The following is a 47,800-nucleotide window of genomic DNA, read 5'->3' on the forward strand; positions in this document are numbered from 1 at the left end:
GGGCGTCCATGCTGTTCTGCGCCAGGCGCTGGGCCTGTTCGCGGGTCATGCCGAGGCTGTCGTGCAGGGCGATGAAGTTCTCGGCGACATAGCCACCGAAGTAGGCCGGGTCGTCGGAGTTCACCGTGACCTTCACGCCGCGCTCGAGCATTTGCAGGATGTTGTGCTGGCGCATGTCGTCGAACACGCAGAGCTTGGTGTTGGACAGCGGGCAGACGGTGAGCGGGATCTGCTCGTCGATGATGCGCTGCATCAGGCGCTCGTCCTCGATGGCGCGTACACCGTGGTCGATGCGTTCGATCTTGAGCAGATCGAGGGCTTCCCAGATGTACTCGGGCGGGCCTTCCTCGCCGGCGTGGGCCACGGTCAGCAGGCCCTCACTGCGCGCCTTGGCGAACACGCGCTCGAACAGGCGCGGCGGGAAGCCCATCTCGGAGCTGTCCAGGCCGACGGCAACGAAGGCGTCGCGGAACGGCATGGCCTGCTCCAGGGTCTTGAACGCCTCTTCTTCCGGCAGGTGACGCAGGAAGCTGAGGATCAGGCCGTAGCCGATGCCGAGCTGTTTCTCACCGTCGACCAACGCCTGCTGGATGCCGCGCAGCACGACTTCGAAGGGAATGCCGCGGTCGGTGTGTGTCTGCGGGTCGAAGAAGGGCTCGGTGTGCACCACGCCCTGTTCCTTGCACTTGAGCAGGTAGGCCCAGGTCAGGTCGTAGAAATCCTGCTCGGTACGCAGGACGTTGGCGCCCTGGTAGTAGAGGTCGAGGAATTCCTGCAGGTTGTTGAAGGCGTAGGCACTGCGCAGGCTGTCGACGTCGGCCCAGGGCAGGGCGATCTTGTTGCGCTCGGCCAGGGCGAACAGCAGCTCGGGCTCCAGCGAACCCTCCAGGTGCAGGTGCAGTTCGGCCTTGGGCAGCTCATTGATCCATTGGTGCATGGGCAATTCTCGTCATCAGGCGTTGATGGGGCGCGCATTCTACCTGCGCGGCTTGGTTGTAACAGGGCCGGGTGTCGCTTGGCCTCCTTGCGGGGCGGCGATGCGCTCTTGTAGGAGGGGCTGGGCGGCAAACTGCTTTGGCCGCGACGCTTTTGTGTAGGCCCGGTCGCGGCCAAGGCCCCTCCTACAGGTCTGGTGTTGCTTGGAACTTCATTGCGGCTGAAGCGGAGTGCCGCCCAGCCCTCCCACAAAAAACCAGACCTACCTTGTGGGAGTGGCTTGAGCCCCGATTGGGGGCGGCTCGGTGGTGAGTCGTGTCCAAGGCGGCTTGCCACCCAGCACTCCCCCAAACGCTCAGCCCTTGGCCTCTTCCCTGCGGTAAGCATAGGTGTCGGCGAAGCGCGAGAGCATGTAGGCGCTGCACGATACCGGCGGGTACTTGGCGGGGCTGTCGGCGCTGGAGCAGTTGGGCAGGCAGCTGATCTCGGTATCCGGATGCGGCTCGGCGAAGAACGGCATGGAGTAGCGGTCGACACCCAACGGGCTGATGACCCGGTGCGGCGTGGACTTGTACCGGTCGTTGCTCCAGCGCGCCATCATGTCGCCGATGTTGACCACGTAGGTGCCTTCGATCGGCGGCGCGTCGATCCACTCGCCGTTGACGTTCTGCACCTGCAGGCCGCCGGCATTGTCCTGGTACAGCAGAGTGATGCAGCCATAGTCGGTGTGCGCGCCGGCGCCCGGTTGATCGGCGCTGCTGGCGGCCTGCCGGGGCGGGTAGTGGATCATGCGCAGCACGCTGATCGGCTCGGCGAAGCGCTGGTCGAAGAAGTCTTCCTCGATGCCCAGGGCCTCGGCCATGGCGCGCAGCAGCGTCAGCGACAGGGCGTGCATGTCTTCGTAGTGGCCCTGCATCAGCGCCTGCCAGCCGGGAATGTCAGGGTGGCGGTTGGGGCCGCGCAGGGGCTTGCCGGCCAACACGTCGGGGTGTTCGGCCGCCATGTGGAAACCCATGTCGAAGGTTTCCTTGAAGTCGCTGGGCTGGGTCGGGTCGAGCTGCTCGGTGGCGATGGCGCCGTAGCCGCGGTGGTGGGCGCTCTGGGTGATGTCGATGCGCAGTTTTTCCTCGGCCGCGCGGGCGAAGAAATCCTCGGCGGCGGCTTTCAGTTCGGCGATGCGCGAGGGGGAAATCGGGTGGCCCTTGATGTAGTAGAAGCCCCATTCGCGGCACGCGGCGTCGATCTGCCGGGCCACGGCCTGACGGGCGGCGGGGTCGTTCTGGTACAGCGGGGCGATGTCGATGATGGGCAGTGAGTTCATGGTTGCTCCTGGAAGGTCTAGGTGCTGCGAGTCTTCTCGTACCCAGGGCAGCGGAAAGGGCGCCGGGGCGCCCTGGTGCGCGGTTCTTTCTCTGGGGAAAGGGACGGCGCGGTGGTGCTTGGTGGTGCTTGGTTTTGCTGTGTGGGCTTGTGTGGGAGCGACTTCAGTCGCGATCAGGGCCGACGCGGAGTGGCCTGGTTTATCGCGGCTAAAGCCGCTCCTACAAGTGTTGCTTACTTCGGCAACTCGGCAGTGATGCCTTTGACGTAGTAGTTCATGCCCGCCAGTTCGGCGTTGCTGGCGGTGGCGCCGGCTGCAATCTTGACCGTGCCGCTCTGGTCCATGATCGGGCCGGTGAACGGGTGGAAGGAGCCATCCTTGATGCTGGCGATGATGGTTTCGGCTTCAGCCTTCACGTCAGCCGGTACCAGATCGCTGATCGGCAGTTCGATGGTGCCTTCAGCCAGGCCGCCCCAGTAGTCCTGGGGTTTCCAGGTGCCGTCCATGACCGCCTGGGCGCTCTTGATGTAGTGCGGGCCCCAGTTGTTGACGATGGAGGTCAGCACGGCCTTCGGGCCGAAGTGGGCCATGTCCGAGGCGTAGCCCACGGCGTACACGCCACGGCGCTCGGCGGTCTGGATCGGCGCCGGGCTGTCGGTGTGCTGGAACACCACGTCCACGCCCTGGTCGATCAGGGCGTTGGCGGCGTCGGCTTCCTTGCCCGGGTCGAACCAGGAGTTGACCCACACCACCTTGATCTCGGTGCCGGGGTTGTACTTGTCCAGGGCCAGCTGGATGGAGTTGATGTCGCGGATCACTTCCGGGATCGGGAAGGAGGCGATGTAGCCGATCTTCTTGCTCTTGGTCATCTTCGCGGCGAGGTAGCCGCCGACGTAGCGACCTTCATAGGATGTCGACAGGTAGGTGCCGAGGTTCTTGTCCTGCTTGTAACCGGTGGCGTGTTCGAACGTCACTTTCGGGAACTGTTTGGCGACCTTGGCGGTGGGGTTCATATAGCCGAACGAGGTGGTGAACACCAGGTCGTAGCCCCCCTTGGCCATGTTGCGGATAACGCGCTCGGCGTCAGCGCCCTCGGCGACGTTCTCGACGAAGCTGGTTTCCACCTTGTCGCCGAACTGCTTGATCAGCGCCTGGCGGCCCTGCTCATGCTGGTAGGTCCAGCCGTGGTCGCCGATCGGGCCGACATAGACGAAGCCGACTTTCAGCGGGTCGGCGGCGGAAGCGCTCAGCACGGTGCTGAAGCCAATGGCGGCGGCCAGGCCGCGCAGCAGGTTCTTGCTCTTCTTCTGGTGCATCTGGGGGTGTGCTCCTGGTGGTCTTGTGTGGTGGCCGTGTCGGGCTGCCTTCTCATTGCAAAAAATTGACCAACAAGACAACTGATTGAGGAAATCCGCTGTGCCGCGAATTTCGCTGCATGCGGAGTTGGATAAAGTTGTCGAAATGGTCAAAGACGGCGCACGGAAAAATTGGCTGGCTTGAAACTGGTGCAGGGCGATTGTGGTCGGTGGATTGCTATCGCGACTGAAGTCGCTCCCACAGGGTTGGGAGCTGGTGCTTTTGTGGGAGCGGCTTTAGCCGCGATGAGGCCGGCCTATACTGCGCAGACCTATCTGGAGCAATGGAATGCCCCAAGCCCGTAAACCTCACTCAGGCAATCTGCGCATCGGTCGCTATTCGGCAGCGCAGCAGCTGTATCTGCTGACAGCTACCACACATGATCGCCTGCCAATCTTCACCGACTTCACTTGTGCCCGCCTGCTGATCACTGAGCTGCGCCAAACCCAGTGCGATGGCTTGGTGGAGTCGCTAGCCTGGGTCGTCATGCCGGATCACTTTCATTGGCTGGTGAGCCTGCGTAGCGGTTCGTTAGAGCAGCTCATGCAGCGGGTGAAGGGGCGTAGTGCACGGCAACTGAGCCTGGAGTTGGGCCAATCCGGGACGATCTGGCAGAGCGGCTTTCATGATGGCGCTGTGCGGCGGGAAGAAGATGTGCAGGCTGTGGCCAGGTACATCGTGGCCAATCCGTTGCGGGCCGGGTTGGTGCAGCGGCTTGGCGACTATCCGTTCTGGGATGCGGTGTGGCTCTGAGCTGGCCTCATCGCGACTGAAGTCGCTCCCACAAGGCACGACTTGGATTTTGTGGGAGCGGCTTTAGCCGCGATGCTTTTCTAGCTCTCAGGCCACGAGGGCTCTCAATGCCCCGCCCGCCACGGCTGGCCCAGCGATACCGGGGCATACAGGCGGGTCTTGATCGCGTCGCGCGAGAGGATCACCAGCACCACGATGGTGGCCACGTAGGGCAGCATGGCCAGCAGGTTGGACGGCACGCTCAGGCCGATGCCCTGGGCCACCAGGTGGAGGATGCTGGCCAGGCCGAACAGGTAGGCGCCGAGCAGTACGCGCATCACCCGCCAGCTGGCGAACACTACCAGGGCCAGGGCGATCCAGCCGCGCCCGGCGCTCATGTTTTCCGCCCACATCGGCGTGTAGGCCAGCGACAGGTAGGCACCGGCCATGCCGGCCATGGCACCGCCGAACAGCACGGCCAGGGTGCGTACGCGCATCACCGGCAGGCCCATGGCGCTGGCGGCGTCGGGGTTCTCGCCGACGGCCTGGATGATCAAGCCCAGGCGGCTTTTCAGCAGGACCCAGGCGATCAGGGCGAACAGAGCGAAGGACAGGTACACCAGCACATCCTGGTTGAACAGCATGTGGCCGAGCAGGGGAATGTCGCTGAGCAGCGGGATGGCCACCGGCTCGAAGCCGGCCAGCGGCTTGCCGACCCAGGCGGCGCCGACGAAGGCCGACAGGCCGATGCCGAAGATGGTCAGGGCCAGGCCGGTGGCCACCTGGTTGGCCTGGCAGCCGAGGGCGACCAGGGCGAACAGCGAGGCCAGCAGCATACCGGCCAGGCAGGCCAGCAGCACGCCGAACCACAGGCTGCCGCTGGCGAAGGCGACGATAAAGCCGATCACCGCGCCGAACAGCATCATGCCTTCCTGGCCGAGGTTGAGTACGCCGGTCTTCTCGCAGACCAGTTCGCCGAGGGCCACCAGCAGCAGCGGCGTGCCGCAGCGCACCATGGCGTAGAGGATGTTGCTGACGAGATCGAGATCCATAGTTGTAGCCTCAGGCTGCACGCGCGGGGCGGCAGGGGGAAAGGGGGGCAATTCGGTGGTACGTGGGAGCGGCTTCAGCCGCGATGTCTTTCGCAGGCACCGAGGTGGCCCCAATCGCGGCTGAAGCCGCTCCCACAAAAAGAACGGTGTGCATCAGGCGCTGGCCGCTTCTGGCAATGCAGCGGGCTGGCGCTTTTTCAGGTTCAGGCGCACGCGGTAGTGGATCAGCAGGTCGCAGGCCAGCAGGAAGAACAGCATCATTCCCTGGAACAGCTCGGTCAGCGATTGCGGCAGGTTGAGGCTCATCTGCGCGTTCTCGCCGCCCAGGTAGAGCAGGGCCATGAGCAGGCCGGCGATGAGGATGCCGAGCGGGTTGAGGCGGCCAAGGAAGGCCACGGTAATGGCCGCGTAGCCGTAGCCCGGCGACACCTGCGGCACCAGCTGGCCGATCGGCCCTGTCACCTCGCAGACCCCGGCCAGACCGGCCAGGCCGCCGCTGATAAGCAGGGCCAGCCACACCAGCCGCTTCTCGCGAAAGCCCATCAGGCCGGCGGCGCGGCTGTCCATGCCGAGCACGCGGATCTGGAAACCGAGGAAGCTCTTCGACAGCAGCACCCACACCACCACTGCGGCCAGCAGCACCAGGTAGAAGCCGGCGTGCAGGCGCAGGTCTTCGAACAGCAGCGGCAGGCGGCTGGCGTCGCCGAACATGGCCGACTCGGGGAAGCTGAAGCCGTTGGGGTCCTTCAGCGGCCCATGCACGCAGAACAGCAACAGGTTCAGCGCGATGTAGTTGAGCATGATGGTGGTGAGGATTTCGTTGGCGTTGAAGTGCGTACGCAGCCAGGCCGCCAGCGCCGCCCACAAGGCGCCGGCCAGGACGCCGGTGAGGATCACCGCCGGCAGGGCCAGGGCCGAGTTCCAGTCGATGATGTTCACGGCCAGGGCGCTGCCGGCCAGGGCGCCGATCAACAGCTGGCCTTCGGCGCCGATGTTCCAGATACGCGCCTGGTAGGCCACCGCCAGACCCAGGGCGCAGAGCAGGATGGGGATGGCCTTGATCAGCAGTTCGGAGATGCCGTAGAGGTCCTGCACCGGCTCGATCAGCAGGACGTGGAAGGTTGCCAGCGGATCATGGCCGAGGGCGGCGAACAGGATGCCACCGCACAGCAGGGTGAGCAGGCCGGCGAGCAGGGGCGACAGCAGCAGGTGGCGACGCGACTGCTGCAGGCGGGGTTCGAGGGTCAGCAACATGGGATTCTCTTCAGGCTGCAGCAGGGTTGTCGAACTGGCCGGCCATCCAGCCGCCGACTTCGGTGACGTTGGTCTCGGCGGTGGCCTTGAGCGGCGACAGGCGCCCACTGCACAGAGCGCCGATGCGGTCGCTGATCTGGAACAGTTCGTCGAGGTCTTCGGAAATCACCAGGATCGCCGCACCGGCGTCGCGCAGGGCGATCAGCTCACGGTGGATGGTGGCGGCGGCGCCGACGTCGACGCCCCAGGTCGGGTGCGCGGCGACCAGCAGCTTGGGCTGCTGCATCACCTCGCGGCCGAGGATGAACTTCTGCAGGTTGCCGCCGGACAGGCTGCGCGCCGGGGTGTGCACGTCCGGGGTCTTTACTGCGAAACGCCGCACGATCTCCTCGGCCAGCGCCAGCACCTTGCCGCGCTTGACCAGGCCGGCGCCGACCAGGCCCTGATGAAAGGACGACAGCAGGGCGTTGTCGGCCAGGCTCATGTCCGGCACCGCGCCGTGGCCGAGGCGCTCGGCGGGCACGAAGGCCAGGCCCAGGCGGCGGCGGGCGTCCGGGTGCAGGTGGGCAATCGGTTGCTGGTCGAGGCTGATGCGTTCGCGCTCGCCGCGTGGCAGGCGGGCTTCGCCGGAGAGCAGGGCGAGCAGCTCGTCCTGGCCGTTGCCGGCAACCCCGGCGATGCCGACGATCTCGCCGCTGCGCACTTCCAGGCGCAGCTGGCTGAGCGAGGTGCCAAACGGATCGGCGTTGCGCCAGCTGAGGTCGTCCACGCGCAGGCGCGGCAGGCCGCCGCCGACCTTCGGGTAGCTGGCCTCCAGGCCTTCGGCGTCGCCGACCATAAGGCGTGCCAGCTCCAGGTCGCTGCACTCGGCCGGCACACAGTCACCGGACACGCGGCCGCCGCGCAATACCGTGGCGTTGTGGCACAGGGCGCGCACTTCGCCGAGCTTGTGGCTGATGAACAGAATGCTGCAGCCCTCGGCGGCCAGCGCGCGCAGGGTGACGAACAGCTCGTCGACTTCCTGCGGGGTGAGCACCGAGGTGGGCTCGTCGAGGATCAGCAGCTGGATGTCCTGCATCAGGCAACGGACGATTTCCACGCGTTGGCGTTCGCCGATCGACAGGCTGTGCACCAGGCGTTGTGGGTCCAGGCCCATGCCGTAGCGTTGCGATACCTCGCGGATGCGTCCTTCCAGCTGCTTCGGCGTACCAGCCTCGGCGCCCAGGGCCAGGGCGATGTTTTCCGCCACGGTGAGGGTCTCGAACAACGAGAAGTGCTGGAACACCATGCCGATGCCCAGTGCGCGCGCTTGTGCGGGGTCACGCACCTGCACGGTCTGGCCCTGCCAGAGCACCGTGCCCGAATCCGGTGCGGTCACACCGTAGATGATCTTCATCAGGGTGCTCTTGCCGGCGCCGTTCTCGCCGAGCAGGGCGTGGATCTCGCCGGCGTCGATGCGCAGGTCGATGCGGTCGTTGGCCAGGGTGCCGGGGTAGCGCTTGGTGATGGCGCGTAGCTCCAGGCGCGGAGGAGTGTTACTGCTGGACATGAAAAGCCCTGAATCAGGTGAGGATGCATTGCATAAGCAAGTTGTTGGCCAATTAGTCAGGAACTTTCGCCGAGCACTCTGCGCCGCGCCCATGGGGCCTGGGTTTGCGCTCGGCGCAGGAGTTTTCCACTTTTCCGCTGCCCGCCTGTGGTGCATGGTGGGCCTGAGTGCGCCATCTCGGGGAGTGCTCGGTGCGGTTGGATAAAAATCAATAAAAACAACGAGATAAATCGATAAAAGGTGACTGGCCAAATAATCGGCAAAGTGTACGCAGCCCCCATGGCAGGGGCTGTTGCGCTATTTGCTCAGGCTTTATCCACGAAGTTATCCACAGGCTTTGTGGATAATCCGCAGCCCTTGAGAATGATGTGTACCAGGGTGTCGCCGGCCTCGTTGAAGTCCTGGCGGGTCAGGCGCGTCTTGCCCATCACCCGGCAGATCTGCGAGCCGAAATCGGCGTAGTGCTGGGTGCTGCTCCAGATCAGGAAGATCAGGTGCAGCGGGTCGACCGGCTCCAGCTTGCCGGCGTCGATCCAGGCCTGGAATACCGCAGCGCGGCCGTGGAACCAGGTGCGGTAATCCTGGTTGAAATGCTGGCTCAGGCAGGGCCCGCCACTGATCACTTCCATGGCGAAGATCCGCGAAGCGTGTGGGTTGCAGCGGGAGAACTCGATCTTGGCGCGGATATAGCGGGTGATGGCCTCGGCGGGGTCGTCGTCCACCGTCAGCTGGTTGAAGGTGCTGTCCCACAGCTCGATGATGTTGGCCAGCACTGCCAGGTACAGGCCCAGTTTGTTGTTGAAGTAGTAGTGCAGGTTGGCCTTGGGCAGCCCGGCCTTGTCGGCGATGGCTTGCATGCTGGTGCCCTTGAAGCCGTGGCGAGCGAACTCTTCACCGGCCGCGGCCAGAATCACTTCCTCGTTGTGCTGGCGGATACGGCCAGGCGCTTTGTCCGGAGAGGGGTTGTGCGAGGGGATGTACAGGGTCATGAGGCGCTCGGCAGTGGCGGGAGGACCCCGAAGCTCCTGCAATTTCCTGACCAGATGATCACGAAATGCCGTATGGGCTGACATTACGCTCGGCCGCCCTTGTTTCTGCATTGGCTGTGGCCGCGACCGCGCTCTTGGTTCATGCATGGAGCTGGTGTCTGCAGCAGCAACCGTCTTTACTGCCCCGGCAGATCAACACGATGGAGCGTTCAACATGAAAACCAAGCTTGTGCCGTTAGCCATTGTCCTGGCCGTTGCGTCCAGCCAAGCGCACGCGATCAACGAGCAGTACCGCAAGAAGCTGGAGCGTTCTGGCTGTACCCAGGTTTCCGAGATGCAGGGCTGCGACATCAACAAGAGCAAAGAGGAGAACGCCAAGGCCGGTTTTGCTGCGCCTGAGGTTGCCGCGCCGAGTTCTGCCGGCGCGCCAGGCCGCCATCTGATCGCCAAGAGCGATTCGGGCGCGACGGTGGCGACCATCGTGATCGGCACTGATGGCAAGGTCACGGTCAACGGCAAGGAGGTGCCGAGCAAGCATGCCGGCGGTGCCCTGCATTTCCAGCAGGGCATGATCACCTACACGGTGCAGGACAATCCCGACGGGGAAAGCTTCTGGATGGATACCGACGCCGGCACCAAGGGCGGCATCGTCAAGCAGTAGTCGAACGGCCCGATTCCCACCGGGCCGCTTATGCGGCATCAGTGGCTACTGTCGAGCGCCGTTGTCGCGGCCTCGGCGCTGCGCTCCTGGGGCAGCAGCAGGCTGAGCAGGATGGCGGTCAGGCCACCACAGGTAATCGCCGAGTCGAACAGGTTCTGCACCAGCTTGGGCATGTGGTGCAGCAGGGTGGGTTGCGCGGCCACGCCCAGGCCGATGCCCAGCGAGGCGGCGATGATCAGCAGGCTGCGGCGATCCAGCTCGGCCTGCGAGAGGATGCGAATACCCGCCGCCGCCACGCTGCCGAACATCACCAGGGTGGCGCCACCGAGCACCGGCTTGGGAATCTGCTGTAGCACGGCGCCGATCAGCGGGAACAGGCCGAGGATGAACAACAGCGCTCCGATATACAGCCCGACATGACGGCTGGCGACGCCGGTCAGCTGAATCACGCCGTTGTTCTGCGCGAAGGTGGTGTTGGGGAAGGCGCTGAAGGTGGCGGCCAGCAGGCAGCTGACGCCATCGCCGAGTACTCCGCCCTTGAGGCGCTGCACGTACTCCGGGCCATCCAGGGGGCGGCGCGACAGCATGCAGTTGGCAGTGAGGTCGCCGACCGTTTCGATCGTGCTGATCAGGTAGATCAACGCCACCGGCAGGAATGCAGTCCAGTCGAAGGCGAAGCCGAAGTGGAAGGGCGTCGGCACGCTGATCAGCGGCAGGTCGGGCAGGTCGGGCAGGGCGTGTGGTGCCAGCTTGCCGCTGAACCAGGCGGCGACGCTGCCCACGACCAAGCCGATGATGATCGACGACAGGCGTACCCAGGGCTGCTGCGAGCGGTTGAGCAGGATGATGGTTGCCAGCACCAGGCCGCCCAGGGCCAGGTTGCCGGGGGCGCCGAAGTCCGGGGCATTGAAGCCGCCACCGAGGTCGGTGATGCCGACCTTGATCAGGCTGACGCCGATCAGGGTAATCACGATGCCGGTCACCAGTGGGGTGACGATGCGCTTGAGCTTGCCGATGAAGCGGCTCAGGACGATCTGCACGAAGGCACCGAAGAAGCACACACCGAAGATCATCGCCAGGATGTCTTCCGGGCTGCCGCCGCGACTTTTGACGATGAAGCCAGCCGACAACACGGCGCCGAGGAAGGCGAAGCTGGTGCCCTGCAGGCAGATCATGCCGGCGCCGATGCCGAATGGTCGGCGCGCCTGGATGAAGGTGCCGACCCCGGACACCATCAGCGCCATGCTGATCAGGTAGGGCAGATGGGCCCCCAGACCCAGGGCCGAACCGATCACCAGCGGCGGGGTGATGATGCCGACGAAGCTGGCGAGGATGTGCTGCAGGGCGGCGAACAGGGCCGGAGCCGGTTTGGGTCGGTCTTCCAGGCCGTAGAGCAGGTCGGAGCTGTGTTGGGTCATGCTGAGTCTCGAAACGCGGTGCGGTGGCCAGCCAGGCTGGGGCTGTCCGGCCGATTGCAAGAATCTGACCAGTTGATCAAATCACCTGTCGTTCGGGCGGCACGCACGGCCATAGAGAGAAAGCCCCTTGGCGGCGGCCTGGCGTTCGGCTCTGGTGTGGTGCGCGGCTGCACCGTGGCGGGGCAATTACTGCAGGCAGCGGTCAGCTAGATGGCTGACGATTTGGTCAGGTATGGCGTGCTAGAGCGGTTTTGATTTCTGTCGATCGGCGTTTCAGCGGCCTGGCATACGCCTTGCTTTGGTCGTCAGCGAGTATAAGCGGTTAGCGTCTGGCCATCGCGGCTGGCGCGGGACATTGCTCTTGTAGCCCCTATCGGGCTGCACACCCGTTGCGGGTGCTTGAACCTGGTCGGTATGGCCATGTGCGAGAGAGGAATTACCGTGGACTCAGTCCTGTCATTCGACACTTCCTTAGGTTGCTGTGCGCAGTCCCTGCGCCAGTGCACTCGTACCTGTTCTGCCTCCCTGACTGGCGCCCGCGTTGATCCGGGCAACCTCGTGTGCGCTTTGCCACGCCGAGGTTGCGACGTCCGCTGCGTTAATTCGTTGGAGAACAATTCCATGACTCATCGCCTTGCCGTGCTCCCCGTTGCTTCTTTCGTGCGCAAAACCCTGGGCCGCAGCCTGCTGCTGGCCCTGTTCGGCTCCTCGCTGGCTCAGGCCAACGACAAGGTCGTGCTGCTCACCTCCTGGTATGCCCAGGCCGAACACGGCGGTTTCTACCAGGCCGTCGCCGAGGGCCTGTATGCCGAGGAGGGCCTGGACGTGACCATCCGCATGGGTGGCCCGCAGGTCAACGGCATGCAGCTGCTGCTCAACAAGCAGGCCGACGTGATCGTCAACTACGACCTGCAGGTGCTCAAGAGCCGCGAGCAGGGGCTGCCGGTGGTGGCCATCGGCGCCGCCTTCCAGGGTGACCCGCAGGGCATGCTGACCCACGCCGACGTGCAGGGCCTGGATGACCTGGGCGACAAGAAGGTGCTGGTGTCCACCTCCGGGCAGACCACCTGGTGGCCCTGGCTGAAGAGCCAGTACGGGCTGAGCGATGCCCAGGCGCGCCCCTATACCTTCAACCTACAGCCGTTCTTCGCCGATGCCGACACCGCGCAGCAGGGCTATGCCAGCTCCGAGCTGTTCCAGGCGCTGAAGGCGGGCAAGCAGGTCAACTTCTACCTGTTCGCCGACTCCGGCTACCCGCCCTATGGATCGACTCTGGTGACCCGCAAGGATGTGATCGATGAGCGCCCCGAAGTGCTGCAGCGCTTCGTCAAGGCCAGCATGCTCGGCTGGAAGCACTACCTGGCCAACCCGGCCCCGGCCAACGCGCTGATCAAGCAGGACAACCCGAGCATGGACGACGAACTGCTCGACTGGGGCGTCAGCAAGCTCAAGGAATATCGCCTGGTCGAGGGCGGCGACGCCGCCAGCCAGGGCATTGGCGTGATGACCGATGCGCGCTGGCAGGCCACCCGCGACTTCATGGTCAAGACCGGCCTGCTCAACGACAGCACCGACTGGAAACCGGCCTACGACACGCGCTTCGTGCGCGACCTGAACATCCTGCCGGATGCCGCCAGCCAGGCCAGCAACTGATCTCGAGAACACAGAGGCGCCGCGCCGTCAGCGCGAGCGCCCGCGAAGACTGATGAGGTAGAACCATGCTTGTAACTCAACAACCCGTACTGCGCCGCTTCTGGTACGCGCTGATGCCGGTCACCCAGCTTGCCGAGGGCCCGCAACCCTTCACCTTGCTCGGCGAGCGCATCGTGCTGTTCATGGGCAAGGAGGGGCCGGTGGCCCTGGCCGATCGTTGCTGCCATCGCACTGCCCAGCTGTCCAAGGGCTGGGTCGAGGACGGCGTGATCGTCTGTGGCTACCACGGCTGGCGCTACGACCAGAGCGGCGCCTGCGTGTGCATTCCGCAGCAGGCCGAAGGCGCGCCGATCCCGGCCGGTGCCCGCACCGACGCCTATCACTGCCAGGAAAAATACGGCTACGTGTGGGTCTGCCTGGGCGAGCCGCTGCAGGCGATTCCCGACTTCGAGGAAGACGGCCAGCCGCAGTACCGGCGCATCTTCCAGTTCTATGAAGAGTGGCAGACCAGCCCGCTGCGCTTCATGGAGAACTCCTTCGACAACTCGCACTTCAGCTTCGTGCACAAGGCCAACTTCGGCATGCTCGACCAGCCCAAACCGTCCTCCTATCGCCTGGAGGAAACCGAGTGGGGCTTCGAGGCGGAAACCATCGTGCCGATCAACAACCCGCCGGCCGGGCACCGGGTTACCGGTTCCAGCGCGCCGACCACCACCCGCCACCTGTTCAACCGCTGGTACCTGCCGTTCGTGCGCCGTTTCGGCTGCACCTACCCGGACAGCGGCATCCACCACATCATCTACAACTGCGCCACGCCGATCGACGACAAGCGCATCCAGCTGGTGCAGTGGCTGTACCGCAACGACGACGAGGCCAGTTGCAGCACCGAGGAGCTGATCGCCTGGGATGCGCCGATCACCCTGGAGGACAAGGAAATCCTCGAAGCCACCGACTACGACGCCTGCGTCGATACCCGCCGGCGTGTGGAGTTCCACATGGAGTCGGACAAGCCGGGGCTGATCATGCGCAAGCAGCTGTTCGCCCTGCTACAGGCGCATGGTGAGGAGGAACAGTTCCGCCCAGCCGGTATGCCGCTATGAACGCCGCCCTCGATCCACACCTGAGCGAGGCGGTGCCGGTGCTGCTGGCCAACCAGGTGGAAAAAACCTACCCCAACGGCACCCATGCCCTGCAGCGCATGAAGCTGGAGATCGGCCGCGGCGAGTTCGTCTCGCTGCTCGGCCCCTCCGGCTGCGGCAAGAGCACCCTGCTGAAGATGTTCGCCGGGCTGGAGCAGCCCTCGGCCGGGCATGTGCGCTGGTGGGGCAAGGGCGCGATCAACCCGAGCGCCGATGAGCAGAAGCTGGCCATGGTGTTCCAGGAAGCCACCCTGATGCCCTGGGCCAAGGTTGCCGACAACGTGCGCCTGCCGCTCGACCTGGCCGGTGTGGCGCAGGACGAGAGCCGGCCACGGGTGCAGGCGGCGCTAGAGCTGGTCGGCCTGGGCAAGTTCGGTGGGGTCTACCCGCGCGAGCTCTCCGGCGGCATGCAGATGCGTGCCTCCATCGCCCGCGCCCTGGCCACCGAGCCCAACCTGCTGCTGATGGACGAGCCGTTCGGTGCCCTCGACGAGTTCACCCGCAACCGCTTGGACAGCGACCTGCGTCAGCTCTGGGCGCAGCGCGACCTGACCGTGGTGTTCGTCACCCACAGCATCTACGAGGCGGTGTTTCTCTCCTCGCGGGTGGTGGTGATGGGCGCGCGTCCGGGCCGGGTACTGGCCGACGTGGCCATCGACGGGCCGGCCGTGCGTGACGAGGCCTATCGCACCTCGGCGGCGTTTATCGAACAGTGCGCACAGCTGTCGGCGCTGCTGGCCGAGGCGAACGGGGAGGGCGGCCATTGAACGCGTTGATCCTGATATTCCTCCACCCAGCCCTGCGGGAGATTCACCATGAGCACTTCTAATGCAACGCCTTGGCTGAGCAACCCGGCCGTGCAAAACATCTGCGCGCCGATCCTGGTTGGCGCCGTGCTGCTCGGCCTCTGGCAGTTCCTCTGCGTGGCGCTCAAGGTGCCGGTGTATCTGGTGCCCAGCCCGGTCGACATCGGCCAGACCCTGCTGGTCGACGGGCCGATGCTGCTCGGCGCACTGTGGATGACCCTGAAGATCACCTTCCTCTCGTTCGCCCTGGCCGTGGTGCTGGGCGTGGCGGTGGCCTTCCTGTTCGTGCAGAGCCGGGTGATCGAGGCCAGCCTGTTCCCCTATGCGATCCTGCTGCAGGTCACGCCGGTGGTGGCGATTGCCCCGCTGATCATCATCTGGGTCAGCAACACCACGCTGGCGCTGGTGGTCTGCGCGACCCTGGTGGCGATCTTCCCGGTCATCTCCAACACCGTGCTGGGTCTGCGCAGCGTCAACCCCGGGCTGCTCAACCTGTTCCGCCTGAACCGCGCGAGCCGCTGGCAGACCTTGCTGCGCCTGCGTATTCCCAGTGCCCTGCCGTACTTCTTCGGCGGCCTGCGCATCGCCAGTGGCCTGGCCCTGATCGGCGCGGTGGTGGCGGAATTCGTCGCCGGCACCGGCGGCACCGGGGCGGGGCTGGCGTACCAGATCCTGCAGGCCGGCTTCCAGCTCAACATCCCGCGCCTGTTCGCCGCGCTGGTGCTGATAGCCCTGACCGGCATCCTGCTGTTCAGCTGCATGGCCCTGCTGGCGCGCCTGTCGCTGCGCCACTGGCACGAGAGCGAACAGGGCTGACTTTTTCCGCGCCGCCACGGCGGCGCCTAGCAAGGACTCGAACATGAACCACACCGACAGCTGGCTGATCCGCAACGCCAGCGCCATTCTCACCGGCCTGCCGGGCGCCGCCGCGCGCCACGCCGGGCCGGATATCCGCGTGCGGGGCGGGCGCATCGTCGCCCTCGGCCACCTCGACCCCGAGCCCGGCGAGGCGCAGATCGACGCGCGCGACTGCGTGATCTACCCGGCCTGGATCAACACCCACCATCACCTGTTCCAGTCGCTGCTCAAGGGCGAGCCGCAGGGTCTCAACCAGAGCCTGACGCCCTGGCTGGCGGCCACGCCGTATCGCTTTCGTGGCGCCTTCGACGAGGCCAGCTTCCGCCTGGCGGCGCGCATCGGCCTGATCGAACTGGCCCGCTCGGGCTGCGCCACGGTGGCCGATCACCACTACCTGTACTACCCGGGCATGCCGTTCGACAGCGCCGCCATCCTGTTCGAGGAGGCCGAGGCGCTGGGCCTGCGCTTTGTCCTGTGTCGCGGTGGCGCCACCCAGACCCGCCAGCTCGAAGCAGACTTGCCCCAGGCGCTGCGCCCGGAACGGCTGGACGACTACCTGGCCGACGTCGAACGCCTGACCGCGCGCTACCACGACCCGGCGGCGGACGCCTGGCGCCGCGTGGTGGTGGCGCCGACCACCACCCTGCATTCGACCACCCCGGACGAGCTGCGCGAAACCGCGCGCCTGGCCCGCACACTGGGCCTGCGCCTGCACAGCCATCTGTCCGAAACGGTGGACTACCTGGACGCGGCACGGGCCAAGTTCGGCATGACGCCCATCCAGTTCTGCGCCGAGTACGAATGGCTGGGCGCGGACGTGTGGTTCGCCCACCTGGTCAAACTGTTGCCGGAGGAAGTGCGCCTGCTCGGCGAAACCGGCAGCGGCATCGCCCACTGCCCGCAGAGCAACGCGCGCCTGGGCAGCGGCATCGCCGACCTGGTGGCGCTGGAGGCGGCCGGGGTGCAGGTATCCATCGGCGTCGACGGCTCCGCCTCCAACGAGGCCTGCGACATGCTCAGCGAAACCCACGCTGCCTGGTTGTTGCAGCGCGCCCGCAAGGGCGAACAGGCCCGGCCGCGTTATGCCGGTGGCGAGTTCGAGGGCGGCGCCGATGCCGCCAGTATCGAGGATGTGCTGCGCTGGGGCACCGCTGGCGGCGCTGCCGTGCTCGGCCTCAGCGATCTCGGTACGCTGGCGCCGGGACAGGCGGCCGACCTCGCCATCTACCGCCTGGACCAGCCGCGCTACTTCGGCCTGCATGACCCGGCCATCGGCCCAATCGCCTGCGGCGGCGGCGCCAGCCTCAAGCGCCTGCTGGTGGGCGGGCGCAGCGTGGTCGAAGACGACCAGGTGCCGGGTGTCGATCTGGCCGAACTGGCTCACCAGGCCCGGCAGGCCGTGCGTGGTCTGCAACAGCGTGCCGGTGTGCGCTCATGAGTTGGCTGGAGATGAAGGTGCGCGGCCTGCGCGAGGAGGCTGCGGACATTCTCGCGGTCGAGTTGTGCAGGGCCGATGGTACGGCGCTGCCCTTCACCTGGGGGGCGGGTGCCCATGTCGACCTACAGCTGGGCAATGGCCTGGTGCGCCAGTACTCGCTGACCAACCTGGCCGAGGACGCAGCTCTGCACGTCGCGATCAAGCGCGAAGCGGACTCGCGTGGCGGCTCGCGCTGGCTGCACGAGCAGCTGCGCATCGGCTCGCGCGTGCAGGTCGGTGTGCCGCGCAACCTGTTCCCGCTGCAGGACGGCGACGACGAGGTGTGGCTGGTCGCGGCTGGCATCGGCATCACCCCTTTGCTGGCCATGTACCGCCACTGCCTACGTCGGGGCCGGCCGGTGTGCCTGCTGTATTTTGCCCGCAGCGAGGCGCACCTGGCCTTCGCCGCGACCTTTGCCGGCGATGCGCGGGCCAGCCTGATCTGCGGCCTGCCGGCGGACGAAGTTAGCGGCCGCCTGCGCGCCGAACTGCCGACCTGGCGCCCGGGCTTGCAGCTCTACACCTGCGGCCCGGCGGTGTTCATGGAACAGGTGATGGCCCAGGCCGCCGCCGCCGGCTGGCCCGATGAGGCGCGCCATCAGGAGCACTTCCAGGCACCGGCCAACCCGGCCGAGGTCCAGGGTGGTTTTGAACTGGTGCTGGCGCGCAGCGGTCAGCGCGTCACGGTCCAGGCCGGCGAAAGCCTGGTGGCCGCCGCGGCGCGGGTCGGCGTCGGCATTCCCACCTCCTGCGGCATGGGCATGTGTGGCTGCTGCGTGACCCGCGTGCTGTCTGGCACTCCCGAACACCGGGATCAATACCTTTCTGACGCCGAGCAGGCTTCTGGGGAATGGTTGATGCCGTGCGTTTCAGGCTGCCAAGGCGCGCGGCTGGAGCTGGACTGCTGACACCTCACGTAATGCTCCTTTGCCCTGCGCCCGAAAGGTCGCGGGGTTTTTCTGCCGGCGAAGCAAGGGGCACTCAGGTTTTACTGGCAAGTGTTTGGATTCGTCAGGGCACACCTAAAAGCTGGGCTGGCTGAAGCGTCCCAAGGCTGCTTGTGAGTAACGGCAGGAGTCGGCCAGAAGCCGTCGTCCAGAGTTTCAGCGGAAAAGGCCAGTGCCATCACAAGCCGCTATAGCGGGCATGAGTCAGTGATATTGGCGCTTGCGCCAGCCAGCCCCTAGAGTCGGGCGCGGTACTTATTCCTAACAAGATCCATACGAGCCTTTCCATGCCTAGCTTTCGCCTTAGCGCCCTTGCCCTGGCGCTTGTTCTTTCGCCAGTTCATGCCGAACAGGCATCCCCTGCCAAGCCCGCCACCGAGATTACCCGCGAGCGCAACCAGGCCTGGTTGCAGCGTCTGCCGTTCGCCGACCGCGCCGACTTCGATGCTGCCAGTCGCGGGCTTATCGAGCCCTTCACCGGCGTGGTCGAGAACGCCGACGGCAAGCCGGTGTGGAACCGCATGGCCTACAACTTCCTCGACGGCAATGCTCCGGCCAGCGTCAATCCCAGCCTGTGGCGTATCGCCCAGCTGAACAACATCGCCGGTCTGTTCGAGGTGCGCGAGCGGGTCTACCAGATCCGCGGCATGGATCTGTCGAACATGACCCTCATCGAGGGCGACAGCGGCCTGATCATCATCGACCCGCTGATCAGCACCGAAACCGCCCGCGCCGGCCTCGAGCTGTACTACAAGCACCGCCCGCGCAAGCCGGTAGTCGCGGTGATCTACAGCCACTCTCACGTCGATCACTTCGGTGGTGTGCGCGGGGTGATCGACGAGGCCGACGTCAAGGCTGGCAAGGTCAAGGTGATCGCACCTGAAGGCTTTTACGAACATGCGGTCAGCGAGAACGTGCTGGCCGGTCCGGCGATGATGCGCCGCGCCCAGTACATGTACGGCGCTCTGCTGCCGCGCGGAGAGCGCGGCCAGGTCGATTCCGGTCTCGGCAAGGGCACGCCGAGCAACGCCACGGTGACCCTGATTGCCCCTACCGATCTGATCGCCGAGCCGCTGGAGACTCATGTGGTCGACGGCGTTGAGATCGAGTTCCAGCTCACCCCCGGCACCGAGGCGCCGGCGGAAATGAACATGTACTTCCCGCAGTTCAAGACCCTGTGCATGGCCGAGAACGCCACCCACACCCAGCACAACGTGCTGACCCTGCGTGGCGCGCTGGTACGCGACTCGAAGATCTGGGCGCACTATCTGGATGACGCTCTGATGCGTTACGGCGACAAGGCCGAGGTGCTGTTTGCCCAGCACCACTGGCCGACCTGGGGCGGCGGCAAGATCCGCGAATACCTGGCCGACCAGCGCGACATGTACGCCTTCCTCGACAGCCAGACGCTACGCCTGATCAACCAGGGCCTGACTCCGACCGAGATCGCCGCCAAGCTGCAATCCCTGCCACCGCGCCTGGCCAGCAAGTGGTACAGCCGCGACTACTACGGTTCGCTCAGTCACAACGTGCGCGCCGTGTACCAGCGCTACATGGGCTTCTACGACGGTAACCCGGCCAACCTCGACCCGCTGCCGCCGGAGGATGCAGGGCGCCGCTATGTGGCCGCCATGGGTGGTGCCGATGCGGTGTTGCAGACGGCCCGCCAGGCCTTCGCCGACGGCGACTACCGCTGGGCGGCGCAGCTGCTCAACCACTTGGTATTCGCCGAGCCGGACAACGCGGCGGCGCGCCAGTTGCAGGCCGATACCCTTGAGCAGCTCGGTTACCAGAGCGAGAACGCCACCTGGCGCAATGTCTACCTCAGCGGCGCTCACGAGCTGCGCGAGGGCGTGGCCAAGTCCCGCGCGCGCTATGGCGCGCCGGACCTGGTGCGGGCGCTGACCCCGAGCATGTTCTTCGATTACCTGGCGGTGCGCATCGACGCAATGAAGGCAGCCGACGAGGATCTGTTGATCAACTGGCGCTTCACCGACCTCGACGAGGACTACGCATTGACTCTGCGCAATGGTGTGCTGACCCAGCGCAAGGGTTCGCGCCACGCCAAGGCGGACGTTGACCTGAGCATGACCAAGGCGCTGCTCGACCGCATCGCGCTGAAGGAAACCGGCTTTCTCAAGGAAGCCACCATCGGCGGCATCGAGTTCGAGAGTGGTCGCTTCAAGCTGCTCAAGCTGCTCGGCGGCCTCGAAGAAGCGAACCCGCAGTTCAACCTGGTAACGCCCTGAGTACGGCTGGAACAAGGCCCCGCACGATTCGGCTCGTGCGGGGCCTTGTTTATTGGGCGAGCCGGATGGCGGGTGGCAACCAGCGCCGGTCGAGCACTTCCGCTTGTGGCCAGTACAGGCGCAGAAACAGATTGAAGCGGCCTTCCGGGGCCGGCAGCCAGTTGCTGTGTCGGGTGGCATCGGCCGGTTGCTCATGCTGGATATAAAGATCCAGCGAGCCATCGGCGTTGTAGTGCAAGTCGTCGCGGTCGCCGAGGGCGTAGCGATCCAGTGGGTTGGCCGAGAGCAATTGGCGCTCGTCGTACAGGGTCAGCGACCAGAAGGCTCGTGCTGGCGGCAGCTGGTCGCTGGCGAAGTGCAGCACGTAACGCTGCTGGCCGCTCAGCGGTTGGCCCTCGTTGTCCGTGTGCAAGTTGGGGTAGATGGCGTCCTCCGGCGCGTTGGCGCCCAAGCCGAGCTTGGCCACCAGTGCACGCTGCTGGTAGCGGGTGCCGTACTCCCCCAGCCCGTAGCCGATACGCCAGCCGTTGTAGGTCTTGCGTTCGCCCATCAGGCGCTGGCTGTCGTCGAGCAGGGCGACGACCTTGCGATAACCGAGCGCGCTGCCCAGCCGCTGCAATGGCGACTGCCGCGGCTGACAGTCGTCGGTGAGCAGGCCGGTGGCACGGATGCGGGCAAGCATAGGCGCGTCGGCGGGGCGCGGCGGATTGTCGTGCAGCAGCTGGCAGAAGGTATGGAAGAAGGTGGCACGATCCCAGCCTGCCAGCTGGCGATCCGGGCCCTTGTCGCGCTCTAGTGGTGGCAGCTCGACCATCGCTGCCGGTGCCTCGGCGCTGGTCTGTCCTTGCCAGGTTCTCAGCGGCATCAGTCGGAAACGCTGCTGCAGCGCGTGGACCTCGGCGTAATCCTCTGGTCCAGCGCTCTTGATGCGTCCAATCATCCAGGCCATCTGCGTGGGGACGAGGATCGTCTGCATGCCGGCCGGCACCTTGCCCTGCCAGGTCGGGCCAACCACTAGGAAATCTCTGGCGCCGGTGCCGATGGTGCGGGTGCCGGGGCTGCTCACCACGTTGGTCCAGGCATCCATGATCGGCATCATGTAATAGTGCCCGCGGGTGTCGGGGATGCTCATCACCACCGGCCCCTGGCGCAGATCGAAGTGGACGATGCTGTAGAGGGTGTCGACGTTGGGCGAAACCACGCTGTTGAAGCTGGCGTCGGGGAAGCGTTTGCTGTGACGGAAGCCATTGATGGCGGTGGTGCCGAGCAGCTTCTGGTGCTGCTTGGTCAGCTCCATGAGTACCAGCGGGTAGCCGAACAGATAGGCCTGGGCGGTTTCCCTTGCCTGTTGCAGAACACTGTGGGTGGCGATGCCGGCGGCGAGCAGCGCCCCACTGCCGAGCGCAATCCCCCAGCGGGCCTTCCTAGTCAGCCTCATGGGCAAGCCTCCGTGCAGGCGCGGCAGTCGAGGGAGTCATCATTGTTTTTGTTCTCCTTTGTGGTGATGGATCAAGGTGGGGCAACCCTGAGCAGGGCGCCGTGGATTGCCAGCAGCGCCATGACCAGCAGCGCCAGGCTGGTGCCGAGTACCGGGAGCAGTTGGGCGCGACCGCGCTCATCGCGCAGCATCGCCAGGCTGTGCCGGTAGCGGCGCCGCTGACCGAGCCAGAGCAATGCGGCACTGCCCAGGGCGAGCAGCGTCACTGCCAGCTCCTGGTCGCGTAGCGCCAGGCAGGTGATGACCAACAGCGAGAGTTGCGTGCGACGCCAGGCCAGCTCGGTGCGCTCGGCCTGCAGGCCGGGGTCGTGCGGCTGGTCAGCCATGCCAGCGTGGCCAGAACAGACCGACCAGGATCAGTGCCGCCAGGCAACAGCCGACGGCCAGCAGCGGCACCAGCACCGGCAGGGGCAAGGCGCGGCGATGGCGCAGTGCACGTTCCACCGCGAGCCAACGCAGGCAGGCGCCCGTACTGACCAGGATGCTCAGTGCCAGCAGGCTAAGGGTGATGATCAGCCGTAGCTGTGGCCCGAAGGCATTGCCGGCGAAGGTCTCGACGGCAATGCCACCGCCGAGCAGGGCCAGTGCAGTGCGAATCCAGGCCAGGAAAGTGCGTTCGTTGGCCAGGGTAAAGCGAGGGTCAGGTTCGTCGCCGCCGAGCAGGCGTTGGCTGAGCGGTGGGCGATGTGTGGGAGCGTGCATGGCGGACCGCCAGATAAAAGGCGCCGCCGGGTTCGGGGGCCCGACGACGCGAAAGACCGAAATCAGCGCAGGCCTTTGCTGCGCAGGGCGCCTGGCGAGTAGTCGGAGACACTGGCCTGGTAGCCGAAGTCGAACGGCTTGCGCTGTTCGTTGGTCAGCCCCGAGGCGATGTAGCGGCCGTTGTTGAGGTCGTAGGTCACTTCCATCGCATTGACCGCCGCCTTGCCGGCGGGGTGGTAGAAGCTGTGTGCCTCGCCGATGCGCCACAGCTCACCGCGACTGTCGTAGTGGTCGGCCTCGACAATCGCCCAGGTGTCCTCGTCGATGAAGTAGTGGCGCTTGCTGTAGATGTGGCGCATGCCGGGTTTCAGTGTGGCAACCACTTCCCAGACGCGATGCAGCTCGTAGCGGGTCGCGTCCGGCTTGACGTGGCCGGGCTGGATCAGCTCCTCGTAGCTCAGTTCCGGCGAGGCCAGACGGTAGCTGTTGTAGGGCACGTAGAGTGTCTTCTTGCCCACCAGCTCCCAGTCGTAGCGGTCTGGCGCGCCGTTGAACATGTCGCGGCTGTCGGCAGTGCGCAGGCCGGCGGTGGTCGGGCCAGCAGTGTCGTAGGCGATGCTCGGCGCACGCCGTACGCGGCGCTGGCCGGCGCTGTAGATCCAGGATAGACGCGGCTCGGCGACCTGGTCGACGGTTTCGTGCACCAGCACCACTTCACCGACCATGCGCGACGGCGCGGTGATCTTGTGGCTGTAGTAGTAGAGGATGTTGCGCGCATCGTCTGGCTCCAGCCCCTTCACCGCATCGCGACGGGTGAAGTACTGCTGAGTGGTCATGATGCTGTAGCTGCCATCCTTCTGCGGCGCCGCGCTGTCGTTGGTCAGGCTGGAGCTGGCGTTGCGGTTGCGCGTGAGGTGGTTCCACAGCACCTCCAGGCCGTTCTGCGGAATCGGAAAGGCGACCACACCGGCGAAACCTTCCAGGCCGTTGCCGTCGTTGATCAATCGTGCAGCGGTGGCGTTGTGCGCCGCCGACTCGGCCACGGCATCCGTCACGGCGACCGAGCGATGGCTCGGGTACACAGGCAGGCGCAGGCTGCCGGGGAAGCGCTGCAGCAGGGCGATCTGCCCGGGGCTGAGGTGCTCGCGGTACTGCTCGAAATTGCTCGCGTCAATGCTGAACAGCGGCTGCTCGTCCTTGAAGGGGTCGAGCGGCGTGCCGTTGGCGGCGAACTGTACCTGGGTCTTCAGGCCGCCGTCCCAGGCGGGGATCGTGCCGTCGCTGCTGGCGCCGCGTTCGGCCCCAATCGGGGTCAGGCTGTTCTGCAGTTTCGCCGCTTCGTCCGCGCTGACCGCCGCCAGGGCATTGCCGGCCAGCAGGAGGGCGCAGAACAGTGCGCCGCCACGCACCAGGCTGTGGTTCTGTTTCATGGGTAACTCCGCTTAGAAATTGACGCCGACGCTGATCGACACGTAGTCGCGATCGCCGCGGGTGCCGTAGTCGCCGTCGATGTAGTCGGTGTACGCCAGGCTGGCGTTGTAGGTGTTGTTCAGCGAGGCATCCAGGCCGAGACTGATGGCCTTGGAGCCTTCGTTGAAGGCCGAGCCCTCGCCAGGGCCGTTGCCGTCCACGTCGTGCTGCCACGACAGGTTCGGACGCAGGTCGATGCCCGCTACCGCGTTCGGGTAGCTGAGGCTGGCGCGCATCCGGTAACCCCAGGAGAAACGGGTGAGGAAGCCGTCGTCATTACAGTGCTCGGGCGTCTTCGACAGCGCCGCGCAGTTGCCGCTGGCCAGCACACCGTTGCCGTAGGTGCCATTGCGTCCGTAGCGCGGACCGAAGGTGCCCTCCAGACCGCCGACCCAGGTGGCGCCGGCTTCGCCCACCAGCACCAGCTGGTCGGCACCGAGTACCTGGGCGAAGGAATGGGTTGCGGTGACCTGAGCCTGAGTGACTTCCTTGCGTCGGTAACCGTTGAACAGTGCGCTGTCCTGCGCCGGACGGATGCCCTCGGCCACCAGCGGCGAGCGCGCCGGGCTGTTCAGCAGCGACTGGATGACATCGGTACCGTTGAGCTGGATCGGCATGTTCGGCCGGTAGCTGATCTCGCCCTGCAGGGCGGTGCCGGTATCCAGGTTGGTAGAGAACGACAGGCCGTACAGGCGGATGTCCTCGGGGTACTGGGCCACGTACTGCGAGGTGCCCAGGCGCAGCGCACCGACCAACGACTGACCGCTGGCGCTGCCGAGGAAGGCCGCGCAGTTGGCCAGTGGTACGCCGATATTGCTGCACAGCTGCGGAGCGAAGGTGGTGTTGGTGTAGTACGGGCTGCTGATGGTGCCCATATAGGGCAGGCGGCTGTGGTAGTTGGCCACGTAGGCACCGAACTCGGTGTCCAGCTCAGCGGCGAACCAGCGCAGCGACAGGCCCCACTGGCCGCCGTTGCGGGCATCCTGATCCTTGGCCCGGGGAATGCGGATGCCTTCGTCGCTGAGATTGACGCCGAACGGCGTGAGACCGGCGACAGCCGCCGGGTTGCCGGTCAGCACGCTGCCCACATCGAGGCCGTCGCAGCCATCGGCGAGGAAGTCGTTGCCGGAAAAGAAGGTGCCACAGTTGTCCAACTGGGTCTGCTCCCAGTCCAGTTGGTAGAAGAAGTCCCCAGACAGCGCATCGGTGAGGTTCTGCGAGACGTAGAACATATTCACCGGCACCAGGCCTTCCTTGATCTCCGAGCCGGGCCGGCGTAGCGCCGACAGGTTGAACGGGTTGACCACGTTGAGGCCACCCTGAATGAAGGTGCTTTCGCCCCAGTTCACCACCTGCTGGCCGAGGCGCACCGAACCAGGCTGATCGGCGATGTCGTAGTTGTAGTAGACGAAGGCATCGAGCAGCTCCGCGCCGGCGGACTTCGCCGATACCTTGCGGTTGTTGTCCTCGACATCCTTGAAGCGCTGATCGCGATCACGCAGCACATAGTCGTACCAGTAGCTGCCGCGCAGGAACGCGCCGACATCACCATGACTGAGCTGCAGATCGTGGGAGCCCTTGAAGATGCCGGAGAAGGCATCGCCGGAGCGGAAGTTGCGGCGGCCATCGTCACCGGTCGCACTGTAGAGCTGGTCCGGGTCGGGATTGGCAGTGGAAATGCTGGTGCCGATAGACAGCGAAGAATCGAGCTGTCCGTCGATTTCGCCGAGCTGAAAATCTACCGCCATGGCACTGCCGATCATGCAACTGAGGGGCAGCAGGAGATAAGGCGGCTTGAGCAAACCGTGCAGTTTGAATCTCATCACTCATTGTCCTCTTTGTTGTCGAGTGAGAATCGGATTGCACGTGCAGGAGCCAACAAGCGGGGTAATTCACAGGCAATGAAAACCCTGTCCCGCCCGAGGGCGAGAGCATCTTCTTCGGCAGAATGGAGATTCCTACGGAGAGGGCTTTTTATTGGCGCTACTTGTTGTTCTGCACGGTAACGTGGTGTTGCGAACACTCCCTTCGTACTGGTGTTTCAGGGATACTAGGGGGCCTAAAAAAGCCCCACAAATAGTGTCTTCGGATAGATGCCATAACGCTTCGGCATGGCCTGAGAGAGAGCCCAATGACCCTCAAGCAGCTCCGTTATCTGATCGCCATCGCCGAGGCCGGCAGCTTCTCCGCGGCCGCTCGCCGGGCGTTCATCGCTCAGCCGGCACTGAGCCGGCAGATCGGTCTGCTGGAGAGCGAGCTGGAGATGCAACTGCTGGAGCGCCAGCACGACGGCGTGGCGCTGACCGATGCCGGACGGCGCCTCTACGAGGTGGCGCGCTCGGTGGTACAGAAGCTCGATTCAGTGAAAGACGAGTTGACCTCGACCCGTGGCGATCCCAGGGGGCACGTGTCCATCTCGATCCCGGCTACTGCCTCGGCACTGCTGTTGCCAGAGATCATCGCGCGGGCCACGGAGAAGTTTCCCAGCATCACCCTCACCGTGTGCGACGGACTGACCCGTGAGGGCGGCCAGGCCATCGAGCTGGGCAAGGTGGATTTCGGCGTGGTGCCCAATGCCGAAGAGCTGGACCACGTGATGGCCGAACCGATCTTCACCGAGGATCTGTACTGGGTCGGCGAGGCCTCTGGCGTCCAGCACGGCGCGCCGATCAGCCTGGCCGAAGCGGGTGCCACACGCCTGGTGATGGCGCCGCGGGCGCTGCACCTGCGCCGCCGTATCGAGCAGGCGGCGATGGAGGCGGGCGTGGTGCTCAATGTGGCCTACGAGCAGCAGTCGGCACCGGGTATCGCTAGCCTGGTGCGCAGCGGGTTGGCGGCGACCATCTGCAACTGGCCACCGCTGGAGGAGCTGTATCAGCCGACTGCGGCGCGGCTGATCATCGAGCCGCGTATCACTCGCACCGTGTCCATCGCCTACTCGGTGCACAAGCCGCTGTCGTTCGCCGCCTCATGCATGCGCGACCTGGTGCGCGGCATCCTGCTGGATGCGGTACACACAGGTCGCTGGCGCGGCAGCCTGATCGAGCGCAGCGCCGAAGGTGAGGATCAGGCGCGCGAGGCGAGTGCCGGCGCATCCTCCTGAGCCAGGCGCTCGCAGGAGCGCTGCGGGTTCATCGCCACCAGACCGATCAGACCCGCCATCACCATCACGATGCCGCACACCATGAAACCCTGGGCGTAGCCGTCCGGATGGTTGGCACCGGCGCCGTTCACCAGCAGACCGGTGATCACCGGCGCCGACAGGCCGGCCAGCGAGGCCACCGCATTGCCGATGGCCAGGATGCCACCGCGCTGGCTGCTAGGCGTGAACTCGGCGAGCATCGCCGGCCCCACCGAGTACATCACCAGGGCCAGGCCACCGCTGAGGGTGAGGGCGATGATACGGGTGGTCACCGACAACTCGGTGAGCATCAGCGAGGCGGAGAACAGCCCGCCGGCAATCAGACAGACCGAGACGAAGGCGCCACGAGCCAGGCGCGAAGGCACGCCACGACGCATCAGGCGCTGCGACAGCCAGGCCATGAGCAGGCTCAGCGGTGTGGTGACGACGACGAACATGACGAACATGTGGCCGGTTCTTAGCGGGTCGAGACCGAGGCCGATTTCCAGGTAACTGGGTACCCAGGTCAGGGTCAGAGCCAGTGACCAGTTGGCGGCAAAATGGCAGGCGTAGTTGCCGAGCACGCTGCTGTCGCCGAGCAGGCGTCGGTAGGGCACGCGACGGCTGTCGCTGGCCAACTGGCCACTGCGCAGGTTGTCGAGCGTACCTTCGCGCCCCAGCAGCAGCCACAGCGTGCACCACACAAGACCGATGGCGGCGAGCACGGCGAAGTTGGTGCGCCAGCCATAGTTCAAGCTGATCCAGGGGATCATTGCGCCAGCCACCAGCAGGCCCATGGCGCTACCGGAGTGCAGCAGCGCCACCGGCAGGCTACGACGGTCGTCCGGGAACCATTTGTACAGCGCGTGGGTGGCCACTGGCGAAGCTGGGCCCTCGCCGATACCGAGCAGCACCCGGCAGGCGACGATCATCCACAGCGAACTGGCGAACAGCATGGGCAACTGGATCAATGCCCAGAACAGGCCCATGCCCAGCAGCAGGGTACGAGTCGGGCGGCGATTGGCGAGGAAGCCCCCCACTACCGCGGAAATGGCGAACAGCCAGTGCAGGGCGCCACCGATCAGGCCGAACTCGGTTGGCGTCAGGCCCAGCTCCTGGGTCATGGGCACGCCGACCAGGCCGATCACCACCTTGTCGAGGAAGTTGACCAGCATCATGAAGGCCAGCAGGAAGGCAATGGTCCAGGCGCTGCGCGGACGGAAGCCCGTTTCTTCTCGGGTCATGGGAAATGCTCTCTTGTTGTTGTGAGCCCCCGTCCGGCTTCCCTGGCAGACGGAGTACGACAGTGGCCTTAGAACCTGCTCACGATCTGCTGCGCGTCGGAAAAACTGTGTAAAAGTGACTTCGGAATGCTCATTTACCACTTGTAAACTCGAATGCGAGCCCAGTCCGTTCCTCAGCCACTTCTGCCTTGTTTTCCTCTAGCTCGCGACATCGTGAACGGGTTCTTAGGCGGGCAGCAGAATGCCTTTGGCGATGGTGTTGCGCTGGATCTCGCTGGTACCGGTCAGGATGCGCATCATGCGGCTCGCACGGAACAACCATTCGACCGGATGGCCCTTGATCAGCCCGGCTCCACCGTGGATCTGCACCGCCCGGTCGGCAATGCGGAAGGCGGTTTCCGAGGCGTACAGCTTGCACATCGGCGCCTGCACCTTGATATCGCCGCCGGCGTCGTTGTTCGCCGCAGTGGCGTACATCATGCTGCGCGCGGCGTATAGTTCGGTGGCCATGTCGGCGAGCATGTGATTGATCGACTGGAACATCGCGATCGGCTGGCCGAACTGCTTGCGGGTGCGGGCATAGTCCAGCGACAGGTTCAGCGCCAGGCCGGCCATGCCGAGCATGGTCGGGCAGTGCAGCAGGCGGTTGAGCGTGATGCGACCCATGGCCAACTTGAAGCCGGCGCCCTCGTCACCGATGCGGTTTTGCAGCGGTATGCGGACATCATCCAGGAGGATGTTGCCATGGGCACCACCACCGGACATCACTGAGTAGTCGCTGTCAACGCTGACGCCTGGTGCATGCAGGTCGACGAAGAACGCCGAGATGCCGCGCGGGCCCAGCTCCGGATTGGTGACCGCCAGCAGTACGGCGAGGTCGGCGTAGGGCGCACCGGAGATGTAGCGCTTGGCGCCGCTCAGCACGTAGTGATCGCCAGCATGACGCGCCTCGGTGCCGATGGCGGTGGCGTCGGAGCCGGCCTCGGCTTCGGTCAGTGCGAAGCAAACGGCCTTCTCTGCGCGGCAGATCGGCCCCAGGAATTTCTCTACCTGATAATCACTGGCGACCTTGAACAGGTGGCCGACCCGGGGCGGGCCGGACAGCTCGCCAAGCACATGGGGCGCCAGCGGTGAGCCGGTGAGCACCACCGCTTCCTTCAGTGCGCAGAGATCTGCAACACCGAGACCGGCGCCACCCAGGCTCTCCGGCAACATGGCGTTGTAGAAGCCCAGTTCGCAAGAGCGTTTCCAGATGTCACGTAGCAGGGGCCTGGCGACCGGTTCGCCCCAGACGATGCCTTCGCGCTTGGCCAGTGGGTCGAGTTCATCGCGGACGAAGGCATTGATGCCTTCGATCAGGTGAGCAGCCTTTTCACTTGGGTTGATCATGTTCGTCTCCTCAGATGCGCCTTTCGCTGTTCTGCCAGTACGCTTCGCGGATCAGGCGACGCACGACCTTGCCGTTGGGGTTCTTCGGCAGCTCCTGAACGAAGTCCACCGCGCGCGGTTTCTTGAAACCAGCCAGGGTGCGCCCGCAGTGCTCGATGATGGCTTCGGCGCTGAGCGTCTCGCCAGGCTTGAGCACCACCACCGCGCGGATCGCTTCGCCCCACTGTTCGTCGGGTACGCCAACCACCGCCGCCTCGAATATCTGCGGCAAGGCGTAGAGCACCTGCTCGACCTCGGTCGGGTAGACGTTGAAGCCACCGGAAATGATCATTTCCTTCTTGCGGTCGACGATGAACACGTAACCACGCTCGTCCACCGTGGCTAGGTCACCGGTGAGGTAGTAGCCATCGCGCATCACCTCGGCGGTCAGCTCCGGCGCCTGCCAATAGCCCTGCATGATGTCCGGCCCCTTGACCACGATCTCGCCGATCTCGCCGGGCTGTACGTCTTCGAACTGTTCGTTGACCACGCGCAGGTCGGTCTCGAAGTAACAGCGCCCACAGGAGGCCAGGCGGCGAGTGTCGTCGCCTTCGACCAAATGGTCCTGCTCGGTCAGCACGGTGACCAGTGAGCAGGTTTCTCCGGCGCCATACCCCTGAACCAGGATGGGTCCGAACAGCGCAATGGCGCGTTTGACCAGTGCCGGCGCCATCGGCGCAGCGCCGTACATCACCAGGCGCAAGCTGGAGAGGTCGAAGCCCTCGACCCCGGGAAAGTTCACCAGGCGATTGATCATCGCCGGTACCAGGAACAGGCGGGTAACGCGCTCGCGCTCGATGGCCTCCAGCAACAGGCGATCGTCGTAGCGCTCCAGCAGCAGGTTGCAGGCGCCGACGGCCAGCAGCGGCATGATCTGCATGCCGCTGGCGTGGGTGATCGGTCCGACATGGGCCATCACATCGCCGGGGACGGCGCGACGGGTCGGGCTGGCGATGCTCTTGCGGATCAGCGCCTTGCGATTGCCGAAGCTGAGCATGGCGGCCTTGAGCACACCGGAGCTGCCAGAGGTGTAGTGCAGCACGGCCAGGGCGTCGTCGGCCGGGTCACTGTGCACCGGTACTTCGTTGCCGCGTTCCAGCACGGCGGCGTAGCTGGCGTCACCGGCTTCGTCGTCGAGCGAGACGATCCAGCGCAGGCGTGGGACTTCAACGCGGCGCGCATGCAGTGCGGCAGCGAAGCGGCCGTCGGCGATCACCGCCTGGCTGTGGGAGTCGTTGAGCACCTGGATGATTTCGTCCAGGGACAGGCGGGCGTTGATCGGCACCTTGACCATGGCCGACTTGTAGAAGGCGATTTCCGCCTCCACCAGCTCGACGCGGTTGAGAGCGAGGATCGCCACATGGGCGCCGGGCTCCAGCCCCAGGGCCAGCAGGCCTGAGGCCAAGCGATTGGTACGGCGCTCGAGCTGAGCGAAAGTAATGCGTTGCCGAGCGTCGACCAAAGCCTCGTGTTCGGGCCAGTACAGCGCGCTGCGGCTGATGATCTTTCCTAGGTTCACGTTGTTGTTCTCATCGGCAGTACAAGTGCGCCGATGCTATCCGCGGCCCCTCGGACGCAAGAAATACAACAGTACGATGCAAGCCATGCCGTTTAGGAATAGGCCAGTTAAATCGCGTGCTCGATCTGCGTATAGGTCAATGTCTGCTTCTGGCCGAGGTTGTGTAGAAACGTTTTCGAGCCGGCCTGATGGTCTGAGTCGGAACAAAAAACGCATTCCTACGCAAATTCAGGTCTGCTGACTGACCAAGCTGCTGCAGATTTTTAGTAGCAGCGCAGACTCCAAAGCGGCGCCTGCGTTTTTACATAGCCTGGGCCGGAAGGGGGCACTTACACGCGCTGCTTGTGGCTGGCTCGCGCACCAGGCAGTGCTGCGCGAAGTCGCCCTCAGTCACACGGGTAGTGCATCTGGCGTTGAGCGCGGTTAGTAGCCTTAAGGCAAAAGAGACGGCCCCACCTCCGTTAATTGATTGACGGTGGTGGGGCCGTCTTGCACTGCGTCAGCGCATCAGAAGTGCGCTTTCAACAGCAGGCTGATGGCGCTCTGGTCGGTGGGGAAGCCTTTGCTGTCCTCGATGCCGTACTTGTCCGACCAGTAGTCGTACTCCACGCCGGCATAGAAGGTCTTCGCCTGGCCGCCGAAGGCCTTGCCCATGTCGTACTTGATCTGCGGGTTGAAGTGCAGGCTGCTGGCGACATAGTCGGAGGTGCCCTTGGTGCCGACATCGTTGACGAACCATTCCAGGTAGCCGTCGAAGAGGATGTCCGAAGGGCCGAGGGGAATGGTCATGGCCCAGGTCGGGTTGATCTGCCACTGCCCCGAGGCCTTGCCGGTGATGCCGTCGGGTTTGCGGTAGTAGGTGTTCAACGAGAAACGGTCGAAGCCGGGGATGGTCAGGTCGAGCGCCGGGCCGAGCAGGTACTTGCGGTTGCGGTCCTTGCCGCGCTCGTAGGTGGCGGCGATCAGTACATCCTTGATCGGCCCCCAGGCCAGTTTGCTATCGCTGATCTTGCCCAGCGACAGGCGCGGCGAGAACTCGCCGTAGTAGCTGTAACCATCGCTGCCGTGCTCGCCATTGACCCACTTGTTGTCGACGAACAAGAACACGTCGCCCCAGCTCCAGCCGCTGGCGTGTTCGAAGGTGATGGTCTGCTGGGTCTTGCCGTCGACCTTGTAGTCGGTGCCGTTGAGGTAGCTCAGGCTGCTGTCGCTCCACAGCAGCATGTCGGCTTGGGCCGCCAGCGGCAGGGCGCTCAGCGCGAACGCCAAGGATGAGGTTGTTTTGAGCAAGGCAAATCGGGTCATGGCTATTCCTTGTAATCGGTCGGTATCCAGTGCCGCCGCAATGGCTGGCGTTGGGGAACTCCGGCAAGGGAATAGCGCAGGAACATGCCTCTTTCGCCCGGCGCAAATGCCAGGTTCGAACACCCTTGCCGGGTGTGCGGCCAGGGCCGCAAGAGCAATGTCCCGCGTCGATCAGTACGGCTCGACGCTAACAGCTTCTACTCGATGATTACCTAGCAGCAGGCGTGCCAGTTTGGAAGGTTGTACACAGAATCTGTTTTTGATTGTGGCGGTTTTGCGGATGCGGTGCTTCGGCCTGTCTAGTTCGAGGTATACGTCGCATCGCCCATGATCCGACGCGGCGATATTGACGGGCGTCGCTGGGTGGTTTGAAAGATCGTTGGCGAGGTGCGGCGGAGCAAGGCGCTTGAAAGGGTGCGTCTGTGCACCATTTCTGTCCTGATTGTTGCGACTCGTCGCTCGATAATGTTCACCGCCAGGCCGTCGTGTGCGGCCATGCTCAGCCGCCGCGTTTGACCGGCCGCTTGCGCCTGGGCGGCGGCGGGTTGGGGACATGCAGGTAGGACAGCACGCTTTCGGTCAGCTCAGCTGCCAGCTCCACCGCTTCCTTGTTGCGGGTCATCACCGCCGCCACCAGGCTCTCGATCAGTGCCAGTACGGCGCTGTTGGAGCTGATTAGCACCGGGTGTTCGGCTGGGGCGAACAGGCTGTGATCGGCAATCGGCGTCAGCGGCGAGGCCGGGGTGTCGGTGATGGCCAGCACCTTGGCGCCGCGCTCCAGTGCGAAGCGCGACAGCTGCAGGGTGTCCAGCGAGTAGCGCGGCAGGGAGATGGCCAGCAGCACGTCCTGCTCGGTGATGGTGGCCAGGCGGTAGGCGGCGTTCTCGTTGCCGCCCTCCATGCTCACGGCCACCGCGTCCGCGCAGTAGGGCACCAGGTTGGCGGCGGCGATGCCGGCCATGTAGGCGCTGTTGCCGAAGCCGAGAATGTAGATGCGCCGGGCCGCCATCAGCGCGTCGACGAAGGCGTCGAAGGCTTCGCGGCTGTTGCTGCTGGCGGTGCTGGCCAGGTTGCTGGTGGTGATCTGCAGATGCTCGTGCAGGCCGAAGCTGCCGTCGGTGCGCTGGGCCATCTCGTTGCGCAGCTTGTCCACCGGCGACACCAGTTCCTGCAGGGTCATCACCAGGGCGCTTTTCAGTGCGCTGAAGCCGCTCAGCTCCATGGCCCGCGCCAGGCGGTTGACTGCCGCCGGGGAAGTAGCAGTGGCCTGGGCCAGCTCCTCGATGGTCAGCGTCGCGGCCTTCAGCGGGTGGCGCAGGATGAAATCGGCCACTTTGCGCAGCGAAGGTTGCAGGTCGGGGGCGATGACGGCGAGTTTGCGCATCACCGGAGAGGCGTAGACCGTGATATTGCTCTGGGCTGATTGCATGGGCTGAGCTGGCTGGCGACTGGAGGCTGCAGTGTATCCGAAAGACCTGCGCGCAATGCGCTGGTCTCAGTCGCTGAGCAGGCGGCCGCTGCGGATCGGCTCGGCCCCCGCCACCTTGGCCAGCCATAGGCCGGGCTGGGCGAAACGCAGGCGCTCGCGGGCATAGAGCACGCCATCGGTGCTGGCGTGTACGACCGAGCGCAGCTCGCTGAGCGGGTCGACGACCTCGAACAGCGGATCACCGCGTCGCACCTGGGCACCGAGGGGCTGCAGGTAGCTGACCACCCCGGCGTGCGGGGCATAGGCGTACTGCGCACCGGCGAAGGGCGTGGCGTCGCAGCGCGGCGCGGGGGCGTCCGACCAGTTACCGGCGATGAAGCCACGCTCGGCGAGGAAGGCGAGGATCGCCTCGGCATCGTCTGCCGCCTGTTGCGCCTCGGTATCGGCCATGCCGCGCAGCTCCACGGTGGCGGTCAGGCAGGCGACGGGAATAGCCGCGTCCGGGAAGGCTGCCGCCAGCTGCAGCCAGGGCGCGGCGCAGGCCTCGTCGAAGGACTGGCCGCCGGAGTCTTCGGCCAGCAGTACGGCTTCTGCGCCCAGATGTGCGGCCAGGCTGCGCAGCTGTGGCCAGGCTTGCGGCAGGGCATAGAGCAGCAGGACGGACTCGAAGTCGCAATGCAGGTCGAGCACCAGGTCGGCATCGCAGGCCTGGCGCAGCAGCAGGTGCTGCAGGCCTTCCACGGCGCTGCCGGCAGCCGGCAGCTGGTCGAGCACCTCGCGCATGGCGCTGCGGATCAGCGCGACGTTGGCCTCTGCATCCGCACCGAGTTGACCCTGCAGGCGCATGCTCAGGGCATCGGCCAGCGCGGGGAAGTCACGGTTGAAATTCTTGCCGCTGTTGAAGTCGAAGCGGCCCTGGTGAGTGGCTTGAAACATCTGGCCCAGGCCGATGGGGTTGGCCACCGGCACCAGGTCGACACGCCCCAGCAGGCGGCCCTGGCTTTCCAGTTCTGCCAGGCGCCGGCGCAGCTCCACGGCCACGCGCATGCCGGGCAGCTCATCGGCATGCAAAGCCGCCTGGATATAGGCCTTGTGGGTGCCCGTGCCGAAGCTCAGCACGGTCAGCTGGCGGGTCGTGCCTGGGCTGCTCCAGGGTAGGGGGTGATCGAATCGTTGCATGTTGCTTCTCTGGCAGAGGTGCGCCACTGGCGCAAAAAAAGGTATCCGAGCGTGCCGGATACCTTTTGTGGTCTAGGGCTCTTACTGGCCGTAGATGTCGTAGGCGAAGTACTTGCCTTGCACCTGCTGGTAGGTGCCGTTGCTACGCAAGGTGGCGATGGCGTCGTTGAACTTGGTGGCGGTGGCGGCATCGCCCTTGCGCACGGCAATGCCGGCGCCGTTGCCGAAGTACTTCGGATCGTTGAAGTCCGGGCCTACCAGGGCGAAGCCCTTGCCGGCGTCGGTCTTGAGGAAACCTTCGCTGATGTTGACGACGTCGGCCAGGGTGGCGTCGATGCGGCCGGAGGTCAGGTCGAGGAAGGCCTCGTTCTGCGAGCCGTAGCGCACCACTTCGATGCCGGCGGCAGCGAATTTGTCGCTGGCGTAGCGATCGTAGGTCGAGGCGCGCTGCACACCGAGTTTCTTGCCCTTGAGGTCGACCAGCGGGTCTTTCACTTCGGTACCGGCCTTCATCACCAGCTTGCCGGGGGTGTGGTAGTACTTCTGGGTGAAGTCGACCGACTTCAAGCGATCGGCGGTGATCGACATCGACGACAACACGGCGTCGACCTTGCGCACCTTCAGCGAAGGAATCAGGCCGTCGAATTCCTGCTCGACCCATTCGCATTTCACCTGCATCTCGGCGCACAGCGCATTGCCGATGTCGTAGTCGAAGCCGCTGATCTTGCCTTCCGGGGTTTTGAAGGCGAAGGGCGGGTAGGCGGCTTCGATGCCGATGCGCAGCGAATCCTGAGCCTGTGCCAGGCTGCCGAAGGCGGAGAGCGCCAGGGCGCCGAGAAGTACGATCTTGTTCATCTTGTGACTCCTACAGTGGGCGTATTTGCCCGCCGTCTGGCGGGCCGGTGGGGTAATGCAGCGGGAACCTTGTGGGTTCCAGCCCCTGGTGGGCGCCGAGGTGACGGCCCAGGCCGGATGGGTTTGGAGGATTGACGCGTTTTGTGTCAGACAAGCTATGCGTGGCTTAATTTTGTGTCAATAGAATTGCAAATTGAAAATTTTTTATCGTGGCAATGTTTTCGCTGTAAGGCCTTTTATAGAGCGACTTAACCCCTATAAAGCTGATCGTTTGGACTGATTTTGCGTGATGGCTAGGGGTTGATGGTGAATTTCGTTTGATATACAAGATTTCACATTGAAGATTTTGTGAAAAAAAATAATCAAACGTGATGCGCTGCTTACAGAGCAGTGCCTCCTGTCTTCACCCGCACAAGAGCAATAAGAAAATGGCCATCCAGTCCAAACCAGGCGTAGTCCTCGCCGCACTGATGTTTTCCGGATACAGCCTCTCGGCCCTGGCCGAGGGTCATCTGCTGGCCGTTGGCGGCATGCTGCGCGCCAGCAACAGCGAGGTGTACGAAAAGTTCGTCGAGCTGGCGGGCGGCCCGGCTCAGGCGCGGATTGCCATCATGCCCACCGCCAGCGGCAGCCAGAGCTCCAGCAAGCGCTTCATGGGTGAGCTGCAGGCCATGGGTGTACCGGCCGAGCACATCAGCATCATCGGCATCGACAAGCAGAACTACCTGAGCACCATGAACGATGCCGCGGTGCTCAAGCCGCTGGCCGAAGCCACGGCGGTGTGGTTCGTCGGCGGCGACCAGGCGCGCATCGCCCGTGCGCTGTACAACGCCGATGGCAGCGAGTCCGCAACGCTAAAGACTGTCCGCGGCCTTTACGACAAAGGCGGCGTGGTCGCCGGCACCAGCGCCGGGGCGAGCATCCTCGGCGCCACCATGCCCACCGCCTACGGCGTGGTGATGGATACCCTGGACTTCGGCGTGGCCGCGCGCGCCGATCAGCGCGGCACGGCGCTGCTCAAGGGTGCCGGGCTGTTCAAGGCCGGCATCATCGACCAGCACTTCGACCAGATCGAGGAGACCAGCACTGGCCGCGCGGCACGCATGGCCAGCTATCTGGTCGGCCAGCAGCCGGCCAAGGGCTTCGGTCTGGATACCAACACCGCCATCTGGGTGCAGCCGGGCGGTCGCCTGCAGGTGCTCGGCGAGGGCTATCTGACGGTGATGGACGCCAGCCAGGCGCGCAAGAGCTTCGGCATCTACGGCACCGAGCTGCACAACGTGCGCCTGAGCATGCTCGGCCATGGCGACAGCTATGACCTCGCCAGCGGCAAGGCGCAGCCCGCCTCGGGCAAGCAGGCCATCGAGGCGGGCAACGAATACCTGGTAGGTAACCAGCTGATCACCGATCTGTCCGGTGTCTCGGCCATCTCCCGTGCGGTGCTGTACGGCCTGGCCGACAACACCGCTGCGCGTCAGCAGGGGCTGATGACCCGCTACAACCCGGCCAACGGCTACCACTACGGTTATCGCTTCACCTTCGCCAAGGCCGACGGCTTCGCCGCCTACAGCGAGTTCCATGATTCGTTGACCAATTACAGCGTCAGCGGTGTGCGGCTGGACATCGAGCCGGTGGACGCGCAGCTGCGTGATCCGGCGCAGAGCAGCCCGCAGGATGCCGCCAGCAGCCGCTGGCCGGAGGCGGTGCGCGCCGTGGCCTTCCGCGGCCTGATGACCAGTGACGCCAGCAACCGCTTCGAACCCAAGCGTGCCCTGACCCGCTTCGAGCTGGCCAACACCCTGCAGATGGCCCTGGCTGCGGAACCGGCGCTGGACAAGCTGCCCAAGCTGGCGGACGTGCCGGAGCAGCATCCGCTGCGCGAGCAGATCGACGTGGTGCTGTCCAACGGCTGGATGAGCAGCGGCGAGCGTGCGGTCAGCCAGGGTGAGTGGCTGCTGGCCTGCAAGGCCCTGGTGGAGCGCTTCACCCGTACTTCCTTGCAGCAGAGCGCCAAGCTCGGCGAGGTGGCGGGGCTGAATGCCGAACAGGTCGAGGCCGCCGCGCTGCTGGTCGGTGAAGGCTGGCTGGACAAGGCCAGTGTCGACGGCAAGCGCCCGGTCAGCCGCGAGGAAGTGGCGCACCTGCTGGCGCGCCTGATCGGTATCCCGAAAACCACCTGATTACCCGAGTTCCCGCCCCGAGTTCGCCGCGCTGCGCGTGGCGAAGCGGGGAAGTCATGCCCGCGAAAGGTGAAACGTGAGTCTGCCCATGCAACTGAACAACCTCGAACTCTTTGCCCTGGACAAGCTGCTGCAGGAGCTGCCTCCCGCGGCGCCCGGGCTGATCGGCGAGGGCGCCAGGGTCCTCGAGCGGGTGGAGACGCCCGCCGGCTTCTTCGCCGTGATCGATCTGCAGCGTGACCTGCGTGACGTCGGCGGCCTGGCCGAGCGGGAGTGGAAGTTCAAGCTCAAGCGCCAGAAAAGCGCGGGCTACTTCGTCTGCTGGCCGGAGGGCAATTCGCGCCTGTGCCTGGAGGCGGTGATCAACAAGGGCTCGCGCCCGGCGGTGTTCGCACCGGAACTGTTTGTCTGACGGGGTCGGCAAAACCAGAGGCTCGGCAACGGGCCTCCCAACATTACTAAAAACGGAGTAAGGCATGAACGTTGTAAAACTGAGTTGTCTCGCATTGGCGGTGGCGGCCGCCAGCAGCCAGCTGGCCATGGCCGGACAGGCGGATGCCAAGGGCTTTATCGAGGACAGCGAGCTCAATCTGCTGAACCGCAACTACTACATGAACCGGGACTTCAAGAACCGTCCTGGCCGTCAGAGCTACCGCGAAGAGTGGGCCCACGGCGTGATGGCCGAGTACAGCTCGGGCTTCACCACCGGCCCGGTCGGCATCGGCGCTGATGCCTTCGGCTACCTGGGCATCAAGCTGGACACCGGTGATGGCCGCAACGGCAACGGCCTGCTGCCGGTGGGCGATAGTGGTGAAGCGGCGGACGAGTACGGCGAAGCCGGCGGTGCGGTGAAGCTGCGCGTGTCCGAGTCCGTGCTGAAATACGGTGAGATGCGCACCGAAGCGCCGGTGTTCGCCACCTCCCACAGCCGTCTGCTGCCGGAAACCGCAACCGGTTTCCACGTCGCCAGTGGCGAGATCGACGGTCTGTCCCTGGAGGCCGGTCACTTCACTGCCTACAACAACCGCAACTCGACCAACAGCGACGACGACCTGCTGCTCAACTACGGCAGCGGCGAAGTCGGCAAGACCCTGGACTTCGCGGGCGGTTGGTACAGCGTCAACGATGATCTGAGCCTCGGCCTGTACGCCTCCCAGTTCGACGAGACCTGGAACCAGTACTACGGCAACCTCAACTACAACCTGGCCATCACCGAAGGCCAGAGCCTGAACTTCGACTTCAACCTGTACCGCACCAGCGACACCGGTGATTCATTGCAGGGCGACATCGACAACACCACCTGGAGCCTGGCAGCCACCTACGGTGTAGGCGGCCACAGCATCCTGCTGGCCTATCAGGAAGTCGATGGCGACACCCCGTTCGACTATGTCGGCGGCGACTCCATCTTCCTGTCCAACTCCATGCAGTACTCCGACTTCAACGCCCCCAACGAGAAGTCCTGGCGCATTGGCTACGCCTACAACTGGGCGGAAATGGGTGTGCCGGGTCTGACCACCAAAATCAACTACGTCAAAGGTACCGACATCGACGGCACCGATGCCGACGTCAACGGTGGCTACTTCGACTACTACGGTGCCGATGGCGAGCACAGCGAAACCGACATCGACATCAAGTACGTGGTTCAGGAAGGCCCGGCCAAGGATCTGTCGATCCGCGTGCGCCAGGCGTTCCACTACGCCAACGGTGACCAGGGCGAAGGCGATGTGCACGACTTCCGCGTGATCGTCGATTACCCGCTGAGCATTCTCTAAATGGGTGGCGGCCCTCGTTCTCATGCGCGGGGGCCGACCTTACTTTTTCAAGGCTTTTTCGATTGCTCCTTTGGCCTTGAGGCGCCGGCCCGGCGCCTTTTTTTCTCGCGGGAGTCGGATATGCAAGCGAGTGTCCTGCTGTTGGCCATGCTGATGGCCGTTTCCGCCCAGGCGCAGACCCTGCGCATCGCCATGGAAGGGCAGTTTCCCCCGTTCGAAGAGGTCGACCAGAACGGCCAGCTTCGCGGTTTCAACGTCGATATCGCCGCGGCGCTCTGCGCCCAGATGAAGGCCGACTGCGAGTTGCAGCGCTTCGCCTGGGATGACCTGCTGCCGGCACTGCAACAACAACGCACCGACCTGATCCTGGCGTCCATGTCGATTACCGAAGAGCGCCTGCAACAGGTGGACTTCACCCAGAAGTACGCCCAGACCCCGGCCTTCTTCTTCGCCCGCAAGGGCAGCGTCAACGAGGTCATCATCACTCCGCTGCGCCTGCAGGGGAAACGCGTTGGCGTGCAGCGCGGCACCACCTACGACCGCTTCCTCACCGCGCGTTACGAACGCTACCTGCCGGTGCAGCGCTACGACAGCGCCGCCGACACCTATCAGGCCCTGCTCGATGGCGAGGTTGAGCTGGTGCTGGACGATGCGGTGTCCGGCTATTTCGGTTTCCTGCAGACGGAGCGCGGCAAGGGCTTCGAGCGAGTCGGCAATGCCGTCGTTGCGCCCAAATTCTTTGGCAAGGGTCAGGGCATCGCCGTGCGCAAGGGCGATGAAGCGCTGCGCAAGCGCCTGAACCAGGCCCTGTTGGCCATCCTCGGCAACGGCGTGTACCGCCGTATCGAGCGCCAGTACTTCCGCCGCTTCAGCGTCTACTGACCCAGGTTTCGCAGTACCCGTTGCACAACATCCACAACGACGCTGCCACTGGCAGCCACGGAGAACTGAAGATGAAACTGAGCAAGCTGTGTCGCCATGCGGTTCTGGTCATGGCACTGATCCCCGGTCTGGGGCATGCGGCCGGAGCGCTGTTGCTGGTTGGTGGCGGGCTCAAGGACGACAATGCCGCGATCTACCAACGCTTCATCCAGCTGGCCGGTGGTAGCGGCCAGGCCAAGATCGGTGTGATCACCGCCGCCTCCATTCCCGAGAGCCAGGACCCGGACGCCGGCACCGCGGATGCGGCCAACTCCAAGGCCAACGGCGAGTACTACGCCAACCTGCTGAAGACCTATGGCGCAGTGAAGGCCGAGTGGATTCCCATCGACCTCGACCACATCGCCAACAACAGCAACTCAACCGTGCTCAACCAGATCAACGGCATGACCGGCTTCTTCTTCGGTGGCGGTGACCAGTCGCGCCTGGTGCAGACCCTGCAGACCGCCAGTCGTGGCGACAGCCCGGCGCTGGCGGCGATTCGCAGCAAGTACAACGCCGGCGCCGTGCTGGCCGGCACCAGCGCGGGCACCGCGATCATGGTCGACGGGCCGATGGTCACCGGTGGCGAGAGCTACGAGGCGCTGCGTTACGGGCCCTATACCTCGCCCTACGGCGATGACCTGTCCTACGACCCGCAGGGCGGTTTCGGCTTCTTCAACTACGGCCTGCTGGACACCCACTTCAGCGAGCGTGGCCGTCAGGGCCGCATCGTGCGTTTGGCCGACTACACCAACACCTCGTTCGCCTTCGGCGTGGACGAGAACACCGGCCTGCTGGTGCAGAACAACGCCAGTCTCGGTCAGGTGGAAATGGAAGTGCTGGGGACCGGCGGCGTGTTCGTCTTCGACCTGCGTAACGCCGAACTGGGCAGCGGCAGCAGCTGGGCGCTGTATGACGTGTTGGCCAGCTACCTGACCAGCGGCGACAAGTACCGCCCGCAGACCGGCCAGTTCGTCATCGGTTCCGGCAAGACCAGCCTGCGTGGCCGTGAGTACTACAGCAGCGCCATGACCGCCACCGGCGACATCTTCAGCAGCCCCAACAACAGCGGTGCCAACGGCCGTCGCAAACCGCGCGAGTTCGCCATTGTCAGCACCGACCTGTTCGACAGCCGCTCCACCAGCACCCTCGGCCGCACCTACGAGCGCAACCCGCGCTACCGCGTCGACATGGTCAAGAGCACCCAGTTCGACAGCCATGGCTATCAGGGCACCGTCGGCGGCAAGAGCCTGATTTCCTATCTGCGTCTGCTGGTGGATTTCCGTCCGAACTGAGGTCTGTTGAGCTGGAGGGCCGGGGGCGGCGATCTTTCCCCCAGCTCCGAGCGGCCTCTATCGCGGCTAAAGCGGAATGCCGCCCAACCGTTCCTACAGAGCCACATTCGACACCTGAGCTCGTAGGAGGGGCTGCTTTTTGTGGGAGCGGCTTTAGCCGCGATTGGAGCTGCGCCTCGCTAACCAGCGGGATGCCGCCCAACGGAGTGCCGCCCAACCCAGCCTGCAAGCCATGGGCAGGTTATCGAGCAAGCATCAGCACTCGATGATGTTCACCGCCAGGCCACCCCTGGCGGTTTCCTTGTACTTGCTCTTCATGTCCGCGCCGGTCTCGCGCATGGTGCGGATCACCCGGTCCAGCGAAATGAAGTGCTGGCCGTCGCCGCGCAGGGCCATGCGTGCGGCATTGATCGCCTTGATCGAACCCATGGCGTTGCGCTCGATGCAGGGTACCTGCACCAGGCCGCCGACCGGGTCGCAGGTCAGGCCGAGGTTGTGTTCCATGCCGATCTCGGCGGCGTTCTCCACCTGGGTGATGCTGCCGCCGAGCACTTCGCACAGCGCACCGGCGGCCATGGAACAGGCCACACCGACTTCGCCCTGGCAGCCGACTTCGGCGCCGGAGATCGAGGCGTTCTCCTTATAAAGGATGCCGATGGCGGCGGCGGTGAGCAGGAAGTTGACCACGCCCTCATCCGTGGCGCCGGGGACGAAGCGCCGGTAGTAGTGCAGCACCGCCGGTACGATGCCTGCCGCGCCGTTGGTCGGTGCGGTGACCACGCGGCCGCCGCTGGCGTTTTCCTCGTTGACCGCCAGGGCGTAGAGGTTGACCCAGTCCATCACGGTCAGCGGGTCGCGCAGGCTGGCCTCCGGGTTCTGGCTCAGTTGCTGGCGCAGGGCGGCGGCGCGGCGCTTGACCTTGAGCCCGCCGGGCATGATGCCCTCGTTGCGACAGCCGGCGCTGACGCAGTCCTGCATCACCTGCCAGATGTTCAGCAGCCCGGCGCGAGTCTCCGCTTCCGGGCGCCAGGCGGCTTCGTTGGCCAGCATCAGCTGGCTGATGGAAAGGTTGTGTTCGGCACACTGGGCCAGCAACTGCTTGGCATTTTTGAACGGGTAGGTGAGGGCGGTCTGGTCCTCGACGATACGGTCGGCGCCGGCCGCTTCCTCGTCGACCACGAAACCGCCGCCCACCGAGTAGTACTCGCGCGAGCGGATCTGCAGGCCGGCGGCGTCGAAGGCGCGGAAAATCATGCCGTTGGGGTGGTAGTCCAGCGGCTTGCGGATCATCGCCAGGTGTTCCTTCTCGACGAAGCGGATCGCCCGTTCGCCGCCCAGCTTCAGCTTGCCGGCGGCGCGCATGGCGGCCAGGCGGGCGTCGATGGTCGAGGTGTCGATAGTGTCCGGCTGCTCGCCTTCCAGGCCCAGCAGCACCGCCTTGTCGCTGCCGTGGCCCTTGCCGGTGGCGCCGAGCGAACCATACAGCTCGACCTTAAGGCTGGCCGTGGCGTCGAACAGCTCTTCGCGGCGCAGGCCATCGACGAAACGTGCGGCTGCGCGCATCGGTCCGACCGTGTGCGAACTGGAGGGACCGATGCCGATCTTGAACAGGTCGAAAACGCTGAGGGCCATGCCGAGCTCCTGTGACTGGATAGTCAGCAGCTTACACCCGAAGCCACTGGTCTGGCGGTCAGCCAAGCGACCCGCAATTGCCTTGAATCGCCGTGTTGTGAGCCAACCGGCTGGCCGGGCGAATTGCGGCAGCGGCGGTGAACCGCTACCCTGCGCGGCATCGAACAGGTGCCCCGGACGCGATCCGCGCGAGGGGTGAAACGGGAAGTCCGGTGACTGCTTGGCCAAAGGCCCTGCACATTCCGGCGCAGCCCCCGCTGCTGTAAAGCCTGACGCATTCGCACTACGCCACTGGGCAACCGGGAAGGCGCGAATAGCGCGAGAAGGCAAGCCAGAAGACCGGCCTGAGCGAGATGTAGGTGCGTACCCCGGGGTGTGGGTCATGCCGATGCTGTTGCCTGTCCTTTAGACAGTCGTTAATCAGTCGTCGCCATTCGGGCCGGCCATGTGCTGCGCCTGCCACTCCCTTGCCGTGCGCGCCATCCAGCTACCCGGGCAGGAGAGCCGTGCCGTGATCGACGAAGACAAGAAGCGCAGCCACAACGAACGCATGCAGCGCAAGAAAGCCGTGGTGGACGCCGGCATCGAACGCGCCCAGGAAGAGCGTGGCATCGTCCTGCTGATCACCGGTAACGGCAAGGGCAAGAGCACCTCGGCCTTCGGCACCCTGTACCGCGCCCTCGGCTACGGCCATCGTGCCGGCGTGGTGCAGTTCATCAAGGGCACCCAGGCCTCCGGCGAGATCACCTTCCTGCGCCAGCACGCGCCGCTGGTGCAGTACCACGCCATGGCCACCGGCTTCACCTGGGACACCCAGGACTGGGACAAGGACAAGGCCGCCGCCGACGAGGCCTGGGCCCACGCCGCGCGCATGCTCGCCGACCCGGCGCTGAACCTGGTGGTGCTCGACGAGCTGACCTACATGCTCAAGTACAACTACCTCGACCTGCAGCTGGTGCTCGATACCCTGCGTAATCGCCCGCCCATGCAGACGGTGATCGTCACCGGTCGTGCGGCCAAGCCCGAGCTGGTCGAACTGGCCGACACGGTGAGTGAGATCCGCGACGTCAAGCACGCCTTCAACGCCGGGGTGAAGGCCCAGGCGGGCATCGACTACTGATGCGCCTGGCGCCGCTGCTGGCCTTGCTGGTGAGCCTGCAGGCGCTGGCCGCCGAGCTGCCGCGGGTGGTCTCAACCAACCTCTGCGCCGACCAGCTGGCCCTGCGCCTGGCGGCGCCCGGGCAGCTGCTGTCGGTCTCGGCGCTGAGCCGCGATCCCGGCCTTTCCGGCATGGCGGCGCAGGCGCAGCAGGTGCCGATCAACCACGCCGGCGCCGAGGAAATCATCGCCCTCAACCCGGATCTGGTGCTGGCCTCACGGCGCTGGCTGGCACACAACCGCGCCGAGCTGTTGCGTGAGCACGGTATCGAGGTGCTGGTGCTGCCGTTCCCCAACGACTGGGCGGCGATCTTCGCCAGCACGCGCCTGGTCGCCACGCGCCTGGGCCGGGCGGAAGAGGGCGAGGCGCTGGTCGCCGAGACCCAGGCGCGTCTGGCCCGCCTGCAGCAACGCCCGCGTCCGTTGCGCGCGCTGTACCTGCGCCCCAATGGCGGCAGCGCCGGGCGCGACACCTATGTCGACACCGTGTTTCAGGCCGCCGGCCTGGGCAATCATCAGGCTCTGCGCGGGCGCGCCGGCTGGAGCCGCTTCGACCTGGAGGAGCTGGTCAGCGATTCGCCGGACCTGTTCGTCGCTGCTGCCATGCCCGGTGATGGCAGCTATGCGCGCGCCGCCTACAGCCGTCACCCACGGGTACAGCAGTTGCTCGCCAGCCGGCCGCTGCTGCAGTTGCAGGCCAACGGCTGGGGCTGCAGCGACTGGCAACTGGTGACCAGCGCCGAACGCCTGGCCGCCGCCGTGGATGCCCTGGCGGTGCAGCCATGAGCCGCCTCAACGCCCTGCTGGTGCTCGGCCTGCTGGCGCTGGTGCTGTTGTCGTTGGGCATCGGCGCGGTGCCGCTGAGTCTGCATGAGGTGGCGGGTGCCCTGCTGCGACCGCTGGGCGAGCACGCGGACCTGAGCGACGCGTTGGTGCAGCAGCGCATCATCGTCAACGAGATCCGCCTGCCGCGCGTGCTGCTGGCGCTGCTGGTCGGCGCCTCTCTGGGCTGTGCCGGTGCCGCCCTGCAGGGCCTGCTGCGCAACCCGCTGGCCGAGCCCGGGCTGCTCGGCGTCAGCTCCAGCGCCAGCCTCGGCGCGGTGCTCTGTCTGTATTACGGCCTCGGCGCCCTCAGCGCCTGGCTGCTGCCGCTGTCCGCCATGGCCTGCGCGGCGCTGGCGACTTTGCTGCTGTACCTGCTGGCACGTCGCCGCGCCGGCAACCTCAGCCTGATCCTGGCTGGCGTGGCGCTGAGCTCGCTGGCGGCGGCGCTGACGTCGCTGGCCATCAACCTGGCGCCCAATCCCACCGATATGCAGGACATCGTGCTGTGGCTGATGGGCTCGCTGAACGACCGCAGCTTCGCCGATGTGCGTCTGTGTCTGCCCTTCGTCGCCGTCGGCCTGGCCCTGCTGTTGGCCTGTGGCCGCGGCCTGGATGCGCTGAGCCTGGGCGAGGACGAAGCCGCCAGCCTGGGCGTCAACCTCACCCGCCTGCGCAGCCAGATCATCATCGGCACCGCACTGTGCGTCGGCGCCAGCGTGGCGGTGACCGGCGCCATCGGTTTCATCGGCCTGCTGGTGCCGCACCTGCTGCGCCGCTTCGTCGACTACCACCCCTCGCGCCTGCTGCTCAGCAGCGCCCTGGGCGGCGCCATGCTGCTGCTGGCCGCCGACATCCTCCTGCGCCTGCTCGGCGGCGAGCGCGAGCTGATGCTCGGCGTGGTCACCGCGCTGCTCGGCGCGCCGTTCTTCCTGGCCCTGGTGCTGCGTCGGCGCGGGGTGGCGGCATGAGCCTGCTGCAGATTCGTGGCCTGAGCGTCGAGCTGGGCGGGCGGCGTCTGCTCGACGGCATCGAGCTGGACCTGCCGCCCGGCCAGCTGCTCGGCCTGATCGGTCCCAACGGCGCCGGCAAAAGCAGTCTGCTCAAGGCCATCGCCCACCTGTTGCCCTACCAGGGCAGAATCGAACTGGACGGCAGCGCCCTGGCCAGCCTGACCCCGCGCCAGCGTGCCCTGCGCCTGGCCTACCTGGCCCAGAGTGACAGCGGCGGCTGGCCGCTGCGCCTGTGTGACTATGTGGCGCTCGGCCGCCTGCCGCACCCGCGTGGCGCGGCCAATGCCCTGGCGGTGGACGAAGCCATCGCCCAGATGCAGCTGCAGGAACTGGCCGAACGCCGGGTCGATGGCCTGTCCGGCGGTGAGCGCGCCCGCGCCCGCCTGGCCCGTGCCCTGGCCGTCGGCAGCCCGTTGCTGCTGGCCGACGAGCCGGTGGCCGCTCTCGACCCCTTTCATCAGTTGAGCGTGATGCAGCTGTTGCGCGAACAGTGCGCCGCCGGGCGCAGCGCCATAGTCGTATTGCACGACCTGAGCCTGGCCAGCCGCTTCTGCGACCAGCTGCTTTTGCTCGACCGTGGCCGCCTGGTGGCCAGCGGCGCGCCGCGCCAGGTGCTGACGCCCAAGCATCTGCAGGAGGTGTACCGGGTGCAGGCGATGCTCGGCGAACACCAGCAGCAACCCTTCGTTTTGCCCTGGGCCTGCCGCCCCGAGGAACCCGCATGACCACCCTGACCCTCTGCGAAACCTGCGGCTTCGATGCCGACGTGGCCGAGGCCGAACGCCCCGGCATGCGCCTGGCCGCCGAGGTCGAAGCCCTGGCCGCCGCCGAGCCGGCGCTGCAGGTGCGCCGCACCCGCT

General features: G+C 65.3%; 40 protein-coding genes and 1 riboswitch (1 of these 41 cut by a window edge). Of the genes, 19 read left to right on the forward strand and 21 right to left on the reverse strand.

Annotation, left to right across the window (positions count from 1 at the left end; genetic code table 11):
- From AYB31_RS20520 to AYB31_RS20530, 3 genes are all read right to left on the reverse strand, one after another.
- Positions 1-937, reverse strand: partial view of an adenosine deaminase gene (locus AYB31_RS20520; protein ID WP_068830864.1) — the 5' portion only. It extends 14 nt beyond the left edge of the window; 937 of the gene's 951 nt are visible here — the first part of the coding sequence; the start codon lies at positions 935-937; its stop codon lies off the left edge, out of view.
- 354 nt (positions 938-1,291) lie between these two features.
- Positions 1,292-2,257 carry an isopenicillin N synthase family dioxygenase gene (locus AYB31_RS20525; RefSeq protein ID WP_068830865.1) on the reverse strand — a complete coding sequence of 322 codons (966 nt, stop codon included), beginning with the start codon at positions 2,255-2,257 and terminating at the stop codon, positions 1,292-1,294.
- 233 nt (positions 2,258-2,490) lie between these two features.
- Positions 2,491-3,573 (reverse strand): BMP family ABC transporter substrate-binding protein, encoded by a 1,083-nt coding sequence (locus AYB31_RS20530; RefSeq protein WP_068830866.1) that lies wholly within the window; start codon positions 3,571-3,573, stop codon positions 2,491-2,493.
- A 328-nt stretch (positions 3,574-3,901) separates the two neighbouring features.
- On the opposite strand from AYB31_RS20530, the gene AYB31_RS20535 reads away from it, so the two are divergent.
- The gene (locus AYB31_RS20535; RefSeq protein WP_068830867.1) at positions 3,902-4,366 is read left to right on the forward strand and encodes an REP-associated tyrosine transposase; all 465 of its coding nucleotides are present in this window, start codon (positions 3,902-3,904) and stop codon (positions 4,364-4,366) included.
- Between the two features lie 104 nt (positions 4,367-4,470).
- On the opposite strand, the gene AYB31_RS20540 is transcribed toward AYB31_RS20535, so the two are convergent.
- The 4 genes from AYB31_RS20540 to AYB31_RS20555 all read right to left on the reverse strand — a co-directional run bounded on the left by AYB31_RS20540 (position 4,471) and on the right by AYB31_RS20555 (position 9,189).
- Complete coding sequence (locus AYB31_RS20540; RefSeq protein ID WP_068830868.1) at positions 4,471-5,397, reverse strand: ABC transporter permease; 927 nt, start codon at positions 5,395-5,397, stop codon at positions 4,471-4,473.
- 153 nt (positions 5,398-5,550) lie between these two features.
- Positions 5,551-6,651 carry an ABC transporter permease gene (locus AYB31_RS20545; RefSeq protein ID WP_068830869.1) on the reverse strand — a complete coding sequence of 367 codons (1,101 nt, stop codon included), beginning with the start codon at positions 6,649-6,651 and terminating at the stop codon, positions 5,551-5,553.
- 10 nt (positions 6,652-6,661) lie between these two features.
- On the reverse strand, positions 6,662-8,200 hold the full coding sequence (locus tag AYB31_RS20550) for an ABC transporter ATP-binding protein (RefSeq protein ID WP_068830870.1): 1,539 nt from the start codon (positions 8,198-8,200) through the stop codon (positions 6,662-6,664).
- Positions 8,201-8,505: 305 nt separating this feature from the next.
- Positions 8,506-9,189, reverse strand: coding sequence for a TetR/AcrR family transcriptional regulator (locus tag AYB31_RS20555; protein ID WP_068830871.1), 684 nt, complete (start codon positions 9,187-9,189; stop codon positions 8,506-8,508).
- Between the two features lie 214 nt (positions 9,190-9,403).
- Here AYB31_RS20555 and AYB31_RS20560 point away from each other — a divergent pair, with 214 nt between their 5' ends.
- Positions 9,404-9,850, forward strand: coding sequence for a hypothetical protein (locus tag AYB31_RS20560; RefSeq protein WP_068830872.1), 447 nt, complete (start codon positions 9,404-9,406; stop codon positions 9,848-9,850).
- 38 nt (positions 9,851-9,888) lie between these two features.
- On the opposite strand, the gene AYB31_RS20565 is transcribed toward AYB31_RS20560, so the two are convergent.
- Positions 9,889-11,268 (reverse strand): uracil-xanthine permease family protein, encoded by a 1,380-nt coding sequence (locus tag AYB31_RS20565; RefSeq protein ID WP_068830873.1) that lies wholly within the window; start codon positions 11,266-11,268, stop codon positions 9,889-9,891.
- 621 nt (positions 11,269-11,889) lie between these two features.
- On the opposite strand from AYB31_RS20565, the gene AYB31_RS20570 reads away from it, so the two are divergent.
- The 7 genes from AYB31_RS20570 (at position 11,890) to AYB31_RS20600 (ending at position 20,397) form a co-directional block, all read left to right on the forward strand.
- Positions 11,890-12,921 carry an ABC transporter substrate-binding protein gene (locus AYB31_RS20570; RefSeq protein ID WP_082805384.1) on the forward strand — a complete coding sequence of 344 codons (1,032 nt, stop codon included), beginning with the start codon at positions 11,890-11,892 and terminating at the stop codon, positions 12,919-12,921.
- 65 nt (positions 12,922-12,986) lie between these two features.
- On the forward strand, positions 12,987-14,021 hold the full coding sequence (locus tag AYB31_RS20575; RefSeq protein ID WP_068830874.1) for an aromatic ring-hydroxylating dioxygenase subunit alpha: 1,035 nt from the start codon (positions 12,987-12,989) through the stop codon (positions 14,019-14,021).
- The gene (locus tag AYB31_RS20580; protein ID WP_068830875.1) at positions 14,018-14,827 is read left to right on the forward strand and encodes an ABC transporter ATP-binding protein; all 810 of its coding nucleotides are present in this window, start codon (positions 14,018-14,020) and stop codon (positions 14,825-14,827) included. The genes AYB31_RS20575 and AYB31_RS20580 overlap by 4 nt, the downstream gene beginning before the upstream one ends.
- Positions 14,828-14,953: 126 nt before the next feature.
- Positions 14,954-15,682 (forward strand): ABC transporter permease, encoded by a 729-nt coding sequence (locus AYB31_RS20585; RefSeq protein WP_330220009.1) that lies wholly within the window; start codon positions 14,954-14,956, stop codon positions 15,680-15,682.
- A gap of 43 nt (positions 15,683-15,725) precedes the next feature.
- Positions 15,726-17,162 carry an amidohydrolase family protein gene (locus tag AYB31_RS20590; RefSeq protein WP_068830877.1) on the forward strand — a complete coding sequence of 479 codons (1,437 nt, stop codon included), beginning with the start codon at positions 15,726-15,728 and terminating at the stop codon, positions 17,160-17,162.
- A complete protein-coding gene (locus tag AYB31_RS20595) occupies positions 17,159-18,109 on the forward strand; it encodes a PDR/VanB family oxidoreductase (RefSeq protein WP_068830878.1) in 951 nt (316 codons plus the stop codon). Before AYB31_RS20590 ends, AYB31_RS20595 begins: the two co-directional genes overlap by 4 nt.
- 326 nt (positions 18,110-18,435) lie before the next feature.
- Positions 18,436-20,397: an alkyl/aryl-sulfatase gene (locus AYB31_RS20600; protein WP_082805385.1), complete on the forward strand. Its 1,962-nt coding sequence runs from the start codon at positions 18,436-18,438 to the stop codon at positions 20,395-20,397.
- A 49-nt stretch (positions 20,398-20,446) separates the two neighbouring features.
- Here the strand turns inward: AYB31_RS20600 and AYB31_RS20605 are convergent, their stop codons facing one another.
- From AYB31_RS20605 to AYB31_RS20625, 5 genes are all read right to left on the reverse strand, one after another.
- A complete protein-coding gene (locus tag AYB31_RS20605) occupies positions 20,447-21,835 on the reverse strand; it encodes a DUF1254 domain-containing protein (protein WP_068830879.1) in 1,389 nt (462 codons plus the stop codon).
- 71 nt (positions 21,836-21,906) lie between these two features.
- Positions 21,907-22,221, reverse strand: a complete 315-nt coding sequence (locus AYB31_RS20610) for a DUF202 domain-containing protein (RefSeq protein ID WP_068830880.1) — start codon at positions 22,219-22,221, stop codon at positions 21,907-21,909.
- Positions 22,214-22,597, reverse strand: a complete 384-nt coding sequence (locus AYB31_RS20615) for a YidH family protein (protein WP_068830881.1) — start codon at positions 22,595-22,597, stop codon at positions 22,214-22,216. Before AYB31_RS20615 ends, AYB31_RS20610 begins: the two co-directional genes overlap by 8 nt.
- Positions 22,598-22,659: 62 nt before the next feature.
- Positions 22,660-24,027: a DUF1329 domain-containing protein gene (locus AYB31_RS20620; RefSeq protein ID WP_082805386.1), complete on the reverse strand. Its 1,368-nt coding sequence runs from the start codon at positions 24,025-24,027 to the stop codon at positions 22,660-22,662.
- Positions 24,028-24,039: 12 nt separating this feature from the next.
- Complete coding sequence (locus tag AYB31_RS20625; RefSeq protein ID WP_068830903.1) at positions 24,040-25,830, reverse strand: DUF1302 domain-containing protein; 1,791 nt, start codon at positions 25,828-25,830, stop codon at positions 24,040-24,042.
- A 368-nt stretch (positions 25,831-26,198) separates the two neighbouring features.
- Between AYB31_RS20625 and AYB31_RS20630 the strand changes: the two genes are divergently transcribed.
- A complete protein-coding gene (locus AYB31_RS20630; protein ID WP_068830882.1) occupies positions 26,199-27,170 on the forward strand; it encodes a LysR family transcriptional regulator in 972 nt (323 codons plus the stop codon).
- Here the strand turns inward: AYB31_RS20630 and AYB31_RS20635 are convergent.
- The 7 genes from AYB31_RS20635 to AYB31_RS20665 all read right to left on the reverse strand — a co-directional run bounded on the left by AYB31_RS20635 (position 27,134) and on the right by AYB31_RS20665 (position 36,147).
- A complete protein-coding gene (locus tag AYB31_RS20635; protein ID WP_068830883.1) occupies positions 27,134-28,432 on the reverse strand; it encodes an MFS transporter in 1,299 nt (432 codons plus the stop codon). The genes AYB31_RS20630 and AYB31_RS20635 overlap by 37 nt on opposite strands.
- A 225-nt stretch (positions 28,433-28,657) precedes the next feature.
- On the reverse strand, positions 28,658-29,821 hold the full coding sequence (locus AYB31_RS20640) for an acyl-CoA dehydrogenase family protein (RefSeq protein ID WP_068830884.1): 1,164 nt from the start codon (positions 29,819-29,821) through the stop codon (positions 28,658-28,660).
- Between the two features lie 10 nt (positions 29,822-29,831).
- On the reverse strand, positions 29,832-31,379 hold the full coding sequence (locus AYB31_RS20645) for a class I adenylate-forming enzyme family protein (RefSeq protein ID WP_068830885.1): 1,548 nt from the start codon (positions 31,377-31,379) through the stop codon (positions 29,832-29,834).
- A gap of 507 nt (positions 31,380-31,886) precedes the next feature.
- Positions 31,887-32,684 (reverse strand): outer membrane protein OmpK, encoded by a 798-nt coding sequence (locus AYB31_RS20650; protein ID WP_068830886.1) that lies wholly within the window; start codon positions 32,682-32,684, stop codon positions 31,887-31,889.
- Positions 32,685-33,183: 499 nt separating this feature from the next.
- Positions 33,184-34,113: a MurR/RpiR family transcriptional regulator gene (locus AYB31_RS20655; protein ID WP_068830887.1), complete on the reverse strand. Its 930-nt coding sequence runs from the start codon at positions 34,111-34,113 to the stop codon at positions 33,184-33,186.
- A 66-nt stretch (positions 34,114-34,179) separates the two neighbouring features.
- Complete coding sequence (locus AYB31_RS20660) at positions 34,180-35,292, reverse strand: succinylglutamate desuccinylase/aspartoacylase family protein (RefSeq protein ID WP_068830888.1); 1,113 nt, start codon at positions 35,290-35,292, stop codon at positions 34,180-34,182.
- Between the two features lie 81 nt (positions 35,293-35,373).
- Positions 35,374-36,147, reverse strand: a complete 774-nt coding sequence (locus tag AYB31_RS20665) for an ABC transporter substrate-binding protein (RefSeq protein ID WP_068830889.1) — start codon at positions 36,145-36,147, stop codon at positions 35,374-35,376.
- Between the two features lie 428 nt (positions 36,148-36,575).
- Between AYB31_RS20665 and AYB31_RS20670 the strand changes: the two genes are divergently transcribed.
- The 5 genes from AYB31_RS20670 (at position 36,576) to AYB31_RS20690 (ending at position 42,315) form a co-directional block, all read left to right on the forward strand.
- Complete coding sequence (locus AYB31_RS20670; protein WP_153020771.1) at positions 36,576-38,327, forward strand: cyanophycinase; 1,752 nt, start codon at positions 36,576-36,578, stop codon at positions 38,325-38,327.
- Positions 38,328-38,415: 88 nt separating this feature from the next.
- Positions 38,416-38,739, forward strand: coding sequence for a hypothetical protein (locus tag AYB31_RS20675; protein ID WP_068830891.1), 324 nt, complete (start codon positions 38,416-38,418; stop codon positions 38,737-38,739).
- 64 nt (positions 38,740-38,803) lie between these two features.
- Positions 38,804-40,099 carry an OprD family porin gene (locus AYB31_RS20680; protein WP_068830892.1) on the forward strand — a complete coding sequence of 432 codons (1,296 nt, stop codon included), beginning with the start codon at positions 38,804-38,806 and terminating at the stop codon, positions 40,097-40,099.
- A 120-nt stretch (positions 40,100-40,219) separates the two neighbouring features.
- Positions 40,220-40,981, forward strand: a complete 762-nt coding sequence (locus tag AYB31_RS20685) for a transporter substrate-binding domain-containing protein (protein WP_068830893.1) — start codon at positions 40,220-40,222, stop codon at positions 40,979-40,981.
- Between the two features lie 71 nt (positions 40,982-41,052).
- Positions 41,053-42,315 (forward strand): cyanophycinase, encoded by a 1,263-nt coding sequence (locus tag AYB31_RS20690; protein WP_068830894.1) that lies wholly within the window; start codon positions 41,053-41,055, stop codon positions 42,313-42,315.
- A gap of 255 nt (positions 42,316-42,570) precedes the next feature.
- Here the strand turns inward: AYB31_RS20690 and AYB31_RS20695 are convergent, their stop codons facing one another.
- On the reverse strand, positions 42,571-43,947 hold the full coding sequence (locus AYB31_RS20695; protein WP_068830895.1) for an L-serine ammonia-lyase: 1,377 nt from the start codon (positions 43,945-43,947) through the stop codon (positions 42,571-42,573).
- Positions 43,948-44,096: 149 nt separating this feature from the next.
- Positions 44,097-44,309: riboswitch (cobalamin riboswitch) on the forward strand.
- A 152-nt stretch (positions 44,310-44,461) separates the two neighbouring features.
- Between AYB31_RS20695 and cobO the strand changes: the two genes are divergently transcribed.
- From cobO to AYB31_RS20715, 4 genes are read left to right on the forward strand one after another with little or no spacing between them, the layout of a single operon-like run.
- Positions 44,462-45,067, forward strand: a complete 606-nt coding sequence (cobO, locus tag AYB31_RS20700; RefSeq protein ID WP_068830904.1) for a cob(I)yrinic acid a,c-diamide adenosyltransferase — start codon at positions 44,462-44,464, stop codon at positions 45,065-45,067.
- Entirely contained in the window at positions 45,067-45,891 is an 825-nt protein-coding gene (locus AYB31_RS20705) for an ABC transporter substrate-binding protein (RefSeq protein ID WP_068830896.1), read from the forward strand. Before cobO ends, AYB31_RS20705 begins: the two co-directional genes overlap by 1 nt.
- Positions 45,888-46,898 (forward strand): FecCD family ABC transporter permease, encoded by a 1,011-nt coding sequence (locus tag AYB31_RS20710; RefSeq protein WP_068830897.1) that lies wholly within the window; start codon positions 45,888-45,890, stop codon positions 46,896-46,898. The genes AYB31_RS20705 and AYB31_RS20710 overlap by 4 nt, the downstream gene beginning before the upstream one ends.
- Positions 46,895-47,665, forward strand: a complete 771-nt coding sequence (locus AYB31_RS20715; RefSeq protein WP_068830898.1) for an ABC transporter ATP-binding protein — start codon at positions 46,895-46,897, stop codon at positions 47,663-47,665. The genes AYB31_RS20710 and AYB31_RS20715 overlap by 4 nt, the downstream gene beginning before the upstream one ends.
- Positions 47,666-47,800 lie beyond the last annotated feature (135 nt).

It is taken from the genome of Pseudomonas sp. BMS12, assembly GCF_001592875.1.
GTDB lineage: Bacteria > Pseudomonadota > Gammaproteobacteria > Pseudomonadales > Pseudomonadaceae > Aquipseudomonas.

Bases quoted from the DNA above. Each gene is read 5' to 3' on its own strand.
- AYB31_RS20525 (WP_068830865.1), bottom strand. From the start codon at position 2,257: ATGAACTCACTGCCCATCATCGACATCGCCCCGCTGTACCAGAACGAC.
- AYB31_RS20530 (WP_068830866.1), bottom strand. From the start codon at position 3,573: ATGCACCAGAAGAAGAGCAAGAACCTGCTGCGCGGCCTGGCCGCCGCC.
- AYB31_RS20535 (WP_068830867.1), top strand. From the start codon at position 3,902: ATGCCCCAAGCCCGTAAACCTCACTCAGGCAATCTGCGCATCGGTCGC.
- AYB31_RS20540 (WP_068830868.1), bottom strand. From the start codon at position 5,397: ATGGATCTCGATCTCGTCAGCAACATCCTCTACGCCATGGTGCGCTGC.
- AYB31_RS20545 (WP_068830869.1), bottom strand. From the start codon at position 6,651: ATGTTGCTGACCCTCGAACCCCGCCTGCAGCAGTCGCGTCGCCACCTG.
- AYB31_RS20550 (WP_068830870.1), bottom strand. From the start codon at position 8,200: ATGTCCAGCAGTAACACTCCTCCGCGCCTGGAGCTACGCGCCATCACC.
- AYB31_RS20555 (WP_068830871.1), bottom strand. From the start codon at position 9,189: ATGACCCTGTACATCCCCTCGCACAACCCCTCTCCGGACAAAGCGCCT.
- AYB31_RS20560 (WP_068830872.1), top strand. From the start codon at position 9,404: ATGAAAACCAAGCTTGTGCCGTTAGCCATTGTCCTGGCCGTTGCGTCC.
- AYB31_RS20565 (WP_068830873.1), bottom strand. From the start codon at position 11,268: ATGACCCAACACAGCTCCGACCTGCTCTACGGCCTGGAAGACCGACCC.
- AYB31_RS20570 (WP_082805384.1), top strand. From the start codon at position 11,890: ATGACTCATCGCCTTGCCGTGCTCCCCGTTGCTTCTTTCGTGCGCAAA.
- AYB31_RS20575 (WP_068830874.1), top strand. From the start codon at position 12,987: ATGCTTGTAACTCAACAACCCGTACTGCGCCGCTTCTGGTACGCGCTG.
- AYB31_RS20580 (WP_068830875.1), top strand. From the start codon at position 14,018: ATGAACGCCGCCCTCGATCCACACCTGAGCGAGGCGGTGCCGGTGCTG.
- AYB31_RS20590 (WP_068830877.1), top strand. From the start codon at position 15,726: ATGAACCACACCGACAGCTGGCTGATCCGCAACGCCAGCGCCATTCTC.
- AYB31_RS20595 (WP_068830878.1), top strand. From the start codon at position 17,159: ATGAGTTGGCTGGAGATGAAGGTGCGCGGCCTGCGCGAGGAGGCTGCG.
- AYB31_RS20600 (WP_082805385.1), top strand. From the start codon at position 18,436: ATGCCTAGCTTTCGCCTTAGCGCCCTTGCCCTGGCGCTTGTTCTTTCG.
- AYB31_RS20605 (WP_068830879.1), bottom strand. From the start codon at position 21,835: ATGAGGCTGACTAGGAAGGCCCGCTGGGGGATTGCGCTCGGCAGTGGG.
- AYB31_RS20610 (WP_068830880.1), bottom strand. From the start codon at position 22,221: ATGGCTGACCAGCCGCACGACCCCGGCCTGCAGGCCGAGCGCACCGAG.
- AYB31_RS20615 (WP_068830881.1), bottom strand. From the start codon at position 22,597: ATGCACGCTCCCACACATCGCCCACCGCTCAGCCAACGCCTGCTCGGC.
- AYB31_RS20620 (WP_082805386.1), bottom strand. From the start codon at position 24,027: ATGAAACAGAACCACAGCCTGGTGCGTGGCGGCGCACTGTTCTGCGCC.
- AYB31_RS20625 (WP_068830903.1), bottom strand. From the start codon at position 25,830: ATGATCGGCAGTGCCATGGCGGTAGATTTTCAGCTCGGCGAAATCGAC.
- AYB31_RS20630 (WP_068830882.1), top strand. From the start codon at position 26,199: ATGACCCTCAAGCAGCTCCGTTATCTGATCGCCATCGCCGAGGCCGGC.
- AYB31_RS20635 (WP_068830883.1), bottom strand. From the start codon at position 28,432: ATGACCCGAGAAGAAACGGGCTTCCGTCCGCGCAGCGCCTGGACCATT.
- AYB31_RS20640 (WP_068830884.1), bottom strand. From the start codon at position 29,821: ATGATCAACCCAAGTGAAAAGGCTGCTCACCTGATCGAAGGCATCAAT.
- AYB31_RS20650 (WP_068830886.1), bottom strand. From the start codon at position 32,684: ATGACCCGATTTGCCTTGCTCAAAACAACCTCATCCTTGGCGTTCGCG.
- AYB31_RS20655 (WP_068830887.1), bottom strand. From the start codon at position 34,113: ATGCAATCAGCCCAGAGCAATATCACGGTCTACGCCTCTCCGGTGATG.
- AYB31_RS20660 (WP_068830888.1), bottom strand. From the start codon at position 35,292: ATGCAACGATTCGATCACCCCCTACCCTGGAGCAGCCCAGGCACGACC.
- AYB31_RS20665 (WP_068830889.1), bottom strand. From the start codon at position 36,147: ATGAACAAGATCGTACTTCTCGGCGCCCTGGCGCTCTCCGCCTTCGGC.
- AYB31_RS20670 (WP_153020771.1), top strand. From the start codon at position 36,576: ATGGCCATCCAGTCCAAACCAGGCGTAGTCCTCGCCGCACTGATGTTT.
- AYB31_RS20675 (WP_068830891.1), top strand. From the start codon at position 38,416: ATGCAACTGAACAACCTCGAACTCTTTGCCCTGGACAAGCTGCTGCAG.
- AYB31_RS20680 (WP_068830892.1), top strand. From the start codon at position 38,804: ATGAACGTTGTAAAACTGAGTTGTCTCGCATTGGCGGTGGCGGCCGCC.
- AYB31_RS20685 (WP_068830893.1), top strand. From the start codon at position 40,220: ATGCAAGCGAGTGTCCTGCTGTTGGCCATGCTGATGGCCGTTTCCGCC.
- AYB31_RS20690 (WP_068830894.1), top strand. From the start codon at position 41,053: ATGAAACTGAGCAAGCTGTGTCGCCATGCGGTTCTGGTCATGGCACTG.
- AYB31_RS20695 (WP_068830895.1), bottom strand. From the start codon at position 43,947: ATGGCCCTCAGCGTTTTCGACCTGTTCAAGATCGGCATCGGTCCCTCC.
- AYB31_RS20705 (WP_068830896.1), top strand. From the start codon at position 45,067: ATGCGCCTGGCGCCGCTGCTGGCCTTGCTGGTGAGCCTGCAGGCGCTG.
- AYB31_RS20710 (WP_068830897.1), top strand. From the start codon at position 45,888: ATGAGCCGCCTCAACGCCCTGCTGGTGCTCGGCCTGCTGGCGCTGGTG.
- AYB31_RS20715 (WP_068830898.1), top strand. From the start codon at position 46,895: ATGAGCCTGCTGCAGATTCGTGGCCTGAGCGTCGAGCTGGGCGGGCGG.